At 40.3% G+C, this 57,671-nt stretch carries 65 protein-coding genes (2 of these 65 only partly in view); 63 read left to right on the forward strand and 2 right to left on the reverse strand.

The genetic code is table 11. The features are described 5' to 3' along the window. The 11 genes from MAMMFC1_RS14495 to MAMMFC1_RS14545 all read left to right on the forward strand — a co-directional run. Positions 1-923, forward strand: the 3' portion of a protein-coding gene (locus MAMMFC1_RS14495; protein WP_126309168.1) for a plasmid pRiA4b ORF-3 family protein. It extends 166 nt beyond the left edge of the window; the window shows 923 of its 1,089 coding nt (coding positions 167-1,089); the start codon falls outside the window, past its left edge; it ends in the stop codon at positions 921-923. Positions 924-1,488: 565 nt separating this feature from the next. Then, complete coding sequence (locus MAMMFC1_RS14500; RefSeq protein ID WP_126309169.1) at positions 1,489-2,262, forward strand: helix-turn-helix domain-containing protein; 774 nt, start codon at positions 1,489-1,491, stop codon at positions 2,260-2,262. A gap of 222 nt (positions 2,263-2,484) precedes the next feature. Further along, complete coding sequence (locus tag MAMMFC1_RS14505) at positions 2,485-2,961, forward strand: MAE_28990/MAE_18760 family HEPN-like nuclease (RefSeq protein WP_126309170.1); 477 nt, start codon at positions 2,485-2,487, stop codon at positions 2,959-2,961. A gap of 313 nt (positions 2,962-3,274) precedes the next feature. Then, positions 3,275-3,457 (forward strand): DUF255 domain-containing protein, encoded by a 183-nt coding sequence (locus MAMMFC1_RS14510; RefSeq protein ID WP_197723826.1) that lies wholly within the window; start codon positions 3,275-3,277, stop codon positions 3,455-3,457. Positions 3,458-3,797: 340 nt separating this feature from the next. After that, positions 3,798-4,784 (forward strand): RDD family protein, encoded by a 987-nt coding sequence (locus MAMMFC1_RS14515; RefSeq protein ID WP_126309171.1) that lies wholly within the window; start codon positions 3,798-3,800, stop codon positions 4,782-4,784. A 370-nt stretch (positions 4,785-5,154) separates the two neighbouring features. Continuing rightward, positions 5,155-5,472 (forward strand): type II toxin-antitoxin system Phd/YefM family antitoxin, encoded by a 318-nt coding sequence (locus MAMMFC1_RS14520; protein ID WP_126309172.1) that lies wholly within the window; start codon positions 5,155-5,157, stop codon positions 5,470-5,472. Then, positions 5,429-5,770 (forward strand): type II toxin-antitoxin system RelE/ParE family toxin, encoded by a 342-nt coding sequence (locus MAMMFC1_RS14525; protein WP_232035467.1) that lies wholly within the window; start codon positions 5,429-5,431, stop codon positions 5,768-5,770. Before MAMMFC1_RS14520 ends, MAMMFC1_RS14525 begins: the two co-directional genes overlap by 44 nt. A 483-nt stretch (positions 5,771-6,253) precedes the next feature. Then, positions 6,254-6,802 carry a hypothetical protein gene (locus tag MAMMFC1_RS14530; RefSeq protein WP_126309173.1) on the forward strand — a complete coding sequence of 183 codons (549 nt, stop codon included), beginning with the start codon at positions 6,254-6,256 and terminating at the stop codon, positions 6,800-6,802. A gap of 50 nt (positions 6,803-6,852) precedes the next feature. After that, positions 6,853-7,119, forward strand: coding sequence for a hypothetical protein (locus MAMMFC1_RS14535; RefSeq protein ID WP_126309174.1), 267 nt, complete (start codon positions 6,853-6,855; stop codon positions 7,117-7,119). 184 nt (positions 7,120-7,303) lie between these two features. After that, positions 7,304-7,705, forward strand: a complete 402-nt coding sequence (locus MAMMFC1_RS14540) for a hypothetical protein (RefSeq protein WP_126309175.1) — start codon at positions 7,304-7,306, stop codon at positions 7,703-7,705. Between the two features lie 295 nt (positions 7,706-8,000). After that, positions 8,001-8,759, forward strand: coding sequence for a hypothetical protein (locus tag MAMMFC1_RS14545; protein WP_232035468.1), 759 nt, complete (start codon positions 8,001-8,003; stop codon positions 8,757-8,759). Positions 8,760-8,809: 50 nt separating this feature from the next. On the opposite strand, the gene MAMMFC1_RS14550 is transcribed toward MAMMFC1_RS14545, so the two are convergent. Further along, complete coding sequence (locus tag MAMMFC1_RS14550; RefSeq protein ID WP_126309177.1) at positions 8,810-9,052, reverse strand: helix-turn-helix domain-containing protein; 243 nt, start codon at positions 9,050-9,052, stop codon at positions 8,810-8,812. A gap of 357 nt (positions 9,053-9,409) precedes the next feature. On the opposite strand from MAMMFC1_RS14550, the gene MAMMFC1_RS14555 reads away from it, so the two are divergent. From MAMMFC1_RS14555 to rimI, 39 genes are all read left to right on the forward strand, one after another. Next, a complete protein-coding gene (locus MAMMFC1_RS14555; protein WP_126309178.1) occupies positions 9,410-10,108 on the forward strand; it encodes an outer membrane beta-barrel protein in 699 nt (232 codons plus the stop codon). Positions 10,109-10,684: 576 nt separating this feature from the next. Continuing rightward, a complete protein-coding gene (locus MAMMFC1_RS14560) occupies positions 10,685-10,999 on the forward strand; it encodes a hypothetical protein (protein ID WP_126309179.1) in 315 nt (104 codons plus the stop codon). Positions 11,000-11,130: 131 nt separating this feature from the next. Then, positions 11,131-11,856: a hypothetical protein gene (locus MAMMFC1_RS14565; RefSeq protein ID WP_126309180.1), complete on the forward strand. Its 726-nt coding sequence runs from the start codon at positions 11,131-11,133 to the stop codon at positions 11,854-11,856. A 41-nt stretch (positions 11,857-11,897) separates the two neighbouring features. Next, positions 11,898-12,332, forward strand: a complete 435-nt coding sequence (locus tag MAMMFC1_RS14570; protein WP_126309181.1) for a hypothetical protein — start codon at positions 11,898-11,900, stop codon at positions 12,330-12,332. Positions 12,333-12,670: 338 nt separating this feature from the next. Beyond that, positions 12,671-13,012, forward strand: coding sequence for a hypothetical protein (locus MAMMFC1_RS14575; RefSeq protein WP_126309182.1), 342 nt, complete (start codon positions 12,671-12,673; stop codon positions 13,010-13,012). 113 nt (positions 13,013-13,125) lie between these two features. Further along, the gene (locus MAMMFC1_RS14580; RefSeq protein WP_126309183.1) at positions 13,126-14,217 is read left to right on the forward strand and encodes a ParB N-terminal domain-containing protein; all 1,092 of its coding nucleotides are present in this window, start codon (positions 13,126-13,128) and stop codon (positions 14,215-14,217) included. 126 nt (positions 14,218-14,343) lie between these two features. Further along, positions 14,344-14,715 carry a hypothetical protein gene (locus MAMMFC1_RS14585; protein ID WP_126309184.1) on the forward strand — a complete coding sequence of 124 codons (372 nt, stop codon included), beginning with the start codon at positions 14,344-14,346 and terminating at the stop codon, positions 14,713-14,715. Next, positions 14,672-15,784, forward strand: coding sequence for a hypothetical protein (locus tag MAMMFC1_RS14590; RefSeq protein ID WP_126309185.1), 1,113 nt, complete (start codon positions 14,672-14,674; stop codon positions 15,782-15,784). Before MAMMFC1_RS14585 ends, MAMMFC1_RS14590 begins: the two co-directional genes overlap by 44 nt. Further along, complete coding sequence (locus tag MAMMFC1_RS14595) at positions 15,777-17,261, forward strand: DNA primase family protein (RefSeq protein ID WP_126309186.1); 1,485 nt, start codon at positions 15,777-15,779, stop codon at positions 17,259-17,261. The genes MAMMFC1_RS14590 and MAMMFC1_RS14595 overlap by 8 nt, the downstream gene beginning before the upstream one ends. Before the next feature lie 493 nt (positions 17,262-17,754). Beyond that, a complete protein-coding gene (locus MAMMFC1_RS14600) occupies positions 17,755-18,351 on the forward strand; it encodes a hypothetical protein (RefSeq protein WP_126309187.1) in 597 nt (198 codons plus the stop codon). Between the two features lie 418 nt (positions 18,352-18,769). Beyond that, positions 18,770-18,928 carry a hypothetical protein gene (locus MAMMFC1_RS21550; protein WP_158618782.1) on the forward strand — a complete coding sequence of 53 codons (159 nt, stop codon included), beginning with the start codon at positions 18,770-18,772 and terminating at the stop codon, positions 18,926-18,928. After that, positions 18,909-19,535 (forward strand): helix-turn-helix domain-containing protein, encoded by a 627-nt coding sequence (locus MAMMFC1_RS14605; RefSeq protein ID WP_126309188.1) that lies wholly within the window; start codon positions 18,909-18,911, stop codon positions 19,533-19,535. The genes MAMMFC1_RS21550 and MAMMFC1_RS14605 overlap by 20 nt, the downstream gene beginning before the upstream one ends. Next, positions 19,510-19,683, forward strand: a complete 174-nt coding sequence (locus tag MAMMFC1_RS21555; protein ID WP_158618783.1) for a hypothetical protein — start codon at positions 19,510-19,512, stop codon at positions 19,681-19,683. Before MAMMFC1_RS14605 ends, MAMMFC1_RS21555 begins: the two co-directional genes overlap by 26 nt. A gap of 474 nt (positions 19,684-20,157) precedes the next feature. Then, entirely contained in the window at positions 20,158-20,697 is a 540-nt protein-coding gene (locus MAMMFC1_RS14610; RefSeq protein WP_232035821.1) for a site-specific integrase, read from the forward strand. Positions 20,698-20,960: 263 nt separating this feature from the next. Next, positions 20,961-21,377 carry a helix-turn-helix domain-containing protein gene (locus MAMMFC1_RS14615; RefSeq protein WP_126309189.1) on the forward strand — a complete coding sequence of 139 codons (417 nt, stop codon included), beginning with the start codon at positions 20,961-20,963 and terminating at the stop codon, positions 21,375-21,377. Continuing rightward, on the forward strand, positions 21,377-21,685 hold the full coding sequence (locus tag MAMMFC1_RS14620) for a DUF960 family protein (protein ID WP_126309190.1): 309 nt from the start codon (positions 21,377-21,379) through the stop codon (positions 21,683-21,685). Before MAMMFC1_RS14615 ends, MAMMFC1_RS14620 begins: the two co-directional genes overlap by 1 nt. Positions 21,686-21,819: 134 nt before the next feature. Next, the gene (locus MAMMFC1_RS14625; RefSeq protein ID WP_126309191.1) at positions 21,820-22,365 is read left to right on the forward strand and encodes a hypothetical protein; all 546 of its coding nucleotides are present in this window, start codon (positions 21,820-21,822) and stop codon (positions 22,363-22,365) included. Positions 22,366-22,451: 86 nt separating this feature from the next. Next, positions 22,452-22,592 (forward strand): hypothetical protein, encoded by a 141-nt coding sequence (locus MAMMFC1_RS21560; RefSeq protein ID WP_158618784.1) that lies wholly within the window; start codon positions 22,452-22,454, stop codon positions 22,590-22,592. Next, positions 22,589-24,091 carry a recombinase family protein gene (locus MAMMFC1_RS14630; RefSeq protein WP_126309192.1) on the forward strand — a complete coding sequence of 501 codons (1,503 nt, stop codon included), beginning with the start codon at positions 22,589-22,591 and terminating at the stop codon, positions 24,089-24,091. The genes MAMMFC1_RS21560 and MAMMFC1_RS14630 overlap by 4 nt, the downstream gene beginning before the upstream one ends. A 269-nt stretch (positions 24,092-24,360) precedes the next feature. Then, a complete protein-coding gene (locus MAMMFC1_RS14635) occupies positions 24,361-24,567 on the forward strand; it encodes a hypothetical protein (protein ID WP_126309193.1) in 207 nt (68 codons plus the stop codon). A 14-nt stretch (positions 24,568-24,581) separates the two neighbouring features. Beyond that, a complete protein-coding gene (locus tag MAMMFC1_RS14640; protein WP_126309194.1) occupies positions 24,582-25,523 on the forward strand; it encodes a hypothetical protein in 942 nt (313 codons plus the stop codon). A gap of 10 nt (positions 25,524-25,533) precedes the next feature. Further along, positions 25,534-26,019, forward strand: a complete 486-nt coding sequence (locus MAMMFC1_RS14645; protein WP_126309195.1) for a hypothetical protein — start codon at positions 25,534-25,536, stop codon at positions 26,017-26,019. Continuing rightward, positions 26,006-28,075 carry a hypothetical protein gene (locus tag MAMMFC1_RS14650; protein WP_126309196.1) on the forward strand — a complete coding sequence of 690 codons (2,070 nt, stop codon included), beginning with the start codon at positions 26,006-26,008 and terminating at the stop codon, positions 28,073-28,075. Before MAMMFC1_RS14645 ends, MAMMFC1_RS14650 begins: the two co-directional genes overlap by 14 nt. A gap of 312 nt (positions 28,076-28,387) precedes the next feature. Then, positions 28,388-30,481, forward strand: coding sequence for a thioredoxin domain-containing protein (locus MAMMFC1_RS14655; protein WP_126309197.1), 2,094 nt, complete (start codon positions 28,388-28,390; stop codon positions 30,479-30,481). Positions 30,482-30,524: 43 nt separating this feature from the next. Beyond that, positions 30,525-31,046 carry a ferritin gene (locus tag MAMMFC1_RS14660; RefSeq protein ID WP_126309198.1) on the forward strand — a complete coding sequence of 174 codons (522 nt, stop codon included), beginning with the start codon at positions 30,525-30,527 and terminating at the stop codon, positions 31,044-31,046. Positions 31,047-31,367: 321 nt separating this feature from the next. Beyond that, positions 31,368-32,150 carry a flagellar motor stator protein MotA gene (motA, locus tag MAMMFC1_RS14665; protein ID WP_126309199.1) on the forward strand — a complete coding sequence of 261 codons (783 nt, stop codon included), beginning with the start codon at positions 31,368-31,370 and terminating at the stop codon, positions 32,148-32,150. Further along, positions 32,150-32,917 (forward strand): flagellar motor protein MotB, encoded by a 768-nt coding sequence (locus tag MAMMFC1_RS14670; RefSeq protein ID WP_126309200.1) that lies wholly within the window; start codon positions 32,150-32,152, stop codon positions 32,915-32,917. Before motA ends, MAMMFC1_RS14670 begins: the two co-directional genes overlap by 1 nt. A gap of 162 nt (positions 32,918-33,079) precedes the next feature. Then, entirely contained in the window at positions 33,080-33,490 is a 411-nt protein-coding gene (acpS, locus tag MAMMFC1_RS14675; RefSeq protein ID WP_126309201.1) for a holo-ACP synthase, read from the forward strand. Then, entirely contained in the window at positions 33,459-35,027 is a 1,569-nt protein-coding gene (locus MAMMFC1_RS14680) for an NAD(P)H-hydrate dehydratase (RefSeq protein ID WP_126309202.1), read from the forward strand. Before acpS ends, MAMMFC1_RS14680 begins: the two co-directional genes overlap by 32 nt. A 114-nt stretch (positions 35,028-35,141) precedes the next feature. Next, complete coding sequence (locus MAMMFC1_RS14685) at positions 35,142-35,417, forward strand: CopG family ribbon-helix-helix protein (protein ID WP_174234380.1); 276 nt, start codon at positions 35,142-35,144, stop codon at positions 35,415-35,417. Positions 35,418-35,421: 4 nt separating this feature from the next. Next, positions 35,422-35,772 (forward strand): type II toxin-antitoxin system PemK/MazF family toxin, encoded by a 351-nt coding sequence (locus MAMMFC1_RS14690; RefSeq protein ID WP_126309204.1) that lies wholly within the window; start codon positions 35,422-35,424, stop codon positions 35,770-35,772. A 343-nt stretch (positions 35,773-36,115) separates the two neighbouring features. Further along, positions 36,116-36,991 carry a ComEC/Rec2 family competence protein gene (locus tag MAMMFC1_RS14695; RefSeq protein ID WP_174234381.1) on the forward strand — a complete coding sequence of 292 codons (876 nt, stop codon included), beginning with the start codon at positions 36,116-36,118 and terminating at the stop codon, positions 36,989-36,991. A gap of 4 nt (positions 36,992-36,995) precedes the next feature. Next, positions 36,996-37,220, forward strand: a complete 225-nt coding sequence (locus MAMMFC1_RS14700; RefSeq protein ID WP_126309205.1) for a DUF3006 domain-containing protein — start codon at positions 36,996-36,998, stop codon at positions 37,218-37,220. Positions 37,221-37,357: 137 nt separating this feature from the next. After that, positions 37,358-38,530 carry an N-acetylmuramoyl-L-alanine amidase gene (locus MAMMFC1_RS14705; protein ID WP_232035469.1) on the forward strand — a complete coding sequence of 391 codons (1,173 nt, stop codon included), beginning with the start codon at positions 37,358-37,360 and terminating at the stop codon, positions 38,528-38,530. Continuing rightward, the gene (locus MAMMFC1_RS14710) at positions 38,530-39,120 is read left to right on the forward strand and encodes a GerMN domain-containing protein (protein ID WP_126309206.1); all 591 of its coding nucleotides are present in this window, start codon (positions 38,530-38,532) and stop codon (positions 39,118-39,120) included. Before MAMMFC1_RS14705 ends, MAMMFC1_RS14710 begins: the two co-directional genes overlap by 1 nt. A 227-nt stretch (positions 39,121-39,347) precedes the next feature. Continuing rightward, positions 39,348-40,346, forward strand: coding sequence for a thiamine-phosphate kinase (gene thiL / locus MAMMFC1_RS14715; RefSeq protein ID WP_126309207.1), 999 nt, complete (start codon positions 39,348-39,350; stop codon positions 40,344-40,346). Between the two features lie 10 nt (positions 40,347-40,356). After that, positions 40,357-40,833, forward strand: a complete 477-nt coding sequence (gene tsaE / locus MAMMFC1_RS14720) for a tRNA (adenosine(37)-N6)-threonylcarbamoyltransferase complex ATPase subunit type 1 TsaE (RefSeq protein WP_126309208.1) — start codon at positions 40,357-40,359, stop codon at positions 40,831-40,833. Further along, positions 40,826-41,545, forward strand: a complete 720-nt coding sequence (tsaB, locus tag MAMMFC1_RS14725; RefSeq protein WP_126309209.1) for a tRNA (adenosine(37)-N6)-threonylcarbamoyltransferase complex dimerization subunit type 1 TsaB — start codon at positions 40,826-40,828, stop codon at positions 41,543-41,545. Before tsaE ends, tsaB begins: the two co-directional genes overlap by 8 nt. Positions 41,546-41,692: 147 nt before the next feature. Further along, positions 41,693-42,169: a ribosomal protein S18-alanine N-acetyltransferase gene (rimI, locus tag MAMMFC1_RS14730; protein WP_324332429.1), complete on the forward strand. Its 477-nt coding sequence runs from the start codon at positions 41,693-41,695 to the stop codon at positions 42,167-42,169. A gap of 394 nt (positions 42,170-42,563) precedes the next feature. Here the strand turns inward: rimI and MAMMFC1_RS14735 are convergent, their stop codons facing one another. Further along, positions 42,564-42,764: an alpha/beta-type small acid-soluble spore protein gene (locus tag MAMMFC1_RS14735; protein ID WP_126310632.1), complete on the reverse strand. Its 201-nt coding sequence runs from the start codon at positions 42,762-42,764 to the stop codon at positions 42,564-42,566. A 121-nt stretch (positions 42,765-42,885) separates the two neighbouring features. Between MAMMFC1_RS14735 and tsaD the strand changes: the two genes are divergently transcribed. The 13 genes from tsaD to MAMMFC1_RS14800 form a co-directional block, all read left to right on the forward strand. Then, positions 42,886-43,947, forward strand: a complete 1,062-nt coding sequence (gene tsaD, locus MAMMFC1_RS14740) for a tRNA (adenosine(37)-N6)-threonylcarbamoyltransferase complex transferase subunit TsaD (RefSeq protein ID WP_232035470.1) — start codon at positions 42,886-42,888, stop codon at positions 43,945-43,947. 444 nt (positions 43,948-44,391) lie between these two features. Further along, a complete protein-coding gene (locus MAMMFC1_RS14745; RefSeq protein WP_126309210.1) occupies positions 44,392-45,828 on the forward strand; it encodes a sensor histidine kinase in 1,437 nt (478 codons plus the stop codon). A 13-nt stretch (positions 45,829-45,841) separates the two neighbouring features. Then, the gene (locus MAMMFC1_RS14750) at positions 45,842-46,423 is read left to right on the forward strand and encodes an ANTAR domain-containing response regulator (RefSeq protein ID WP_126309211.1); all 582 of its coding nucleotides are present in this window, start codon (positions 45,842-45,844) and stop codon (positions 46,421-46,423) included. A 572-nt stretch (positions 46,424-46,995) separates the two neighbouring features. Then, entirely contained in the window at positions 46,996-47,280 is a 285-nt protein-coding gene (groES, locus tag MAMMFC1_RS14755; RefSeq protein WP_126309212.1) for a co-chaperone GroES, read from the forward strand. Between the two features lie 41 nt (positions 47,281-47,321). Next, positions 47,322-48,965, forward strand: a complete 1,644-nt coding sequence (groL, locus tag MAMMFC1_RS14760; RefSeq protein ID WP_126309213.1) for a chaperonin GroEL — start codon at positions 47,322-47,324, stop codon at positions 48,963-48,965. A 272-nt stretch (positions 48,966-49,237) separates the two neighbouring features. After that, entirely contained in the window at positions 49,238-49,978 is a 741-nt protein-coding gene (pdaB, locus tag MAMMFC1_RS14765; protein WP_126309214.1) for a polysaccharide deacetylase family sporulation protein PdaB, read from the forward strand. Between the two features lie 455 nt (positions 49,979-50,433). Next, on the forward strand, positions 50,434-51,159 hold the full coding sequence (locus MAMMFC1_RS14770; protein WP_126309215.1) for an SAM-dependent methyltransferase: 726 nt from the start codon (positions 50,434-50,436) through the stop codon (positions 51,157-51,159). A 592-nt stretch (positions 51,160-51,751) separates the two neighbouring features. After that, positions 51,752-52,864: an aminofutalosine synthase MqnE gene (gene mqnE, locus MAMMFC1_RS14775; protein WP_126309216.1), complete on the forward strand. Its 1,113-nt coding sequence runs from the start codon at positions 51,752-51,754 to the stop codon at positions 52,862-52,864. Continuing rightward, positions 52,861-53,718, forward strand: coding sequence for a menaquinone biosynthetic enzyme MqnA/MqnD family protein (locus MAMMFC1_RS14780; protein WP_126309217.1), 858 nt, complete (start codon positions 52,861-52,863; stop codon positions 53,716-53,718). Before mqnE ends, MAMMFC1_RS14780 begins: the two co-directional genes overlap by 4 nt. Beyond that, positions 53,715-54,746, forward strand: a complete 1,032-nt coding sequence (gene mqnC / locus MAMMFC1_RS14785) for a cyclic dehypoxanthinyl futalosine synthase (RefSeq protein WP_408631213.1) — start codon at positions 53,715-53,717, stop codon at positions 54,744-54,746. The genes MAMMFC1_RS14780 and mqnC overlap by 4 nt, the downstream gene beginning before the upstream one ends. Positions 54,747-54,797: 51 nt before the next feature. Then, positions 54,798-55,619: an MTAP family purine nucleoside phosphorylase gene (locus MAMMFC1_RS14790; RefSeq protein WP_126309218.1), complete on the forward strand. Its 822-nt coding sequence runs from the start codon at positions 54,798-54,800 to the stop codon at positions 55,617-55,619. A 108-nt stretch (positions 55,620-55,727) separates the two neighbouring features. Further along, positions 55,728-57,269 carry a glutamine-hydrolyzing GMP synthase gene (gene guaA / locus MAMMFC1_RS14795; RefSeq protein ID WP_126309219.1) on the forward strand — a complete coding sequence of 514 codons (1,542 nt, stop codon included), beginning with the start codon at positions 55,728-55,730 and terminating at the stop codon, positions 57,267-57,269. A 394-nt stretch (positions 57,270-57,663) separates the two neighbouring features. Then, a protein-coding gene (locus MAMMFC1_RS14800; protein ID WP_269471838.1) for a pyruvate, water dikinase regulatory protein crosses the window boundary here: on the forward strand, positions 57,664-57,671 show its 5' portion. 790 nt of this gene lie beyond the right edge of the window; the window shows 8 of its 798 coding nt (coding positions 1-8); its start codon is at positions 57,664-57,666; its stop codon lies beyond the right edge, outside the window.

Consider the following 57,671-nt stretch of genomic DNA (forward strand, 5'->3'; position numbering starts at 1 on the left):
TCTATGGGATAAAAGCGAGAAACTTTAAAAATCTTGATGAGCTTATAACCTTTAGTATTAGGGAAACCTTATTAGCTGAGTGTATGAAACCTGAGCTGGTTGAGAATTTTACTCAACATTCGCCGGTAGTTACTTATGCTAAAACAAAAGACCGGTCAAGTGTTGCCAAAATGAACAAGGCTTGTGAAATGGTATATTGGCATGCAGATGAATTACAGAGTAATATGGTTATTCAAAGCTCTGTTAATCGACGGGTGAGTACTCATCTTGTAGGCATTGGCAAAGGGGCTTATAAACATCCTAATGAATGCTTATATAAAGATCTGGAAAATTTTACGGGAACTTCAATTTTTGACTGTCAGGCAGTGGAGCTAATGATTACCCTTGAACTTACCGACTATAAAGTTTGGCGCAAGGTGGTTGTTCCGCTACATTTTACTTTTCTGCAGTTACATCATATATTACAGATACTCTTTACTTGGCAGGGTTGTCATTTGCATGATTTTAATGTTATTGACAAGGATAAGGCAATCACCAATATCGTGTGCGGGGAAGATGCCTTTGAATATCCTAAGGACATTCCCATGATCAAGGAAGCGGATTGTAAATTATCCGAATACATTCCTAAATATTTAACAATACAATATACTTATGATTTTGGTGATGATTGGCGACATTGGATTGAAGTGGGTAATGTAATCGAAACCTATCCACATAATTATTCGGTTTGCGTAGAAGGGGAGGGAAATGCTCCACCCGAGGACGTAGGCGGAGAACCGGGATATTACGATTTTTTAGAAATAATAGCTGATCCCAAACATCCGGACCATAAGGAGATGATAAACTGGTCTCAAATGCAGGGATATCAGAATTTCAATATTGAGCTTATAAATCACAAACTTAAAGGTTATGGAAATCTGTAATCGACTAGGAAGTGCCCATTGTAATAGGACATAGGTAAAATTTCTGATTCACGCTATTAATAGACATTGATCAAATTCATTGACTAAGGTTTATATAAATGTATTGTGGCATGTTCTGGAACAAAATTATGAGGGCGTAAAGCCAGGAATCATATGAATTATCAACAATTTAAAGTGGCACGTTATGGAACTATCTAATGGCATGTACTGGAACATGAAAATGCCTATGGAGCCAGTAAATTCAAGGAGTTCTATTTTTGTTCCATTTTGTCATGACAGTGGTGCCATGTTCATTAAAGTAACACTTTATTTCCAATATGTTGTATGAAAAGCGAAACTCGGAGTGGTTAAAAGCCATATCCGGGCTATCTTTTTGACCGAAAGGGGCTGTTTGCTTCCAAACAAGTATCCTTTCTGGATACCATGTGGAAATTTGATAATTAGTAGGCGCCATTTCTGGCCTAATAGCAGAGACGCTTGATGTAGGTATGTCTCTATAGTACTTGATATTAATGTAACGTTGCGTTACAATAATATCAAGCTATTATTTATTGGAGGGTTCCCTATGGATATTAAGGAAGGACTATTCCGAGAGAATTATCTATTTACACGGGAAGATATTTTAAAATCATTAGAGTTGTTTATTGAACACGAAAGATTAAATGAAGAGTCCGTCTATTCAAGCGAAGTTGTAAAAAACAGAATTAAACTATGTGAAAAATTTGTTGCGGCAATAAGAAAATGCAAACTTCCGATCTTAACAGAACTTTGGTGGTATTATGAATATCAGTTTTTAGAGAATAGCATGGAGCTGAATTTATGTCAGGCTGATGAGATTGAAGTTGAAAATGATGAAATTAGTAGCATGACCTCATCCGTAGAACACACTTTAATCACGGTTGAATGCGATTACCTTACAGTGGAGCAATATGCCGCTATGCATAATGTAGAATCTGTTACCATAAGGCAATGGATAAGACGCGGGAAATTAAGACATGCCAAAAAGAATGGACGCGATTGGTTGATCCCTGACACTGAAGATAAGCCCCGGCGTGGTTTTAGCAGTGTGCAGTATATAGTAGAAAATGAAGCAAAAATTGAAAGTGATGAATTTCCGTTATTAGCGGTATCCGAATCAATTTTTATTGTTCAAGATAAAAATAACAAAAATAAGTTCATTTGTTATCTTAATAATTATAAAACTAAATTTAACAGTAATATTGAACTGACCAGAAGTGAAGTTGAACGACTGGAACATACTATTATTGAATCGGGAAAAGCGAGAGTTGAAGCGAATATACAATACGTCCCATATATTATTAGAGATACGGAAGGATGAATAATCGGCGTGGATTTCTATAAGGTACATAATAACCAGGAGTTTGGTCTTTTATGGGAAATGTATAATTTATAAAGTAAAAAGAGGCGGACTCAATGGAAAGATGACAATAACCCTATCCTCTTAATATCCAAAAGATAATTGCGAAACCAGAATTGAATTTGATTCTAGGCCAAGGAGTGGATTTTATGTCCGAGACTCAAAAAACTTTGAAAGCGCAGGTTGACAAATATAGACAAGAGATCAAGTCAGATTGATTTAATAAATAAGCAAAACCTATCAAAGAATGAAGTAATTAATGAATTATTTGCCTTTTCACAAAAAACAACTTTCCAATTCCTCGCAGGAAAGCAGAGCTTTAAACAGAGATGTGATTTTTCAGAAAAATTTACAATGGCATTTTTAAAACCAATAAAAATTGACCCCAAACTTTTGGATACAAAATCAAATTTAAGATTTGAAGTACTTGAGGAATTTTTATCGTGGTTTAACATAAGTATTACTCGATATAAACCATATAAACATGATGTTAATCAACTAGTAAATGTTCGAAATGCAATAGCTCATGGTGAAAATAGTATAATATTAACTTATTTTGATTTGGAAAAATATATTAAAGTAGTTAATGATTTATTTGATATAACAATATTGAACATACATGAATATTTACTTAGTCAAGGATATAAAAAATGTAATTAGGTATCAGGGGACGAGATTATTGACAACAATATTACTGTGGACTGAAAATTCTCTAAATTAACTATTGTTTTAGAATATTATATTGCCTGAGGATTAATAGTAAAATTGACTTTTGAAAGAATAATCATATATATAATAAATTCCAACCAGTAGTCTCGATATTGCTGGTTGTTTTTCTTTTTCTTGACTTACCACAACATACCAACTAAAATAAAAATAACATCTAACAAATAACGACTATTAATTATATAACGTATGTAAAACCACCCGCAAGCAAATCCTAAACAGTAGCTATGAAAACGAGGTGAAGCGAATGTCTGAGAAGCACGTTAACCACCTGGCGAATGAGAAGAGTCCATACCTATTGCAGCATGTACATAATCCGATAGACTGGTATCCGTGGGGCGAGGAAGCGTTTGCCAAGGCGAGAGAAGAGGATAAGCCGGTATTTTTTAGTTGTGGCTATAGTACGTGCCACTGGTGCCATGTTCATTAAAGTAACATCAAATTTAGCAAAAACATCGTCGAATTTTAGATAATCTTGTCATATTTGTATCAATATGGCAGGGTTATTTTTATATATATAGAAGACTATTGATTAAATCGAATGTATAGACGGTTAAAAAGCGAAGTTAAACCTGGTGGAAAGGGGTAATTTAATTGGAAATAACAGATTATCCTAGATCAGGAATGTCTTATGGAAATGAAGAATGACAAGTGGTGCACAAAAAAACAGGATCAGTTAATTAAGTACTTCTGGGTTAGTCAGACTCACGTTGTTATTTTTAAGAACATTACTTGATCAAGTTTCACGAGAGAAAGGAGAGAATATTAATATGGAAACACTTACAAGTGAAATACTTGGATATAGACCCATATGTGGGGTTTGGAGACGGCTTGCAGCTCTTTTCATTGACAGTATTGCCTTGGGGTTATTAGGAATGTGTCTTGGCACAATCTTTGGTCAACAGTTCGCTTTGTTAGGAGCATTAGGACCTTTGGTAGGGTTCAGTATTAGTGCTTGCTATTTTGGAATAATGAATAGCTATTATTGCAATGGACAAAGCATAGGAAAGAAGTTACTCAAAATATGTGTGGTTACTGAAGATGGCGAATTGATTAGTATGAAAAGATCAATTGTCCGGGCGGTAATCTTAAGCGCCATTGTATGTAAAGGCTTATCATTTGCCACAGTTCCGATAATTGGCCAACTTATTGATTGGATAATATTAATGATATTTTTTGGAACAGTTTATTTCTATATATTTAATAAAAAAACACGGCAAGGTATTCATGACATAATATGTGGAACATATGTATATAACGTTACTGCCCTAAACACGCCGATTTCTGCAACTGTTTCAAAAATGCATTATATAATCTGTTCAGTAGTTTTAATAGTTTTTACTCTCGTTTCCTATATGACTATGGCTGCAAGTCAACAGAATGAACTTTTTTCCATATATAAGGAGTTAACTAAACTAGATGGGGTATATGCTGCAAAGGTAGATTATATGACAGCAAAACATGTTTTTAACATTAAGACCGGGGTAGTGGATGGAAAGGAATCAACAAGGTTAACAGCAAGTGTTTATGTACATAACATACCAATAAATGCAGAGGAGCTGAAGGACAAAGTTGCAAGGGTTGTTTTGGAGAATTATCCGGCACCACAAAATATCCAAACTGTAATGGTAAATGTTTACTATGGGTATAATATAGGAATTGCAAGTAATTACGCAGTTTCATGGTCATCCGCCCCTATACAAAAATGGAAGGAGAAGTTACATATATTCCTTTATCCGCATGTTTTCCATAGCTAATACTTCTGTAAAAACCAAGCGCTTTATGCTCTCCGGCATGTTATGGAAGAAAATCCAAGAATGTACGGAGCCAGTAGCTATATGGGCTGACGAGCAATCAGCATGGCATGTCATGGAGTGACTTTAGTGGCATGTACTAGAACAGAAAAATGCCAATGAACCCAGTAAAATCAAGGTGTTCCACTTTTGACATGACAAAGGTGCCGGGTTCGTTAAAGTAACATCGGGGAAATTACATATGAACGAATAAAGAGATTTTAATCGGATTAAAATCTCTTTATTCGTTGATTTGATAAGACGCTTTGTGATATATTATTATTAAGGTTATCAATTGACTATCAAAATTAACAGAAAGGTAGAGTGAATAGAGATGAAAACGATAATTCGCCCATTAACCGACCTTAGTAAAAACATGACTGCTATAGATGAGTACGCTGTGAAGAAGAACCTTCCCGTTTATATAACTAAAGGTGGCTCAAGTTATCTTGTCGTCTTAAGCCATGAGCACTACGAGAAGCTACAGGAGGAAATCGCTTTTCTGAAACGTCTTGCCACTGCGGAAGCTGAGAGTCGTCGTGGGAATTTGATTGATGTTGACGACTTGGAAAAAGATCTCGACAAAATCATATTGGAGGAAGCCCGCTATGACGATGGAGGAAAATCAGTCACCGGAAAATTTGAAAGTTAAGTTTACCCCAACCGCTTCACAAGAAGTGAAGGACATCATTCGCCAACTTGCGAAAGAGAGTCCCAAAGCGGCTCAAAATGTGCGGGAGGCACTTGTGACAAAGACAAAACAAGTGCTTACACTTAACCCCTTTCTCGGGCGTCCGCTGTATGAATATCCTGAATATGAAAAGAAAGGCGTTCGTCGTTACCTACCTCTAGCGCACTATTCCATATTGTATTTTGTGACAAATGACACAGTGGAAATATGGCATGTTTGGGATAATCGTCGTAATTGGACAACTTTATTTGAAGATTAAAAAGGTTGCTTGGATTACCATAATGTTACATGATGTGTATTTATATTAACCATACTGTTTCAGGTGCTTCTAAGGGTTCTGGGTAATTCTGATTCACGCTTTAATAGGACCATTGGTCAAATTATTGCCTAACGTCTATTGATGTTCAGTGGTATGTCATGGAGTAATTTTATGAGACCGCAAAGCCAGATAAATACTGGCTTTGGGAGATATATAGTGGCACGTTATGGAACGATTTAATGGCATGTACTAGAACAAGGAAATGCCTATGAAGCCAGTAAAATCAAGATGTTCCACTTTTGACATGACAAAGGTGCCATGTTCATAAAGGTGATATTTTAAAAACACTAACAAGTCCATTGAAAGAAAAAGATAGCCAGAACCTATTAAATGGTTCTTGGCTATTATTTTTTAAAGGGTTTTTAAAAATTTACAAAGAAATAATATTATGTTAAATTTTGGTTTCTGCTAGGATGTGGTTGAGTGTTTAAACTAGGTTTCTATAGAAACGACGAATTACAGGAGTATTATTACTCCAACTTATATAATGTGGAGCAAAACAGTAATTATAAGAGATTGGTCATTGGATTGGATAAAAGCCATATTGATACAATTTTAGATTTTACTTCCGTACTTAGCGAGCCATTTTACCTGTTGTATGTTCTGCATACTCCGCGCACTTGTAATGAGCCAGGAAGATATCAGAGTGGGGCATTTACCTTTGGAGAGATTAGTAAACTACTTAATCAGTTCAAAAATTTCTTTGAAAATGATGCACGCCATGATATGTGGATACACTCTCCTAAAACCAATACAACAATTGTATATGACCGACACAATCGTATCTTCTTATACGGTTTTACAAAAGAGCACATGCATATTATCGAAAGAAAAGGCTTAAAAAAAGAACCTGTTAGTATTCCTATTCCTCATGTACATAACTATAATACTAAGTATGATAGCGCTGAGTCTAAGCTTCTCAATGAGTATCAATGGAATATAACGCCGTTACACGATGAAGATCGTCAATAGAAGAACTGATGGCATTCATTATTAATCAATGTAGAAATGGAGGATTATAGATGTTTACCTTTTGGGCAATGATTGTAATTGCAGCCTATGGCATACTTTCTGGGATAATCATCATATCTACAATTGTCGTTTTGGGCCATTTTGATTTATTGCCAAACCAAGCAGAACTAGTTGGAAAAGCTCTGCTTATCTGGGGTGGCATACTTCTTGTTTACTCATATGTCCTGCATACTTTAACAATGTTTATGCTACAGCCTCTTATTAATTTTACTCGAAAGAAAGTCAGGGAGTTACCTTATACACGTCGCTGGAGGTAAGTCAAATAAAATATGCACGCAATTAAAATTATATTGGGAAGTATGTAACTTAGAGATACGAGAATCGCTAAGGCTCTACGGTACGCTATGCAGACGTTCTGGTGTAAAGGGTCAGAGTTATTGACAACCTATTTGCGTAGAGGCGAATCCTTTTCCCTTTGACACTTCCGAAAGGTAGAGATGTATGCGAATCACATTTGAAAAACAGAGAAATGGGGCATTAATTTATCTTTATTTTAGAGAGTTTGATGGTATTATTGTAGATACCTTAACTAATATTGTAGGAAAATTACTTTTGGATGCCAATAATCATTGGATTGGTGTACAAGCATGTAATACTACGATTGAGGGAGGGATAATACGGCTTCCTCAAATGAAGCATCCCTATATTGTGCAGGAAAAGGAAAGCTTTTCTCAAAACGAAAGAGAACTAATAGCACTCTTCGATACAAGTGTCCAAATAGCGAAAATGAATGCAATTTTATGCAACGTTGATTTCAATAATGTCAATGGATTGCAGGGGATAGAAATTATAGCAGACAATTTTGATGCTAGAATGGATATTGCTAACCGTCTTATTAAATAATAAAACCACAAGACAGTATGTACTTTTCTAGTGTTTTTGTTATATGAGATAATATATTCCTATATCTACACTACCCCAAGTGCCTCTAGGGGTTCAGGGTGACTCTGACTTACGATCTACTTTGGTCAATTTGTTGACTAATGTCTTTGGGAGTTTGCCGCTGCAATTCAGAAATGAATTTAAAACCAAGAAGATCAAATATAATTTACCTAAATGAGGGGAGTTGCTTGACATAGGGCTGGTAAAGGATTACTGGAGCATTCTTTTATTTGTTGGTGCAATGGCTTGTTATGCTGTGGGGTATATTAAGGCTGCGGCTTTATCTAAAGCTATATACCTTTCTGCAGTTCCTACTGAAATCTATACACCTGTAGCTTTACTTATCTTTGGAGCTACTTTTTTTGTTACTACCCTTATAGTTCCGTTGACGATATTTTCTACACTGTATATATTTCGTTATCTGGTTTCAGGTGAGATAAATAATAAGATTAAAATATGGTTTGATCAAAAAAATAGGATCTTCCTGTGGGGGACATTTCTTACAATAGGTCTCATAGAAATTCTAACTTTCACAATCCCTGGTGGGTCAGCTATATTACCTTTATTAATAACTGTAAAATATCCCATAGCAGGACTCTTTTTGATACTCACATTGTTATTTTTCGTGTTAGTTTCTTTTTGGGTAATTAAGAAAATAACAAGCAAAGAAAGATGGGTATATCTGGGTTTAAGTGTTTTTATTTGGATGTCAGCTATGTTGTTAATTCAAATCTCAATGTATCGTCCTACTATGATAAATGCCGATTTACCAATAGATACTCAACGTCCTGGAGTAGTTGGAAGCTTGACAATAAAAGACAATATAAAACAATCATGGCCATCTCCTGATTTTTCAGGAGGATATGTGTTAGAGGGAATGTTGTTATTTAAAAGTGACAAATTATATTACTTTGCAGTTTTCCCTAGGAACGGGTCGAATGTAAGCAGCTTATATATGTTTCCGGAAGATAGGGTAATAGCTTTTAATACATCCATTCTATTACTGGAAAAATAAATATTAATTTAAGAATAACAGCGATATCTCAAGTTTACGAGATATCGCTGTTATTTATTTTCTTCAATTGGCATGAAAAACTTAATTACATCAACATCTAACCCATCAGCAATAGCAAATAGAACATCAAGAGAAAAGGCTTTGGTCGAACCCGGTGCTTCAATCTTACTTAAATAACTCTTACTGATACCAATCTTATCTGCTAATTCATCCTGGGAAAGCCCCTTACGAATGCGGTAATGGACGATTTTTTTAGCAATTTGGCGATATCGTTCGTCATTGCTGGATTTCATAAATACTTTCACCTCTACAATAAAATTATAGAGGTCTTTTGAATATTGATGTTTTCACCTATTGTGAAATAAAAGTGTAATAAATTATTGCACTAATAGTGAAATATAGTTATAATAAATTAGTAAAGGTTGGCAATAGTGATAAATGGCTTATGTGGAAAGAATTGTGCGTAGTTATTTACGTTTACATAATGTTTGGTATAATATATAAATATACAGTATCTTCCAGTGTGGTAAACAGTGTTAAGCAGTAAAAATTACGCTTGTTTTGGTGAAAAGGATGGTGAACTCTATAAATTCAATCTTCAATAGGAATAGGTCATTACACCAAATAGGAACAAAGGGAGAGATTTGTACATGAAAAAAACAGCGATACTTGCCATGGCAGCTGCCACAATGTTAACAGCCAGCGTTGGCTTTGCAGCCCCACTTACCGATTATTCAGCAGGAAAGACGTCAATTGATTTAACTTGGAGACAGTCGGATATGAAAGGAGAAGCTCCAGTCGGTGATATTTCGTTAGACAAAAAATATAATTTGGACTGGGGAATTACTACGGGATTAGGCAATGATTTTGCTTTGCAATACAATGGCTATAATCCCAAATCCAAAGATACCGTCGTATACAGCGACCCTACGGAAACAGACAGCATGAATATTAAACTTAAAACACAGGAATTAAATGTGCTCTATAAACTGGATAAGAATATATCTGCCTATGCTGGACTTGTCCGGTTGAAAGCAACCGCTAACCAAACGGTAGCTGTAAGTGGTATCAGTACGGGAAGCAGTGATTCGAGTGATACCAAAAACAAAATACAGTTTGGCTTAGTGGGCAGTACTAAAATCGCGGATAAAACGACTGCTTATGCCTCTATCGGCGTGGCATCCGACTTTACGAACTGGAAGATTGGTTTGTCACAAGAATTTGCTCCCAATGTAGAATTTAATGTGGATTATCGTAACTTAAAGGCCAAGAGTTTAGCGATTAACAATATCGGCGATGTAGACGTTACAGCTAAGGGAGTAGGCTTTGGCGTAAGTTACAAATTCTAAAAACTCAATTTTGGCAATAACCAATAAATCCACTGGAATATAATTCAGTGGATTTATTGGTCAAACGGTAACTGATAACAAAGAGAATCACGGCAGTGATTAATGGAACACAGGGCAATATAATTTTATTAACTCTTTGAATTGAGGGCGTCTGGTGTCACCGGGTGATTATGAAAGGTATCTGTAACTCAAAGTAACCTTTGGCAATCATTTGACAGAAGTTATTATTCATCAATTAAAATCTAATGGGGGAATACATATGAGCAAAGAAGTAAGATATGATATTCGGGTATTAAGATGCAATATGTGCGGAAGAGTATGGGAGCGGGACGACGATGACCCGTTTGCACCGCAATGTTGTCCTAATTGTAGTGCTTCTAATACAACGACAGAACGAATCATCCACAAATAGAAAACTAGCCCAATGATTTATGAACCTTAGTCAAATAATTGGCTGAGGTTCTTTTGTCTTTTTCTAATCTTATGGAGGAATGACATAGACCGTTTACGCAGCCACTCTGTTTGATATAATTATTATATAGGAATTACTTGTAATTAAAGAAAGGGGCATATACTATGCATAGCTATATACGGGAACCATTAACCGGGAAACCTTTGGCCTATTGGGACGGAGAATATGTACGAAATCCACACGGGGAAGTGCTGGTATCCATTGATGGCAATTATGTCCGTGAAGGTGTTGACGGTAGGCAAGTTCTGGCGAATCTTGACGGTGTTTTCATTCGGGAGGGAGTAGCAGGTGGACGGGTGATCGCACATATTGATAGAGACCTTATTAGAACCGGAAGCAGTGGCGGCAATGTACTGTTTTTAATAGACAGTGGAGTTACGGATATGGAAAAATGCGCGTTGGCGGTAGCAATAATTTAAAAAAATTAGCAATACATTACATGTAATTCCACAAAATTTTGCACAGAAATCCGATATTAAAAGAGGATTTCTTTTTTTATGTAGAATTTTAATTTAAAAATACATTAGATGACGCTTGAGAGGATTAGTGAATGAGTAACACAGACACATTGATTTTGGCAGCTTATGAAAAATTAAAAGAACAAAATCCACCGGGAAAAATAGACAATATTGACTCTATTTGGGAAGAATTTTTAAGACTAATTAAGGACTGGCCCTATAAAAAAGATCAAATATTTACTTACGCTACTAGTACAAGTATGGGGAAAATTGCAGGTGTTACGCAGCAGGGAAGTTGTTATGAAGCCAAAAACAATTTTGAAATATTTCTAACAGATTCGACTTATGTAAATCCACGGAATGAGTATCAAACCATTGAATCTGTACATACTACGGATTTACATAAATTTAATAAAGATGTAGAGGAACACAGTATTTCTGGCATCATTTCACTATATCTAATGTATAGTCAAATACCTCAAGGTAAAGTGTATCGAAAATTACCATATATTGATGTGCTTCATAATGCGGTATATAATCGTATGCTTAGCTACACTAATTATAAACACAATTATAAGCCACGGGCACTTACTCGAAGATTTTTAAATTTAGCTTTTCAACAGTCATTTACAACAATAATCAATGAAAATAAGTTAAATAAAGTGGCTAGAAAATTAGGGATTTCAACGAAACAATCATATGTAAATAAACAAATGTACACCAGAAGCATAATTGAAGATTGTATAAATGTTTACTATTCGGATGAAAAAAGTCAATATGTTAGGGCGGCCACTGCATGGTGGATTTCTTATTTGTGATCATTAATTGGGTTCTATGATAAATTAAAGGGGTGATTTCTTTGTTTAATTATCCAGATTTTCAAGATCAAGAATATTACGATAGGGATCTTAAAGAAAGAATCGAGGCAATTGAAAAAGACCTTGAGTGGGAAGTGATGCTTAAACTGTTTAGAGATGAATATATAGATGTAAACAATAAATTTATGTCAACAAAACTTCAAATTGATTCTCCGAGAATATATAATGCGATATTTTATCGAACCCAAAAAGGTATCAAAAAAGTGGTTGATGAACTTGGCTGTAAAGGTACAACTAGATGTTGTGCTAAAGAAGGTGAAGCATCTCCCAAGGAATTAGAGGATTTTAATAATTATCTTAAGATAAAATTTCTTTTGGATAAAAATATGAGTTATGAACAAATTGCAAATGAAATAGGTACAACTAAGCAAAATGTACATAAAAAATATAAGAGATTAATGGAAAAATATGAATAAAAATTAAAAAACAGTTTAGAAAACTTTAAAAGGTTGACGGATAAAACACCCTGATTTCCCTAGGGTTTATCCGTCAACCTTTTCTGTTTTTCACTTGGTTTTCTCTAGAATGTATTCCTTGTTTGGTATAAAAATGCATGTTATTATGAATTTACAGTCAAGACAAACACAAAAAAATACAAAATTAGATAAAATTTCCTAATGGTTTTTATGTAAGACTTGCACCCTGAAAATTAAATAGCAATGGACAGAAGACAAAAGTAATTGGTATGACACCATTAAGTGGCTACCAATTACTCATAAAATCACAGAATATTAAGAAAAAAGGATGGAAAATTATGAAAAATTTTATTCAAGTTGCACCTGGAGAATTTTTATATCGTGGTAAAGTTGAGTTTTTTACTTACGATAGCAAGACTAAAAATTTAATGTTGAAATTACAATCTGGCACAGAAACGTTTAATTATCAAGAAAAACGTGAGCCCTATGAGTTTTTAATTCTACTAGATAATTACAATGAAGATCATATGCCAATTGATGGTGCTGATGAGCTTTATATTCATGTACATGGCAATTATAGTAGCGATTTCAAAGTAATAAAGCTAATAACAGAGCTTGATTTACAGGTAAATTACAGGCCTTGGGCGGAGGCATTTGATAAAGTAAATAAAAAATATTAAATAATGACTATTGCTTATATTTTTTTGAGTACGGTTGCAATAATTGGTTGACAATGAATCAGGCATGCTAACTTACAAAAAAACAAATTTACAAATAAAGGAGCAAAGATACTATGGAGAATATGGAAATGGGAAATAGCACTATTGCAAATGAAATGGACATGCGGCAAAGCGTTGCCACAAGTCATGAAAGCGGATTGCAAGAAATAACAGAGTCAACTACTGGCAATGAATTTGCCAGTAGTAAAAATTTAGCTTCAAAATTCAGTGCAGTATTCGAAACCATGGATAATTTTGAAGCACATTCATTTGCAGAAATATTTCCGGATGCAACCAAGGAAGAGTATGAAAGCCTGTTGGAAGATGTGCGAGTCCATGGGCAATATGAGCCAGTTATTATTTTTGAGGATAAAATTGCAGATGGCAGGACTCGGCAAAAAGCACAACAAGAATTAAAGCGCTCGCTGTTAGCCCAAACGTGGTTGGGTTCATCGGAAGAATTATTAAATTATCTCTATGCAAAAAGCCAACATAGAAATTTAAACAGCCAACAGCGTGCAGTTGTAGCGTTACAATTCGTTCAAGTAGAAAGAGAGTTAGCACAAAAGCGCAAAGGTATGCGTACCGATTTGAATCGGATTGTAGATGCCGTTAGAGGTAGAGCTTTAGATCAGGTAGCAAAAAAAGGCGGCACCAACCGGACGTATATAGCCTACGCAGAAAAAATTGATAAAGAAGCCAATGAATTATTGGATTATGTAAAACGTAATGAAATACCCATTACGCAAGCAAAATTACTGGCAGAAAAACTTAAAATTAGTCAAGATCGTCTGGCGGCTGTTAGTGAGTACAAAAAAGGCGGAAGGACAATGAGTGCTATTATTGATGAAATAAGTTACAAAAATGGCACTGGGTGTGAAACCAGCAGCGATGAAACTCAAAATCAAGGGTTTGAAGTGGATAAAATACCGGCCTTGTTCCTGTTTCAAAGTTTACAGTCTTGGCAAGACCAAGAAGCTGCGAAGACAAAAATCAAGCAAGTGGCAGAAATACTGGGTATTAACAGCAAAGAAGTCTGGTATATACCCGACAATAATGACAAGGATGCCAAAGCCGTTTTAAAACTGATGCAGTCATTCGTGAAACGCCTCAAAATGATAAGACGGTTTTCAGCAGAAGGCCAAGAGCTAAAACATATTTGTTAAATTTTATTGAGTAACACCATATTATAGTGCCGTCACGGATAATTATAAATTTTTTTAAGGTGGTGATTGCCTGTTGCTGATATTATAGGAATTTATCCATAAAAAATATATTGGGAGGAAAACCTTATGAGTACAGAAGTCGTTTTACAAAATAACCATGGAGTGTATACAAAGAAAAAATACGCCAGTGACTGGCTGGTGCAAATGGCGGCTATAGCCGGCAAAATGATAAATATCTACGATGTACTATATCGTTTGGATAATCCACAGCTATATCCCGATTTTAAACCTAAGCATTCTTATGCTTGGTACTTACGTTATTATGAACGACTGAATCAATTGGAATTATCTCTGATTCAACACACTGGTTTTGCTATTTTAGGCAAACCAGTGTGGGAGAATCTATCGTATGCTAAAGAAATTGAATTTGGTGAGACGGGAAGGGGGAATGAACTTGAATATGAATCAGCAAGTACAAGAATTAGAGAATTTTATTAATCGATTATGGGGGCGTCATCCTAAAAAAGATAACATCTTTTTGCTAGAGCGCTTAGCATATGGCGATAACTACAATAACGGTACAGGTAACACACAAACGGTTATGCCATTGGATATACCTCGCATTGTGTCGCACTTGCAAGAGCGTGGCGATACTCACGATTTTTCCATATCTCCGGCTATTTATCATGATATAACCAGGTCTTATGCTAATATTGCAGGACTGTATTGTTTTTGGGTAGAGTTTGATTGGGGTACGGTAGGTCACAAAAAGCGTGACCTACCCTTTGCAAGCAAAGATGAGTGTATACGTACAATAAAAAATAATTATATAAGGGCAGAGTTGAATCCTAACATGATTATGAACAGCGGTCATGGTATTCATTGCTATTGGCTGGTGGATAGCAATTTAATTGAACAGCAGACAAAAAAACAAATCGAGCAGGTTAATGAATGGTTGTTTCAGATTGGGATTGGCATTAATCGGAATTATTATAATGAAGTCAAAAGTATAACAAGTTTGATGCGTTCTCCCTATCCGGCGGTCAACAGAAAAATAGCATCGGAGCCAGTAGAGACAAAAATGATAGTCACACAGCAGAAAATATACCAGCTTGAAGAAATCAGAAACAATATTGCAACTTTTATTATACATACGCATAAAGAGAAAAAAGTAATTTTTAGAAAGAAAAATAATGGCGGCAAGAATCGGCCGGTTCTGCGGTTCGGTGATATCGATATGTTGGAGAAGGATGAACCCTTCATGAGTTGGCTTAGTGATAGCACTATTCTTTGCTACTACAAAAGCGATAAGTTCGGTTTTGACAGCACAAGTCATAAAGAGGCGTGGATATTTAAATATTTATATATGTGTGATTTAGATATTCCGGATATTTATGAATTTTGCAAGCAGTATATGGATAGAAAATATCATATATTTCGCACTAGAAAGACAAGAATAGATCGATTAAAGCGTATTAAATATGAAATTGATCTTGCCACAAAACGGGGAACTTTTCCTAAAAAAATAAGAAATGAACATATAAATCAGGAGGCATTATATGAATAATATTACAACAAAAGTTAAAAAAATTAGTTCTATTCAAAAGGAAAAACGAATCCAAACTTGCGGTTTTATTGGCAAAAGAAATGGTATTAATGTGATTAAACGTCCCGAAATGTTTGATTGGTTTAGAAAAAACGGACATTTATTTTTTAAAGATAAATTTAAATATGTATCAAATGCGTTTTATGGTTGGAATGGTAGATATTGGGAGACTGGAACGGAATTTGTTGATCGGTATATATATAATGAATTTGATAGATTATATGATGTTTGTGTACGGTTAGATGATATCCCGTTACTAAGAAAAGCTGGGGAATATAAAGACCACATTTCCTCACATCTAGTTTGGGATTGGGATGACAACTATGATAAAAAAGTTTATGTTACATTTCGTAATGGAACATTGGGGGTAAATTTAGAAGATCGCAGTTTTGAGTTCTTAGAGCAGGATTTTGATATGAATCTTAATGCCGTTTATGCTCTTAATTATGATTTTGTAGACACAATGATGGAAGTGGATTATTGGAAAAAAAGTTTTATTGGTACCTATTTTTTACAGTATTATGAAGAATATAATTTAAACCAGTTACAACAATTTTTAGCTTCTCTTCTAATTCCCCAATATCAACCTCAGCAAGCTTTGGTTATTCAAGGGGATGGCGGTGATGGTAAAGGCGTATTAATGGGAACTTTGAAACTGCTTTTTGGTAATGTAATTACCGAAGTAGACCCATCAAGATGGAGTGAAACTCATGCAATGGCCGCTCTGGTAGGATCGGTGTTAAATATAACTAATGAAGCACCTACTAGAGAAATTAGCTTAGATGCATGGAAGTCCATTATTGCTAATGACCGGGTTAACGTTAACCCCAAACATGAGCGGACATATAGCTATAAACCGTATGGTAAGCATATTTTGACGGTGAATGAGCTGCCTAAAATTGCCGTGCAGAAATCAAGTGTACGGAGAATGCCAATTATCCGTACTTGTAAGTCGACGAGCGCAGAAGAAAGAAGTGTATTCTTTAAGCGGGATTTTGAAAATAATAGGGATGCGCTTATTGCATTTATGTTACAAGGTTTATTTCTTTTAAAGGAAAACGGATTCAAAGAAATTGTCGGTGATATTGAAATGAAAAAGGAATTTATTTACGAGAATGAGTCAACAATAGGGGAGTTTATCAAAGATTGTCTGGATGTGACCGAGAAGCAGGAAGACTTTGAAAGTGTTGATGAGCTGTTTACTGCATTTCGTTATTGGAGAGATGACCATGCTCAGGGTTCAAAAGGTATTACAAAGGTAACATTTAGTAAAAAACTTAAAACAGTGTTGTTGCTAGGTGACAAAAAAATAGAAGGTAGTGTAGTGAGAAAAATATGTGGTATAGCGACTAGAGGTTTTTCCGGGGTAGCAATAAATAAAAAATGGAAGAAAAATCTGCAAGATATAAGAAAACATGGTGGTATAAAACTAATATAAAGCAAAAAGCGACTGTAAAGTGCCTTTATGGTCGCTTTTTGTCAATGTTGTTACAAGTTAGGAGGGAGATGTTACTTAGTGTTACTTTTATTTTCTAGTGTCAGTAATAAGGTTACAGAGTTACAGTAATATTTATAAAAAAATAGTAATAATAATATATTTTAATAAATAATTGTTGGATTGATTGTTTTTAGTGTAACTGTTGTATTGTTTCTTTGTGTAAGTAAAGAGTAAAGGTAACGGGGGCATTGTAACTTGTTACAAGATATAGCGAATTCATAATAAGACAAGGACTGTAGCTACTGTCTGTTTGTGTAAGAAAGGATTTTGATGAAGGTTACGGCGACAATAGTATTTAATTGCAAAAGCAAAAATATTGAGCTAAAGGTTTAAATTGTATCGTTAAATGATTATTTTTTAATACGGATGCTGCTACGAACAAGATTGAGAATTAGATGAACTGATATAAAAATGTAAAGGATGGGTCAATAGTATGGCAAATATTGCAATAAGAGCGGAGTTATTTAAAAAGAGTATTAGAAATGTGAAAATAACTACGGATGCATGGTTTTATCCTAAATTTTATAGATTTAAAGGGGAAAAACTGCTAAAACGTCTTAAGGAAGATATTGAAACATGTTCTCGGCAGAAAGCGGAAAAGGCAACATTAATACAGCAACAGCGGATAGAGCAAGAAAAAGCAGAGTATTTACGAGTGATAGAAATTTTATATCCGATTCTTCAGGCTGAAGAGATAGTAAAGGTTTTTAAGATGTGGCGAATGGTAGTTGCCAATATGGATGATTTTCAAACTCATTTATGCTGGGTATATGATAGCAAAAGATGGTATCTAAAAAATTCATGTGACCCAGGTTATATTACGTGGATGAAGGAAGGGAAAAATGCGCCAATTTTACGGCGATGGTTTGATAGAGATTTTAAATATATGCTTAGAATAACTGCAACCGAGGAAGAGATTAAAGCCTTGTTAACTATTTGTAAAGAGTTTCATATTGGGCAAACCATGTCACAGGAGAAAATGGATAGTATAATCGTTATGGATTTGTTAACGGAAAAGGTTTATCCGTGATAAACATTATCAGTGGGCGCCACTGATATGGGGGAGAGAACCTTCGCTGCGCTTCGGTTCTTGTGCAAGGGTTAACAGTCAGCTAGAAGCTTGCTTCTCACAAGAGAACAATGATCTGCAAGCTTGTCTTGCAGACTATTTGAGCGCAGCGAAAATAGTATATATCTAGAAGAGTAGATATATAGAAAAAAGTATATATAGAAATGAGTGCACTCTCAGATTATCCCAAATGCACTACTGGATTATTGGGGATGCACTTTCAGATTATTATATAGAAATCGCAGGTGTTAATTTGGCAGTAGTCCCAAATGCACCTGCGAATTATTATGATTAACTATTATAAAGGCTCTTGGTTGATGTATCTATATAACAAATGAAACAAATGTTTCGTTGTTAAACTGAAGTTGGAGGAATAGATATGTCGACAAAGTTAATTCATGTGAATCCTGAACTGTTGAAAAAATTAAGAATTGCAGCCGCTATTAAAAATATTGGCATGCAACAAGCGGCGAATGAAGCGTTAGAGCAATATATTCAGGCAAGTGGGGTGGAGCGCTATGAAACAACGACACCTTAGAATGCCGTATACATTGCTGGAACTTGCCATAGCGAACCATGCCAAGTATGTCTACATGGCCCTATTGCATTTCCGTAGCAAGACCAGTAAAAAAATCAAAGTCTCATTGGCGAAAGTAGCCGAGGTAACTGAATTGAAAGGCCGTCAACTAACGAACCATATTAATACCTTGGTTCAATACAACATTGTTGCAAAATGGCAAAATAAACATGATAGTGGAGAATATGGCTGTAATGTATATACCATTTCATGTGATGAAAGTTCTTTTGCTGAAATACCTTGGGAAATTGCTTATGATGACAAATTATCAGTTAACGCTAAAATTGGGTATTGTATTATGAAGCGATATACGGATTTAGACAAGCAAGATTATGTTTGTTACCTAACGAAAAGGGAACTGGCGAAAAAAATTGGTTGCTCGCTCAATGAAGTCGATAAAGTTAAGCGGAATTTGAAAAATGCTGGGTTGATTGCATATGAGCGCAATAGCAATAAAATTACGTTAGTCTATGAAAAATCGCTGGATGATAACAAAAATGAAATTAAGCAAATAGTGCGTAGAAAGAATAAAGTGAACCACAATGAAAATGATTCGACTGCTTTTTAAAGACACAAAAAACATAGTAACAACATCTGTGGAGGAAATTGCCAATGAGTGCAAAAGTAATCCAAATGAATTGGAAATAATGAGAGCACTTGAAGAAATGGCGCGGGATAATGAAATTACTATTGTGCCGAGTCGTAAGGATTTTTAGTAGTCCATTTTACAGTAGAGATATTTGCCAGAAAAACTGGCGAAATCAGCAGTAACCTCAACAGGTGTCCCTTATATCACGAGCAAAATTTTAGGCTTTTTCCAGAACGAGTGGCATATAGTCAAAATAAATGTATGACTTATGACAGTGATTTGTCAGAGGTCTTTTTTACTATACAAAAATAGAATGAGTTTATCTGGATACATGTAAGAAATACCATAAACTCATGAAATTACGATTTAATTGAAGCTGATTCGTAAAAAGAATATTATTTAATTGCTCTTAGGGAGAAGAGTGAAAGTAACAGAATATAGTTGTGTTACTTGAGATAAATGCCCACGAATGTAGGCCGTATAAGGCTTTGTATAACATTGGATATGATAACCATACAGACCGTTTACGTTGAATGTATTACAATATATAATACCAATATAAGGAAATACATTGAATATAGAGGTGCTGATATTGGAAATAGTGGAACCCATTCGCAATAAAAAACAGATTGATGCTTTAAAAAAGTATTTACGAGGTCAGAATATCCGGGATTACTTGCTGTTTGTACTTGGCATTAATTCCGGATTACGTATTTCCGATCTGCTAAAACTGACAGTAGCTGATGTACAGAGACAAGACCGCATCAGTGTGAGAGAACAAAAGACCGGCAAAAGCAAAGATTTTCCTATATCGGAAACCTGTAAAAAAGCTATTCAAGAATATCTAAAAGCGACAGGATTCAAGGAAGGTTATTTATTCTCTGGAAGAAAAGGCAGTAATCCAATTACTCGTATTCAGGCATATCGCATACTGAATGAAGCGGCTCATCACGTTGGCATCAAAGAGGCGGTAGGGACTCACACTTTACGGAAAACCTTTGGTTATCACGCCTATCAAAATGGGGTTGATATTACTCGTATCCAGAAATTACTTAATCATTCCTCTCCAAGTGTGACATTAGCTTATATAGGAATTACCAAGGAAGAACTGGATAATGTCTATATCACTTTGAATTTGTAACATCCGATAGTTTAAACCAGTAGCCAATCAATATTAGCAAGGGCCTTGGTAATTACTAATATGAACCTACGATAGAAATGTCTAGAGACCAATTAATATATAGTTGTGCCAAAGATTAATGCAGTAGCGATGCAGAGTGCCAAATTATAGGCAAAAAAAGTGTTAAAGGTGTAAAAAATTCACTAAAAGTGTTATTTAACACCTCGAAGTGTTAAATAGTAAACCATTAACCTATCCATAAAAAGTGACTGTGGTGACACTGGGTGAATGACAATTGGTCAGCAATTATAGCTGGCTATTTTTATTCACTTTTGATGTTCGCTAATATAGAAACCATTTATAATTATAAAAACAAACGGATGTTTGTAAGTGCGAGGGGAGATACTATGCAGAACAACTACGAAACGAGATATATTGAACTGGGAAAGAGAATTGCCTTTTATCGCGAAAAACGAGGATTGTCGCAAGCTGAATTGGCACAAAGGGTAAAGTGCAGTCCAATTTACATACGCAAAGTGGAAGGGGAAACTGTAGCGGTTCAAACAAGCATTAGCGGCATCTGGGAAGTGAAGAAGCTAGATTTCCTGTTTTCTATTGCTGATGCATTGCAAATGGATATATTAGCTTTTTTTAAACCCATGACAGAGGAAAACTTCCTTAAATATCGGAGGGACCATTAATGTTCACTTCCAAATGGTATGCAACGAGGGGAATTGCTACAGAAGTTGGTTTGGATATACAGCTAACATTGTGGTCAATGATTGATAAACGAAAAAAGATCGGTATTGAAGTTGACTATCTGCAAGTGTTTGAGTTATCAATTAATAGCAAAGATGGAATATCAGTTCAAAAAGTGATTCATAGACAAGAATGTCCGCCAGCTATTGCTACGTATTTCTTACCCATAATTGAAACGCCAATAGAAATGACAATATGGGCTATGGATAGCGAAGAGTACTGCATGATGCTGCTTCCAGAAGAATATTAAGAATGAAGTAACCTTAGTCAACTGTATTGACAGAGGTTATTTTTTTGTATGAATATGCAACTCAGCCGTTTACGCAGTGTGAGCAAGAGGATACGATATAATAGATAAGTTTACATAATAATGAAGGTGAGGAAATGAAAAAGAATGTAGCACCCATCACTCCCCGCTGCGGGATATGTAAAAAACTCTATTCGCCTCGTGATGAAGATGGTTCTGGCTTATGTCCAAAATGCAGGCCAACCAATAGTCAACCTATTTTAGCCGTTAAGCGTCAGTTCAAACAAACAATTTTTATGGAGGTTGGTAAAAAGATGATGGATGATTTCGAGCAAGAGGATTTGCAGGAGCAAGAAGCAGCTAACACAACTATTGAGGAAGAAAAAGCAGAGCAGGATAATCCCGAATCCCAGGAACCGAGTGAGAATACGGTTTCTGATGATACTACAGAAGCTCCTGTCATGGCTGAAAACAACGGTGAACTTAAAATCGAAGATATTATTGAACCAGGTCGGTACGGAGTTAGCAATAGCCAAATGATTCCTGCTTTAAAGAAGGCTATTACTGAGCAATCAATAGAGAAATTGGCGTTGCTAAAGAAAACTTATTTTTACACATTTGACAAATCCATTCGCTATTTGAAGAAAGCAGAGCGTGAATTCATCGAGAAGAACAGCATTTAAGTTATTTGTGCCATTTGAAAAATAAAAGTTAAAAAAATGAACCCCTTTCAGTTAGATACCCCAAAACTGAAAGGGGTTATATATTTATGCAACAACAAATTATCATCACAGAGGTTAACAAGCCATCCATTACCGCACTCAAGGCATTTAATCAATATGTTTTTAATGCGATTCAAAACCACTATAACAGCCACGCACAAGAAAAAGTTGAGGTGAAAAGTTCGTGAATAAAGAGGATAACATTAAACATGTGGCAATCTATTTACGGAAGTCACGAGATGAAGGGGAAAATGCCGATGTTTTATCAAAACATCGTGACACATTAGTTTCCTATGCGAAATCGCATAGCTGGACATATAATCTCTATGAAGAAATTGGCTCTGGTGAGAGCATAGCTAAAAGGAAAAAAGTAAAACAATTACTATCCCACGTAGAAGATGGCCTTTATGACGGTGTATTAGTTATGGACATTGACCGTTTGGGGAGAGGTAATCATGACGATTGGGCTGAAATATGTAAGGCATTTTTCTATACAGAAACTTTTATCATTACGCCACAAAAAATATATGATCTATCCAAAGAACAGGATGAAATGCTTTTTGACTTTCAAACTATTCTTGCAAGAATGGAATATAAAATAATTAAAAAGCGACTGCGAGAAGGTAAAGCAGCCGGCGCAAAAAAAGGCATGTGGACAAATGGTAGTCCACCATATCCCTATGTATATAATCAGGCAACCAGAATGATAGAGGTTGATCCCGATAAACTCAAAATATATCGAATGATTATAGATAAATATCTCTTGGGTATGAGTACCTTGCAAATTGCCATCTGGCTGAACCAGAGAAAGATTGCACCACCTTATAGTGGAAAGCGTAATAAATGTGGTTGGTCACATGTTTCCATTCATCGACTGTTAATCAGTGAAATTCATTTGGGTTATGTGATATATGGAAAGTCAAGGAGCCACAGGGGAACGGCGCAGTTGGTTAATAAAGAGGATTGGATAAAGGTTAAAGGTGAGCATCAACCCGTAAAAACGGAAGAAGAGCATGCCCAGATTATGGCTAGGATTGAGCAAAACAAAATTATTCCCCGGAAATGCCGAGCAGGGATGTTGCCGTTATCAGGACTATTATATTGTTCGAAGTGCGGTAGACGAATGCAATTTAAGCGGAGTCAGACAAAAAGCGGAAATTACTGGACTGCATTATGTACCTATACATATCCTGATGGTAGAAAGTGTGATCAAGTAGGTAGAAAGCTGGATGATGATTTTTATAAGGCATTGTACCAGCATATTATTAAAATTGACGAGCAGACGCTGGAACTGGTTGATGAAACCAGTGCACAACATAGGGAACTTAATGCATTGATTGAGATGAAACAAAAAGAATTGGAGCAGACGGAGCAGGCAATAGAAAAGCTGTTTGAAATTTTTGAGGATGGTGCAATTACTAAACAGCGTTTGGCTGACCGGATTGCTGGCCATGAAAAGACTAGGGTCGAGTTGGAAGCGGAGATAGAAAAATGTAAAACAGCGTTGGTAGCTCAGGTTAATATGGTGACAGTGGAGATGGTTCAGAAACGAATTGATGAGTTTAAGGCATTGTGGACTAATGCTATTAATCCTAATGAACAGAATCGAGCATTTAAGCTGTTGGTTGATCGGATTGTATATGATAGGGAAGATAATGGTATGAGGCTGGATATTTTGTATAAATAAATTTAGTAAATTAAGTAAATGTGGTGATAACAAAAGTCCTGTCAAATTCTTGGATGAATTTGGCAGGATTTTTGTTATATTGTGTGAATATTGCAAGTAGGGAATAGCTAGAACCATATTTATTTGATTTTACTGAACTGGTCAAAGCGAGAATTATAATTGGACATAAGCATTGGATAAAATTTGTATTGCTTTTTGAATTAGTCGCAAAAAACTTATGGTAGAATCTTTTTTTAAAATCCCTCATTCAAAGATAGGTGAGGATTAAAATGAATATTTCATTCTTAAAAGAGTGCATAAATAGTAATATTCCATTGTATATTGAAAAATTGCAAGTGAATATTGTTGATATTTATGAAGAGTTTAATCTTATAGAAATTCAAGATACGGATGGCTTTCAATTTATGGTCGACATTAGTGTTGTATCATTGAATCCTTATAGAGAAAAAAGCATATCTTTAAAACGTATTATATAAAGGGAGGATGTCCATTGCTTGAATTTATCAATGAAGATATGGACGGGAAGTCGTGGGAAGAACTTTGTGATAAGTGTCTCAGAATGCGTTATCAAAAAGATGGGTATCAGCGTGTTCCAGCTACATATGGTGGCGATTATGGGATAGAGGCCTTTACAAGTACTGGAATTGTCTTTCAATGTTACTATCCTGAATTGAATTATTCTGACAGTGAGTTGCATAAGCACTTGCAGACGAAAATTAGAAATGATATTGCAAAGTTATTAGCAAATGGAGATGGATTTAAAAAGCTAGGTATACAACAAATTACTGAATGGCATTTGATTACACCTGAATATAAAGACAAAGCAATTATTGAATACTGTGCTAAGAAAAGAAAAGAAATTTTAAAAGAGAAGAACGAAAAAAATTTGGATTATATTGACGATAATATAAAAATTTTAGTAAAAGTTGAAAGAGATTTTCGTAGAGAAATTTGTGATATCATTTTTATTAGCAGAGACTATAAATGGAATCTTGCCCTCCGTCATACTGGAAATGTAGATTGGTCTCAATGCTCTGCTGAAAAAGTGCAAAATATAAAAAGAAAAATCAGAGCAATAATGCCTGATAAAGGTGATCCTACTTGGCAGGCAAGGCATAATAGGCTAGTTGATCAATATGGAAGTTATTATATTCAAGGCATGACACTATTGCGCAAATTACAGGCTACAGTTCCCGATATGTATGAAAAAATATTTTATTTGGAACAAATATGTAGAAGACAAGTGCAGATGAAATGCGACTTGCATGAAGATAATTCAATTAACAAACAAGTGTTTCTTGAAATGCTCAATGAATTTGACGAAAAAATTGCAAGTGAATTTGGCGAGATAATAACATCGGCGTCAAGGGCTGAGCTTCGAAATGAATTGGTTAGTGCATGGCTGGCAGATTGTCCGATGGATTTTAGATAAGGGGACTCTTATGAACGTATTGTTGCCAGAAAACATAGATAAAATACGAATGGTGAAGCGGCCTGTAGCCGTTCCTTATAATTATAGAATTATGTACAAACTTGCTCAGATTGTACTGATCATGGCGAAGTGCTGTATTAATAAAGGCTGCTCAATGCAAAAAGTGCAAATGATATCATCAGGACTAAGTTCAAAAGATGAATTTGATAGATTACGTTCATTTATCGAAGGTAAGATGCAGTATCCGATCATTAGATATGATCCAAGCATAAATAGAGCAATAGTATATGCTTTAGCAGAAAAACTACTTTTTAAACAAGGAAACGGTCTTTTTCGTTTAACTCCTAAAGGAAAAGAGTTCGCTAGTGCGTTGGAGATAGATGAACCGATAATGGCATTAGAGAAGGACTATTTACGTGAAATATCAAATCGATTAACCGAGGATAAAATTAAGAGCGTAATTGCAGACTGGAGAACGTTTGATGTTCAAAATTAATCGCTTGAAAATAATTGTGAAAACCAATGATGGAGATTTCGGATTTGACGAATCCTTTCATGAAAGAATTAATTTTGTTGCTAGTTTTGAAAATACTAAGGGAAAAAGTTCTGCTATAGAAGCAATCTATTATTGCTTAGGATTTGAAGAATTAATAGGTGGAAAAAACGATCACGCCCTTAAACCAGTCTTTCGTAAAACTTTAGAATTTGATGGTGTTCAGAAAAATGTTCTTGAGTCGAATTTTTATTTGGAGATTAAAAACATACAAGGGAAAGTAATTACGGTATATCGAACGGCAAACAAAGATAATGTGAGCCCAACATTAATATCCGTTTTTGATGGTGATATTAATGATGCACTTGTGGGCAAGGTCATATATGAGGATATGTATGTTCACCAACCCGGTTCTGCAACAAATGCGAGAGGATTCCATAGATTTTTGGAAAGCTTTTTAGGTTGGAAGCTACCAGAAGTGCCAACCTTTGATAACAATGATCGAAAACTCTATATCCAAACTGTGTTTGCGGCGACATTTATTGAACAGAAACGCGGATGGTCAAATATTCTTGCAACAATACCTACAAATTTTCGAATTAAAGACGTTCGGCAAAGAGTAATTGAATTTATCATCGGGCTACATACATTGGAAAATGAACGTTGTAAACAGAAATGCAAAGCAGAGGAGAATAGAATTAAGCACGCTTGGTGTACTTTATTCTCAGATATCAATTCATTAATAGCTCCTTACCAAATTTATATTCAAGGAATACCAAGTCAGCCAGAAATTCTAAGTGATGAATTTTCTCAATGCATTAATTTTTTGAAGAAACAAGTAGATCAGCCAGATATTTATTTAGATCAGTATCTTAAGGGATTAGAAGATAAGTTGATTGCATTACGTAATTCCAATTTAAGGGTTGTAGATAATTCAGAAGAACTGCAGGAAGAACTTGCTATTTCGAAAGAAAAGGCCAAAGAACTTGAGCAATTGATAGATGAACAGAGAGATAAACTTATTCTTGAAAGTGATGCTATTATTGAACTTAAAAAAAGTTTTGAGATTATCAATAAGGACTTGCAAAATAATAAAGATGCTCAGAAAATCAAGAAGATGGGTTCTACTCAAGACTGGTATGTTAATAAAGATATTTGTCCTACTTGTCATCAGAAAATTGATGACAGTCTATTGCCACAAAGTTTTGATTATAACTTGATGAGTATAGATGCGAACATAGAGAATTTACTTTCACAAAAAGCAATGCTTGAGTTTGGCTTAAATGGTCATAGAAAAAATGTTGATCTTTTAAGGGAAAACATTCAAGAACTAGAAAAGGATTTAGTATGCATTCGTAGGATTATCAGATCTATAGTCAACGATATATATTCAACAGATAATAGTATTAGTGAAACAATTGTATATAAAAAACTTATGTTTGAAAATCAAATTGAGCAGATTCAACTTGCTCATAATCGTATTCTCGAATTAATTCCTTCTTTTAGACAATTATCTATTGACTGGAAAAGTATGCTTTCCGAGAAAAAATCATTACCGCAAGACAAATATAGTGAATCTGATTTACGTTGCCTAAAAAGTTTCGAAGAAACTTTTAGAAAGAATCTAAAAGACTATGGTTATACGAGTTTCACCAACATTCATGACATAGAAATAGCAAAAGATAATCTGCAACCAACAGTTGCTGGTTTTGACATGAAGTTTGACTCATCTGCTAGTGATCATATTCGAGCAATATGGGCTTTTACAACAGCTTTACTAATGACCGCTAAAAAATGTGGAGGGAATCATCCAGGCATACTTATTTTTGATGAACCAGACCAACAAAGTACGATTGTTAAAGATATGGAACACTTTTTAGCAAGTTTAACGAAACTCAATGCCCAAGTAATTATTGGCATTACTTTAAAAGATGAAGAGATCAAAAGCGTTTTGTCGAGAATCGATCAGAATATTTGCAAGATAATTTTGATTGACAAAAAAGTGATAGCTCCTATTGCTTCGATAGAATTAAAGGAAAATGAGAATGAGGATGAATGATACTGGTCTGTCGTAATACCTATTACAATTTTGAAACCAAAAATCACGATGGTAACAGCCAAAATACTAACAAACCCTAGCACACTTAATTACCGGCAAGAGTCCACGGCAATTACATCAGGTGTATAATCCTGTGTATAGAAAGACGTTTAGTATTTTTGGAGGACATATAAAATTTCACATTGACTTACCACAACATTCCAATTAGAATAAAAATAACATCTAAGTAATAATAACTATCCATTATCTTGCGTATGTAAAACCAACCATAAGCAAATCCTAAAAGATAGCTATGAAAACGAGGTGAAGCGAATGTCTGAGAAGCACGTTAACCACCTGGCGAATGAGAAGAGTCCGTATTTATTGCAGCATGTACATAATCCAATAGATTGGTATCCGTGGGGCGAAGAAGCGTTTGCCAAGGCGAGAGAAGAAGATAAGCCGGTATTTTTTAGTTGTGGCTATAGTACGTGCCACTGGTGCCATGTCATGGAAAGGGAATCATTCGAGGATGAGGATGTGGCGGCATTATTGAACCGATATTATGTGGCGATTAAAGTTGACAGAGAAGAACGGCCTGATGTCGACCATATCTATATGTCGGTATGTCAGGCGGTTACCGGTCAGGGAGGCTGGCCTCTGACCATTGTAATGACGCCGGCAAAGGTACCGTTTTTTGCCGGTACGTATTTGCCGAAACATGCCCAATGGGGCAAACCCGGTCTCCTGGAGGTTTTATCCATGCTGAAGGAACAATGGGACCAAAACCGGGAGAAAATTGAAGAAATCGGGGTAAAATTAGTTCAATCTATTAGGCTGCAGCGTAAAATGCGCTCAGACTCTAAGGAGCAAATGTCCCTGGCTACATTAGAAAAGGCATTCAACCAATTATTAAATGATTTTGATCCCAACTACGGCGGGTTTGGCCCGGCGCCGAAGTTTCCTACTCCCCACAATCTAATGTTTCTATTGCGCTATTGGCGAAGAACAGGAGACAAAAAAGCTATTGCCATGGTGCTGAAGACTTTGGACGCCATGAGCCGGGGCGGCATCTACGATCATTTAGGGTATGGCTTTGCGCGGTATTCCACAGATAATAAGTGGCTTGCGCCCCACTTTGAAAAAATGCTTTATGATAATGCCCTTCTATGCTACACGTTTGTAGAAGCTTATCAGGTCACAGGCGATCCGGACCTGGCCAAAATTGCGGAAGAGATTATTACTTATGTCCTGCGGGATATGACAAATGAGGCCGGGGCGTTCTATTCCGCCGAAGACGCCGATTCTGAAGGTGTGGAAGGAAAATTCTATGTTTGGACCAGAGAAGAGGTCATTCAAATTCTCGGACCTAAGTTGGGAGAATTGTTTGCAGACGTATATAATATTTCTCACACCGGCAACTTTGAACATGGGGTTAGCATATTAAACTTGATTGAGCGTGACTTATATGATTATGCAGTTAAACACAAGCTTGACATTAGCGAATTGGAGCGGCAGATGGCACAAGGGAGGGAGAAGCTATATTATGAGCGGGAAAAACGGATACACCCGTTCAAAGATGATAAAATCTTGACGGCATGGAACGGATTAATGGTAGCCGCCTTGGCGAAAGCAGGAAAAGCATTGCAAAAGACAGAATATATTGTTGCGGCTAAGCGGGCGGTAGAGTTCCTCTTTGCGCGACTGGTGCGATCTGATGGGAGGATTCTGGCGCGTTTCCGGGACGGAGAGGCTGCTCATTTGGGCTATGTGGATGATTATGCTTATTTGTTATGGAGTATCGTAGAACTTTATGAAAGCACTTTTGCGCCTCAATATCTGGAAAAAGCGCTGGAACTGTATGCTGAAATCAAAAGACTTTTCTGGGATGACGAACAAGGCGGATTTTTCTTTAACGGGGCTGACGGCGAACCTCTCCTTATCCGGCAGAAAGAAATATATGACGGGGCAATGCCGTCCGGCAACTCGGTTGCAGCATTGGCTCTGCTTAAATTGGGGCGGATAACGGAAAATAATGAGTTTTTCACTATGGCGGAAAAGATGTTTTCCTGCTTCAGCCGGGAAGTAATCTATTATCCCCGGGCCTATACTTATTTCTTGTTAGCCCTTGATTATTACCTGTCTGTGCCTTCACATATCGTAATTGCCGGGGACCCGGAAGACAAGGATGTTCAAGCTATGCTGAACTTTGTCAATAGAATGTATATCCCGAACGCTGTTGTATTGTTCAATAATCCTGCTTTAGCCGAGCAAAACCGAAAATTACTGCCGGCGATAACCGACCAGCCTGCGATTAACGGGAAAGCTACTGCGTATATTTGTGAAAACTTTACCTGTCAAAAGCCCATTACAAATTTTAGTGAGTTAGAAGTGGCATTAAAGGCCTACCTGATGGTTTCGGCTTAGCTTATTTCCTAATTTCATCCAAAAAGAAGGGGAGGAATACACTGTGATTAGTTCTAGAATGCAGAAAGCAATTAACAATCAGATTCAGGCTGAGATGTATTCGGCAAACCTGTATCTTGCGATGTCTGGTTATACCATGGCGCAGAATTTAAAAGGCTTTGCCAATTGGCTGAGAGTACAATACCAGGAAGAAACCATGCACGCGTTGAAACTGGTCGATTATCTCTTGAACCGTGGCGGAGAGTTGGAGCTTAAGCCTATTGACGCTCCTCCCACGGAGTTTGGAAAACCGGCGGAGCTTTTCGAAAAAGTTCTGGCCCATGAACAGGATGTTACTGGTTTGATTAACAAGCTTTATGAAGTTGCCGTAGAGGAGAAAGATATAGCGACTCAGATTTTCCTGCAATGGTATGTCACCGAACAGGTAGAAGAAGAGGCTTCCGCTTCTGAAATCATTGAACAGTTGAGAATGATTGGCGACAAAAACAGCGGAATCTTCTTCCTGGATAAGGAACTTGCCCAAAGGACTTTCCAGCCGCCTGCGGCAGAACCCAGTAAAAACTGAATTGAAATTACATCCGGGTATTAGGAACGCTTCGACGCTAGTTTAGCCTAATACCCGGATGGTCAATCCTTTAATGCGACATACATTATAGTATATAATATTAAGTCCTGTAAACGGTGAATATTAAAATTTGACATAATTCGATTTATAAATTAAAAATTTTGTCAATTTATGATAGTATTTACAATAATTTAATCCAAGTTCTGCTAATATTAGCAGGACTTTTTTAAATTTCATAGAATTATCGTTATTATTGTCATAAATTGCGAGATATCAATTTCAGTGTCGATTTTCGAGTCGATCTGATGGGAGGCAAAAATTTTGGAGATGTCAACATTAGTAGGTATTGTTATTGGCGTTACGGCTGTCACGGTAGGGATGGTGTATAAAGGGGCTAACTTAACAATTTTGATCAATCCGGCAGCTTTTATGATCATTATTGTGGGTACGGCCGCCAGTTTGTTTAATGCTTTTCCATTAGCTCAAATCAAGAAGTTTCCCATTTTGATGAAAAGACTATTCCAGCAGCAGAAACATATACCTAAGGCTGAACTCTTGAGAATGTTTGTCGAGTTGTCGCAAATAGCCCGGCGTGAGGGCATACTTGCATTGGAAAGCCGTCTGGAAGATATTAAGGACCCATTTTTGAAAAACGGCATGAACATGGTTATTGACGGCATGGACGTCGATTTTGTACGGGATGTATTAGACGCGGATATTGCGGCGATGGAGGAGCGCCATCGTGCCGGAGCGTTGATTTTCTCTCAGGCAGGCATGTATGCACCGACTCTGGGCGTTTTGGGCGCAGTCGTCGGTTTAATTGCCGCATTGGGCAACCTGGATGAAATGGATAAACTTGGACATGCCATTGCCGCCGCCTTCGTGGCCACTCTTTTGGGGATATTTACAGGATATGTGATGTGGCATCCTTTTTCAAATAAGCTTAAAATACAGTCGAGAGAAGAAATTGAAATTAAGCGGATGATGATCGAAGGCATATTGTCTTTACAGGCAGGAGATTCTCCGTTGGCTATTGAAGCCAAACTGATGGTTTTCATTCCCCAAGCTGAGCGTGCCCTTTTGAAACCGCGGGAGGAAACATAATGAATAAGAAGAATCACGGTGCGCCTCATGAGGAGCATGCGGACGAAACGTGGCTTATCCCGTATTCTGACCTTCTGACGTTGCTGTTGGCTCTGTTCATTGTATTGTTTGCTTCGGCCCAAGTTGATCAGAAAAAATTTGAACAGATGGCGCAGTCTTTTAGTGCTGCATTTAGCGGCGGTACTTCGGTTTTTGACAGCTCAAGCCTAGTCAAAACACCAAACGAACAGCAGCCGCCCAGTCAGCAGAGTACCTCCATCATGGGGACGATAAACGAACTGAGCGACAAATATATGCAGGAAACCGCCCTGCTTGCCGAAATTAAAAAGAAACTGGACCGCTACATTGGGGATAACGGTTTAGGCGGGGTTTTGACAACTCAGCTTACCGAAGAAGGGCTGTTGATTCGCATTCGGGACACTGCGTTATTTCCATCCGGCAGTGCCGACCTTCGTCCTGAATCTCTCCGCTTGGGGGCTGAAATCGCGAAAATGCTACTCCCAATCAGTCAAAAAATATCTGTTTCCGGGCATACGGATAATGTACCTATTAATACTTTTGAATTTCCTTCCAACTGGGAGTTAAGCTCCAAACGGGCCGTCAACTTTATGAAGTTTTTGCTTGCGCAGGAGCCAACGCTTAAATCTGAACGTTTTAGCGCTACCGGCTACGGTGAATACCGTCCGATCGTAACAAATGATACAGAGGAAGGTCGTTCCACCAACCGCCGGGTAGAAGTATTTGTCCAGCGAAACTACCGTATGTAATTTTGGCGACGTTTATTACATATAATCTATAAAAGGTAAAGAATCCCGCATTACGCAGGATTCTTTTATCTTTAGGGAATAAGCGAACTGCTAGCCTATGCTTTTATTTTCCATTTGTGGTACAATAATTTATAGAACAAGTAATATAAAGGTGAGTTACCAATGATTTTCGGAACTGGTATCGATATAGTAGAGACTAACCGTATTAAGAAGGCAATTCAGCATCGGCAATTCGTAGCCCGTGTCTTTACTCCCAGGGAACAGGAATATTGCGAAAGCCGCCACGTCCAAAGAGTTCAATCCTATGCCGCCCGCTTTGCCGGCAAGGAAGCTGTTGCAAAAGCTTTTGGCACCGGCTTTTCTGGCGGGACATTTCAAGATATTGAAATACTGCCTGATGTTAAAGGATGTCCTAAAGTAAGGTTGTGCGGAAGTTTCGCGGCAATGGCTGTGGAAACCGGTGTTACTCAAATATATCTGTCTTTGACTCATACCCGCGAATATGCTGCGGCTCAGGTTATACTTTGGCGAGGTGATAATAATGAAAGTGGCAACAGCGGCGCAAATGCGTGAAGCTGATTCTGCGGCCATACATGAGTACGGCATTTCCGGAGTTGTATTAATGGAAAATGCCGGCGTGGAAGTTGTTAGGCGCATAGAGGCTGTATTAGAAGCAGTTTCCGATAAAAAAGTTTGTATCTTAGCCGGAACAGGTAACAATGGCGGGGATGGGTACGTGATCGCCAGACACTTAGCGAATAGAGACGCAAAAGTAAAGGTATATCTCTTTGGTGAGAGAAGTGCAATATCCGGAGATGCCAAAACTAATTTGGATATTATTTTCAAAATGAGGCTTGAAATCTTGGAAATTAAGGAAAACGCCGGTACGCGTGAGTGGAATAAGCTGAAAATTGCTCTGAATTTAACCGACTGCATAGTGGACTCCCTTCTTGGAACAGGCTTTCACGGTGAAATTACCGGCAACTTGGCCCAGGCAATTGATATCATCAATCAATCAGGTAAGCCGGTAATTGCAGTAGACATACCTTCAGGAGTGAATGCGGACACCGGGCAAATCTCAGGAACTGCAGTGAAGGCAACTCACACGGTGACTTTCGCATTGCCCAAACCTGGCCTTTTCATGTACCCTGGTGCGGAATATGCCGGAGAGCTAACAATAGCTGATATTGGCATTCCTGCCGCAATATTATCTGATAACACAATTCGACAGAATATAATTACCTTAAATCTGGCCCGTGCCCTGTTTCCTAAACGTAATCCGACCGCACACAAAGGAGTCAGCGGCCGGGTAGGGGTAATTGCGGGCAGTGTAGGGCTGAGCGGGGCGGCGGCTATGGCTTCAATGGGAGCGCTTCGCGCCGGGGCGGGACTTGTTACATTAGGTATACCAGCAGGTCTAAACGCTATAATGGAAATCAAATTAACAGAAGTTATGACTGCGCCACTGCCCGAGACAGAAAAAGGGGGTCTTAGTCACGAAAGTCTTTCGGCAATAGTTGAAATGACCAAGGATAGCAATGTATTGGCAGTTGGTCCAGGATTGGGCAGGGAAGATGAAACAGCCGCTACCGTTCGGGGAATTATTTCCACAGCACAGTGCCCCTTGGTGATTGATGCGGACGGAATTAACGCGCTGGAAGGATATACAAGCATATTATCAGACTGCATTGCACTGCCTGTAATGACGCCGCATCCGGGGGAATTGACCCGTTTGACCGGCCTGTCCATATTGGATATAAACAGGGACCGGATGCAAGTGGCGCGTCGTTTTGCTGCCGAATGGGGTTGTATTCTGATATTGAAAGGCGCTGCTACAGTGGTTGCTTTTCCTGACGGCGAAATATTCATCAATACCACCGGCAACGCCGGTATGGCTACCGGCGGTACGGGCGACGTTCTTACCGGCATAATTGCCGGATTAATCGCGCAGGGTATATCCAGTCACGACGCAGCAATTTTAGGGGTATTTGTACATGGATTTGCCGGGGATATGGCTGCCCAATCCGGCATGATCGGGCTGGTCGCCGGCGATTTACTCAATGCTTTGCCGGCGGCAATTCAAAGTATTCAATATGGTGTTGATTGGTAATAATAGTCATAAGCATATAGCAGAAGAAAAGTATATAAAAAAGTTGACACTCTTCTATCAAGACTTATATAATATTACTATATCGAATGGCTGCATACTGGCGGGGGTGATGGTGTGGCAGAATTGAGGCGTATAATGATTAGTATCCCGAACACGTTGTTACAGGAAGTAGACGGCATAATAGCTATGGATAAGTTAAGTCGTAGTCAATTTGTCAGGGAGGCCATGAGGCTGTATATCGAAGAGCGGAAACGTAAAGCTGTTCGGGATATGATGAAGAAAGGTTATCAGGAAATGGCAGTTATCAATTTGGCTCTTGCCGAAGAAGGACTGCTGGCTGACGTAGAGACATTTGGAATGATGCCCGGCCTGATTGCGGAGAGTGAATAAAATCATGATCGTGAAACGCGGGGACATATATTATGCCAATTTAAGTCCTGTAGTAGGCTCTGAACAGGGAGGACACCGACCGGTACTGGTTATACAAAACGACGTGGGCAATAAGTATAGTCCGACTGTTATTGTTGCTGCTATTACGTCTCAGATTTCAAAGGCTAAATTGCCGACACACGTGGAAGTAACCGCCAAGCTGTATAATTTAGATAAAGATTCAGTTATTTTGCTGGAACAGTTAAGGACGATTGACAAGCGGCGCCTTAAAGAAAAAGTCACTCACTTGGGTGAAGAAATCATGGGGAAGGTAGACGAAGCTATTCGGATCAGTCTCGGATTAATACAACTTTAAAATATCTTATTTGACTTTATAGGCGGGCATACTGCCTATTTTTAGTTTTGCTGTTAACTCTCGGCTTAAAGGGGGGAACTGCTTATAAACCGCCATTTGCGTCGTTGCTTCTGCGGTCCTCACTCCAACGTACAACCAGTACGTTTGCGTTCCGGTCCTCGTCGCGCCTAGCAACTGACGATTTCTAAGCAGTTCGCGGCATTTGGTAACCTAAGTAGAGACACGGTCCTTGGATAAGTTCGGTAGGAATGATTACATATGTTGTATCCGCCAGGTAGCATGTTATGTTTATAGTATTCGTATTCGAGCAATCTGGTAGTAGGAACCGATTTGGGGGAGAAGAATGCTGAGTTTTAAGAGATTAATGTCAGGTCTGTTGGTCGTAGCATGTATTGTTGCTTCACTGGCAATTGCGGGTTGCGGAGTAGGCCAGGCAGGCGGGGGAGCGCCGCTTACCGTCAAAGTTTTGGATGTGGGCCAGGGGGATGCTATATTTATACGTACACCGGAACAGACGGTACTGATTGACACTGGGGATATTCCGGCTAGGGATAAACTGCTCGCTCATTTGAGGAATCAGGGGATAAGTGCGTTAGACAAGGTAATTATTACCCATCCTCATGCCGATCATTTAGGCGGTATGCCTGGTTTATTAGAAACTTTTACGGTAAAACAGATTTTTGACAGTGGACAAACAACTACTTCCGGTCTTTATCGTCAATATTTAGGGGCAGTTCAGAAAAAAAACATTCCTTTTAAAGTGGTAACGGCCGGGGAACTTATTGACTTAGGCGGCGGGGTGACATTAAAGGTATTGGCTCCCGGCAAGCCTTTTATCACCGGATCTGATTCTGATCTTAACAATAATTCAATAGTGACGCAATTGGTTTTTGGCGGCTTTTCAATGCTTTTGGCGGCGGACGCTGAGCAGCCGGCAGAAGACCGCATGCTTAAAAAGTATAGTTCCGGACTAAACAGTACTATTCTAAAAAGCGGCCACCATGGCAGCCGTACATCTTCATCCATGCCTTTTCTCCGGGCGGTCAATCCTGAAGTTGCTATTATTTCAGCGGGTGTAAACAACGAGTATCATCACCCGCATCCTGCAACACTAAAGAAGTATGCCGACCGGAAAATAAAAGTATATCGGACCGATACCGACGGCACTGTGACCATTACCAGCGATGGAAAGTCCTATCAAATTTCCAAGGAGAAATAGAAATATGAAATTACAGGCGGTTATTGACAGATTTGAGAGTAATAAAGCGGTACTATTGTTAGTTGATAAGGAGGACAGTGTTGTAATCTGGCCCCGGCACCATCTGCCGGAAGCGTCGGAAGGTGATATCATAGACATTGAAATAGTTATTAATGAAGACGCTACCCGGCAGGCTAAAGCCGAAGCCGATGCATTGCTAAAACAAGTATTGGAAAAAAATAATAAATAATCTACAAATATAGCAATTCACATAATTTTTACAGGCTTTTTACCCTAAGCCCTGCAGGATTTTTGACATTTGCCGCGAAAATATCTTTCAGGTAGTGCAGATAATGGGGGGAAATAGCGGGAACAGGAGGTGCCTTTGTGCAGCGTTTAATTGTGTGGGTTTTGTTAGCCATGTGGCTTATGATGCCTGGAGTTCTGGCGGCTGAAGCCAAAGCATCCGGTGCATCGCAGGCTACCAAGGCACCTGAAGTCAAAGCGGTAACACTTGCTTCGGCTCTTAAGCCGAATGCTGCAGGTAGTTCGTCCGAGACCAGCAAGAATATTGAGATTACAAATATTCGCTGGGCGAATCACACTGATTCTATCGCTGGAACCGACATGGTTCGCGTAGTGATGGATTCTTCAGGGCCGGTTGAGGCGGATGGAACGATTATCTCTGCTCCTACTCCCCGCCTGGTAGTGAATATAAAAGGGGCAAAACCGGGAACAATAAATAATAATATTGCCTTTGACGGTAAGATAGTTGACAAAGTTAGTGTTACTGCCAATGCCAATGATAATATTACCAAAATAGTGTTTGACCTGTCTACGACCATTGAGGATAATGGCTATAAAGTTTTTACATTACCCAGCAATGACCAGGCTAATAAATCTTTTCGGGTTGTTGTTGATATCAACAAGCCTCTTCCGATACCAAATTTTTCGTTTACTGCCGGTCTGAAAGATAAGGTTATTGTTCTTGATCCCGGGCATGGCGGTTCTGATCCCGGTGCTATCGGACCTAGTAAGACACAAGAAAAAATGGTTACCCTTGCAGTTGCGAACAATGTTAAGAACCTTTTGGAAAAAGCCGGTGCGGTAGTGGTCATGACTCGCCAAAACGATCGGGACGTATACGGACCCAATGCCAGTGCGGTAAATGAGCTGAAAGCCCGGACGACTGTTGCCAACAACCGTAAGGCTGATGTATTTTTAAGCATCCATGCCGACTCCTTCACTGACCGGTCAGCAGGCGGGACATCCACATACTATTATTCGAAAACCCTGTATGATGCAATGCTGGCGCGCTCTCTTCAAGCCAGTTTAATTGAAGCTGGACAATTGCAGGACCGTAGAGCCAATCCGGCCAATTTCTACGTGGTTAAAAATACACGTATGCCGGCGGCACTGGTCGAACTGGGTTTTATTTCCAATCCGCAGGAAGAAAAGCTGTTAAACTCACCTGATTTTCAGCAGAAAATATCATCAGGGATTGTAAATGGTCTGGAGCGATTTTTTAGTCAGGCGGCGAGATTGAGAGGTGGGGAATAATGCTTTATAAAACTAGATTGCTGCTACTGGCCGCAATGTTGTTGCTTGGCGTGATAATAGCCGGGTGTAGCGGTGGCGATGTTCCCACATCCCAGACAGTGCCGGACAGTTCATCCCAAACACCGGCTTCGGGTCTTGACTCTCAACCCGGCGGAACGTCAGAACACGGTACTGTACAAATTACTGTCTATTATTCTTCCAAAGACGGAATGTATTTAGTTCCTGAGGTGCATAAGCTGGATAAGGCAACCGTTGGCAAGCAACCTGCCCGTACCGCGATGGAAATCTTGCTCAAGGGCACTAAAAACCAAGAATTGGTTAGCCCTATTCCCAGCGGGACCAAGTTGAAGAACTTCAAAGTTAAAGACCATATAGCTTATGTGGATTTTGATGAAACGCTGGTGAAAAACCATACAGGAGGTTCCACGGGAGAAATAATGACAGTCGGCGCCATTGTCGACACTCTGACCGAGTTTCCGGAAATACAAAAGGTGCAAATATTAGTCGAAGGCAAAAAAGTTGATACTATCGCCGGGCACCTGGATACCAGCGAGCCGTTAGGCAGAACAGAAAACATAATAAAACGATAGATAATAGAAAAATAGAAAAGCAGCTTTAGCTACTTAATGGCTAAGGCTGCTTTTCGTTACTCCGAGGCAGGTGGAATTCCTCCGACCAAATACAACTTTTTTTTGTGCTGTGGTATACTAGCCATGCAGGAAATAATTACTGCAGGCAGAAAATAAAGTCAGGTGCTTAAGTCCTAGTGGTCTGGTATGGTTCTCATAACTACTACTGTGTGGAGGTGACTGCACTTTTGCAGCTGGAACAAGTTGGTGAGTTTGGACTTATACGTTTGCTGGCAACTGATACGATAAACGATCCGGCAACAGTGGTAGTTGGAATTGGTGATGATGCCGCGGTATTTTTACCTGCGGCGCGGCAACTCCAACTTTTAACAACCGACATGTTAGTGGAAAACATACATTTTGACTTAAAAACAACGACACCTTGGCAACTTGGATACAAGGCAATTGCCGTAAATTTAAGTGATATTGCCGCCATGGGTGGCGTACCGCGACAGGCGGCGGTGTCTCTGGCTTTGCCAAGAAATACTCAGGTCGAGTTTGTTGCCAACCTATATCAAGGAATGAAAGAAATCTGCCGTGAATTCGGTGTAAATATCGTGGGCGGCGACACTGTTTCCAGCCCTCAGGGGTTGGTTATCAACGTTGTTTTAACCGGAGAAGTTGAACCGGCAAATCTGGTTAAGCGCTCCGGAGCGCAAGCCGGTGATGTAGTGATAGTAACGGGAAACTTAGGGAATTCTGCCGCCGGCCTGGATATCTTAAATACAGAATGCTGGGAAGAATTCGATTTTGCCCGGCCGCTGGTGACAAGTCATCTTACGCCGCGTCCTCAGGTCAAGCTTGGGCAACTGTTAGCCGCTGCCGGAGCTTCCAGCATGAATGATATTAGTGACGGACTGGGGAGCGAGTCCCACGAGATTGCCAAAGCCAGCGGAGTTGGAATGGTCTTATATGCTGACAGAATACCTCTGTCCCAAGAAGCAATACAAGCTGCCGCCAAGTTTTCAAAAATACCGCTTAACTATGCCTTATACGGCGGTGAAGACTACCAGTTGCTCGTGACTATGCCACCGGATAAATTTGAGAGACTTCGTCACCAGGAACAATTGCGTCTAATTCTAATAGGAGAAGTTACTGAAGCCAAAGATGAAGTAATACTGATATATCCTGATGGTACTACCGAAAAAATTGAACCACGAGGCTACAATCACTTCAGGACTGATTAAGGGGGATACTATGGTTGTTGAGACTGTCTCGCCGGACACCACTTTTCAATTTGGGCAGAGTCTTGGCAGAATGCTAAGAGCAGGCGATGTGGTATGTTTGTCCGGTGACCTGGGTGCCGGGAAAACGCTATTGACTCAAGGAATAACCACCGGACTGGAAGTAGAGGAAATTGTGACCAGTCCGACGTTTAGCTTAATGAATATATATCAGGGAAAGGATGCAACCGGTGCTGCCCTGAATATCTATCATTTTGATTTTTACCGTCTGGAATCTGCCGCAGAACTTATTGATATCGGTTTTGATGAATATCTTTCGGCTAATGGTTTGATAATTATTGAATGGCCGGATCGTTTTAGAGATTACTTTCCTGACGAGTACCTTTGGATTGAGATTCAGGCTCATAGCGACGAACGTCGCCAATTAACTTTATTGGGATATGGTACTCGGTATAAGAAACTGTGTAAGGAGTTGAATCAAAATCGATAAGTATGTACTTGCGATTGACACAGCAACTCTAGTGTCCAGTATAGCTGTGGCTACGCCTGAAACTCTTATTGCCGAGTTGACACTTCAAGTCAGGAAGACGCATTCTGAACAGTTGATGCCTCACATTGCAAGCATTTTGGCAATGGCGGAAATAACCTGTGACCAGCTGGCAGCTATAGCTGTGAGTATTGGACCTGGATCCTTCACCGGACTGAGAATTGGACTTGCTACCGCAAAAGCGTTGGCTTACGCTCTTGCAATACCTATTTTGGGAGTGCCGACTCTCGCAGCGTTGGCTTATTCCTGCCCGCTGCCGGGAGTATACTTGTCGCCAATGCTGGACGCGCAGAAAGGCAATGTGTACCAAGCAATATTTGAATGGCGGGACGGTGAGCTGTGTGAAGTCATGCCTGCCCGGGTAGTGCCTTTTGCGCAGGCAAAAGACGAAATGAAAAATTTGCCGCAACCTACCTTTATCATGGGAGAGGCTGCGGTAATGTATCGCCAAGAAATTAATTTGCCGTTGTTGCCTCATGTCATTATGCCCCGGGCCGGTAGTGCAGCTATTTTGGCCCAAAAAATGTTGAGAGATGGGGTAACCCATGATGTTTATTCGTTAGAACCGCTGTACATCAGGCGCTCCGAAGCGGAGGAATTATGGGAAAAACGGCAAGCACAAGTATTCAGCCAAAAAGATGGGAACTGCTTATAAACCGCCATCTGCTTCGTTGCCTCTGCGGTCCTCACTCCGGCGTACGACCAGTACGCCTCCGTTCCGGTTCTCGATGCGCCTTGCATCTGACGATTTCTAAGCAGTTCGAGGCAGTCCATGGTTTGAGTCAATACTTGCAGGCTTTATGTGAAAGGTGAAAACATGGAAGAATTTCTGATCAGGAGAATGGTCGTTGACGATATTGATGCCGTACACGCCGTGGAGTGTCAGTCCTTCCTGACACCCTGGTCGCGGACGGCATTTGAAGAAGAGATGATATACAACGAACTGGCTCGTTACCTGGTAGTTGTTGCTAATTGCGAGGGTTTGTCTAAAATAGTTGGCTATGCCGGTATGTGGATAATTGTGGATGAAGCTCACGTTACCAATATTGCCATTTCCCCTGGTCATCGCCGATGCGGCTTGGGCCACCGGCTGCTGGAGGAACTCATTAAGCAAGCCAAATGTCAAGGCGCTAATTGCATGACGTTAGAAGTTCGTCCATCCAATATTGTGGCCAGACGGCTTTATGAACGGCGGGGATTTGTTGAACGCGGTATACGTCCGAATTATTATACAGATACCCAGGAAGATGCACTTATCATGTGGCTGGATAAATTATAATAAAAACGTGTTTCAAGAAACACGTAACCTTAATTAGGGAGTCTGTTTCAAAATGTTCAGATGCCCCCGTTGCATATGGCCTGCATCGTGCCGATTAGTTTTCTGCTACAGATAAGTTAGCATTAACAGACCGGGCGCGACGACGATTCTGATTTGGTTGGCTTAGCATAATAGTTTGTGCGGGGACGTGAGCGGAACAGTACAGAGAAGTACGTGGAGTGAGCGTCCGCAGGAGCAACAACGCAGATGGGCGTTTTGAAGCAGACTCAAAAAAAAAGCCACTCGCGTGGCTAAGGGTGATTGTGTATTGTAACTTATGCATGAACTGATAAAATGGTGACAAAGTAGAGCAGGGCGGCAAAGCCGCCCTGGTTTTACAGATATCTGCCTTACACTATTGCAGGGTAGATTCATACTGTTGAATCATCCTACGAACCATCTGACCGCCCACGCGACCACAGTCAGCAGAAGTCATAGTAGCCCAGCCTGAGGTACGCACGCGCTCGGATATACCCAACTCGTTGGCGATTTCCAATTTCATGCTGTCAAGTGCGTTTTCCGCAGTCGGATTAACAGGTTTTCTCGAGCGTGCCATCATATTACCTCCTTTCCGGACGCATTTATTTGACTCGTCCTGTTCATAATTTGGCTTACATGAAAAGATTCAATACATAATAAACTCAATGTAATAATTAGTAGATACGGAGGCGGTTGTCTTGCAAGTTGAGTCTAACCGGAAAAACTACGAAACAACAAATACTCATCTGACTCTGGCCATTGAAACCAGTTGTGATGAAACCTCAGCAGCAGTTGTCAAAAATGGGCGCCAGATTTTATCCAACATTATTTCCTCTCAAATACAATTGCATCAAAAATATGGCGGAGTAGTACCGGAGATCGCTTCCCGCAAACATATCGAAAATGTCATTCCGGTAATAGACCAAGCTTTGGCTGAAGCAAAGATCACTTTGGCCGATATTAATACAATAGGCGTTACGTATGGACCGGGGTTGGTTGGCGCCCTTCTTGTCGGGGTGGCGGCAGCAAAAGCTCTGGCATTTGCCTCTAATATTCCGCTAGTAGGAGTTAACCATTTGGAGGGGCATATTTTTGCCAATTTTTTGGCGCATACGGATTTGGAGCCGCCTTTTATTGCCTTGGTAGTATCAGGCGGACATACATCCCTGATACATTTGAGGAATTATGACGAATTTATTTTGTTAGGACAGACGCGGGATGACGCTGCCGGAGAAGCATTTGATAAAATTGCCCGGATCATGAAATTTCCCTATCCCGGTGGTCCATACATTGATCAGGCGGCCAAAAGCGGCAATCCAGACGCTATCGCTTTTCCGCGGGCGCTGAGAGGGGCTCGTGGTGAGGAAAATTATGAATTTAGCTTTAGCGGCCTCAAATCGGCAGTGCTAAACTACTTGAATAATGCTGCCCAGCGTGGTGCGACAGTGAATATTTCAGATGTGGCGGCTAGCTTTCAAGCAGCAGTAGTGGAAGTACTTGTTAATAAAACTATGCATGCTGTACAACACTCGGGTGTAAGACAAGTTGTACTGGCCGGAGGCGTAGCGGCAAATTCAGCTCTTCGTGACGAGCTTGGCAAACGGGCAGCAGAGCGGGGAACAACACTATTTTACCCGCCGCCGGTTTTATGTACTGATAACGCTGCCATGATAGCGTGCCGTGCCTATTACCAGTACTTAGGAGGCGATATATCTGATTTAAATCTCAATGGTGTTCCGGGTTTGAGGCTAGGACAGTGAGATGTAAAGTTATAAATCAATGTGCAAAACAATGTTTTAACATTTGTGGATATAGTGGATAAATCTGATGATCTTCTCGTATAGCAAGAAAATAAAGTTGATATGCTGTGAATAAGTTTGTGGATAATGTGGATAACCCGGGGATAACATGGAATGTGGCTGTGAGTAAGTGAGGAAATATAGACATTATGTGGAAAATATATGTAACGTTGACAGAATTATTCAAATATTATTTACAGGATAAGTTGACATTTTTGAGTAAAACTTGGCAATAGAAATATATTTACAGTGCCTGTCATATGAATAAGTATGTAACTATGTAATTTTTATGACCAGATGACAAGGAATTTTTTAATAGCAAGTGGAATAAATACAAGACTTTAAGGAGGATTAGCAGTATTTGGTATCTTTTAATATTGGAATCGGAGGAAGCGGGGAACAAAGATGGGAGTCGTTGCCGACTTATGCCGAAAGATATCTACTTTAAACCCTAATGAAATAGAGACTTTGGAAAATGTTTTAACCGTTTTGGGCTTGGCTGCAGATTTGGCTCATGCGCAAGCAACCCTGTATGCCCCAGCCCTCAGCGAAAACTTTATGGTCATCGTTGCGCAGCTAAAACCGAATACCAGCTATATCCAGTTCCGGACAAATCTATTAGGAAGTGCTGTCGAATCAGGTGAAGAACCGCTTGTCTGGCGTACTTTAATTTCCGGCGAACCCATTGCTGGACAGCGGGAGTTTGAATTAGGTGGAGACGTCGTTGAGATGCGGGTTTTTCCAATTCGCGACAGCAGCGGTCAGGTTGTTGCGGCCACCAGCTTTGAAACGAGCAGTTCGGAAGCAAGCGCCGATGGCCATCATGTTCTTATGGAAACCGCCTATATGCTCCTTAACATGGCTGCTTCCGATTTGTATTCAGGCAGTAAGCTCTATCGGCCTCTTGGTACCAGAGATGGGATTGTTATTGTTGACGCACAGGGCGATATAATTTTTTCCAACTCTGCTGCGGATGGCATTTATAAGACATTAGGAGTTAACCGGATGATCGGACGGCGGGTTGACGACCAGCAAATTAATATGAAAGTTGTTCAGCAAGCGGAAGGTAGCGGTGAGCCCCAGGAAAGCGAAATTGAAGCCGGGAATATGATATTGATGCAACGGGCCATTCCAATTGTTGCTAAAGAGCAAGTATCCCGTGTCATATTTATTATTGCGGATGTTACAGAAATTAGGAAAAAAGAAAAAGAACTGTTAATTAAATCTGCCGTAATTCAAGAAATCCATCACCGGGTAAAAAACAACCTTCAGACGATAGCCAGTTTACTCAGGTTACAGGCGCGGCGTACTAGCACACCTGAAGTTAAAGCCGCTTTAAGAGAGAGCGTCAACCGTATATTGAGCATTTCAGTGGTACATGAATTCTTGTCGCAGCAGGATCGTGAGTATATTGATGTTGCGGAGGTTACCAAGAATATTCTGGATCTGGTCATTCAAAATATGCTGGAACCGGATTTTAACATAGAGACAGTACTAAATGGGCAGACGGTGATATTGCCTTCTGAGCGGGCCAGTAGTTTGGCGCTTGTTATTAACGAACTTATTCAAAACTCAATTGAACATGGATTTGTCGGGCGCAAGGAAGGCCTAATCAGTGTTGATATTACTATAGCCCCGGATAGTTACCAAATTGATATTTACGACAATGGAGTTGGACTGCCGAAAGATTTTAATCTGCAGACCACCAACAGTCTCGGTCTGCAAATTGTGAGGACTCTCGTTGAAACCGATCTTGGCGGCAAGTTTAGGATTTATTCCGATACTGGAACTCACGCCTCAGTTATTATTCCGCGACTTGCAGAAAGTGCAAAAGGAGACTAAGGAGGTTGGCAATATGGAATCTTTGCGGATTGTAATCGCGGATAATGAATCCATTATCCGGATGGACTTAAAAGAACTGTTGGAGGAGGCCGGGCATAGCATAGTTGGAGAAGCAGCGGACGGAATCAAGGCTGTGGAACTGGCTCGTAAACATAACCCGGATCTTGTTATTATGGACATTAAGATGCCGGAAATGGATGGTATTACAGCAGCCAAGATCATTTCAAATGAAAAAATAGCTCCGGTTTTACTACTGACAGCCTTTAGTCAGAAGGAAATTGTGGAAAAGGCAAAAGATTCCGGCGTACTTGCCTACCTGGTGAAACCGGTAAAAGAAGCTAACCTATTTCCGGCTATGGAGATTGCGTTATCAAGATTTCAGGAGTTTGCGGAACTGGAAAAGGAATTGGAAGAAGTTAAGAATTCATTGGAGACTCGTAAAATACTCGATCGTGCCAAAGGAATTCTTATGGATGCCTATAGCCTTACTGAGAGTGAGGCCTATAGGCGTATTCAGCAATACAGTATGAGCAAACGCAAGTCTATTCGGGAAGTGGCGGAGGCTATTGTTGAGTCTGCCACTCGCAAACGGTAGTAAAAACTATTCACGTTAAGAGGGGAACTGCTTATAAGCCGCCATCTGCGTCGTTGTTCCTGCGGTCCTCACTACAGCGTACAACCGGTACGCTTCCGTTCCGGTCCTCGTTGCGCCTAGCATCTAACGACTTCTAAGCAGTTCGGGGCAGTTAATAAGCTAGGTAGATACAAGCTTAACTACTCGTTAAGATGGAAACTGCTGGATAACCGCCGTCTGTATCGGCTCTTGCGGTGCTCGCTCCAACCGATCTAAGTAGTTAGCTTATCTCCATCTGATGGCACGGACCTCCGGTACGCCTTTGCTCTGGCTTCTCGGTATGAAAATTTATTTTCAGGTATAGTTCATGGCAGTTGTTAAGTTGAGTTGATACGGTGATTTTCAAAGGGTAAAGCAGCCTGTGCTCTACCTTTTTTTGTTTTTTACAAAAAATTTATGAATTTCTGGGCAAAATGCTCTTGATTTTTAGAGCGTTTTTTTATATTATAATTTATGGAATTAGCACTCAATGTTAGTGAGTGCTAACAATAAACAGTTGAAAATTATTACACTATAAAGGGAGGTTTTCTCACATGATTAAGCCGTTAGGCGACAGAGTAGTAATCGAGGCTTTGGAAAAGGAAGAAGTTACCAAAAGTGGAATTGTCCTGCCGGACACCGTTAAGGAAAAGCCGCAAGAAGGTAAAATTGTGGCTGTCGGTACCGGGAAAGTATTGGATAACGGTCAGCGGATTGCGCTTGATGTTAAAGCCGGTGACAAAGTTATTTTTTCCAAATATGCCGGTACTGAAGTTAAGATTGATGGTAAAGAGTACCTCATTCTCAGCGAAAGAGATATCCTGGCAATAGTTGAATAGTTGAATAATATTAAACCGAAACGAAAGGAAGGTAATACATAATGGCTAAGCAAATTATTTTTGATGAAGAAGCACGTCGTGCACTGGAAAAAGGTGTTAACGCCCTTGCCAACGCTGTTAAAATAACTCTTGGACCTAAAGGTCGTAACGTTGTTCTGGACAAAAAATTCGGTGCTCCTACCATTACTAATGACGGCGTAACCATCGCCCGTGATGTTGAACTTGAAGATCCCTTCGAAAATATGGGTGCTCAACTTGTTAAAGAAGTTGCCACCAAAACGAATGACGTAGCCGGTGACGGTACTACTACCGCTACTCTCTTGGCTCAAGCCATGATCCGCGAAGGTATGCGCAATGTTGCCGCAGGTGCCAACCCCATGATTCTCAAAAAAGGTATTGAAAAGGCCGTTGAAGTACTTGTCAGCGAGATTAAAGCAAGCTCTAAAAAAATTGAGACTAAAGATGCTATTGCCCAGGTTGCGTCTATTTCCGCCGCTGACGCTGAAATTGGCAAGCTGATTGCCGAAGCCATGGAAAAAGTAGGTAAAGACGGTGTTATCACTGTTGAAGAATCCAAAACTATGGGTACTGATCTTGATGTTGTAGAAGGAATGCAGTTCGACCGCGGTTACATTTCGCCCTATATGGTTACCGACGCTGACAAAATGGAAGCCGTTCTGAATGAACCATATATCCTGATCACCGACCGTAAGATTGGTGCTATTGCCGACCTTCTCCCGGTCCTTGAAAAAGTGGTGCAACAAGGCAAGGAACTCTTAATTGTTGCTGAAGATGTAGAAGGGGAAGCGCTGGCTACCCTGGTAGTAAATAAACTTCGTGGTACTTTCCGGGCTGTAGCGGTGAAGGCTCCTGGCTTTGGTGACCGCAGAAAAGCAATGCTGGAAGACATCGCTATCCTTACCAGCGGTGCCGTTATTACCGAAGAACTTGGCCGCAAGCTCGATAGTGTACAACTTTCCGATCTTGGCCGCGCTCGTCAAGTCCGGGTTTCCAAAGAAGAAACTACGATCGTGGAAGGTTATGGACAAGCTGATGAAATCAAAAAACGTGTCGGCCAAATCCGTGTTCAAATCGAAGAAACTACCTCTGATTTCGATAAAGAAAAACTGCAAGAACGTCTGGCCAAACTTGCCGGTGGTGTAGCAGTAATCCAAGTTGGTGCAGCTACAGAAGTTGAACTCAAAGAGAAGAAACACCGTATCGAAGATGCTCTCAATGCTACTCGCGCAGCTGTTGAAGAAGGTATTGTAGCCGGTGGCGGCACTACCTTCATCGACATTCAAGCCAGTCTTGATAAGCTCAGCCTTACTGGTGATGAAAAGACCGGTGTGAACATTGTAAGACGGGCGATTGAAGAACCTGTACGCCAGATTGCCGATAACGCCGGGCATGAAGGTTCCGTGGTTGTTGAAAACGTTAAAAAAGCAGGCACAGGCTTTGGCTTCAACGCTCTTACTGAAGAATACATTGATATGATTGCCGCCGGTATTGTTGATCCGGCTAAAGTTACCCGCTCCGCTCTGCAAAACGCAGCCAGCATTGCGGCCATGGTACTCACTACTGAAACCCTTATTGCCGACAAACCGGAAAAAGAAAGTCCGGCAGCCGGCATGGGCGGCATGGGTGGTATGGGCGGCATGGGCGGTATGGGCGGCATGATGTAAGAATGCCGTAAACCCTTTGATATATAAAGGGTTTAAGATACCGGAAACCGCAAATGTTCACCTCACCATTTTGCTAACGAAATTGCTAAATATTAGAGGTTGTCCATGAGTGATCAAACTTTTGGGCAGCCTCTTTTTTTATTATTTTGGTAACATTCGGGCCACCATTGGGGCTTTTCCTACCCAGCAATGGGCTACTCCTTCTACTCGATTTGCATATTCCCCTGATTCCCTGCATACATAGTATTGTAGTGCGGGAAGGAGGGAAAAGCGTGATCATCAACTTGCGCCGCCTGTTCTATCACCGTCATATTTTTTTTAGCATTATTGGATTGCTTGCAATCTCCACTGTGTACATCCAAATTTCAGAAGTCATTTCCGGGGGGCCGATTGCTATTGCCGGCACTCGGACGGAACAGAAAGTGGTGGCTCTGACTTTTGACCATTCGTGGGGAAACAAGTTTACCCCTTCCATTTTGGATACCTTAAAACAGCATGATCTTAAAGTTACTTTTTTCATTATGGGTCCATGGGCCAAGAAATATCCCGAAGTTGCTCAGCGAATGGTCACGGATGGTCATGAAATAGCAAGTCACGGCTATCGGCATGAAAACTATGGTGACATGCCGCCCGCATGGGTGAAGGAAGATATAACCAAGGCGCAGGAACTGATAAAAGAGGTAACAGGCGTTGAAACCAAGCTTATCCGTCCGCCTAATGGCCACTACAGCCAAACATCTCTTAAAGTTGCAGACGAACTAGGCTATAAAACGATTATTTGGAATGTAGATTCTCTTGATTGGAAGAATCCCGGCCGAGACGTAATTATTGACCGTATTATGAAACGAATTAAACCTGGCGCCATTATACTGATGCACGCTTCCGATACTCCCGTGCAGACGGCGGAAGCCTTACCCGTCGTCATTGAAAAGATTAAAGCGGAAGGGTATAAGATCGTTACCGTAAGTGAACTGCTCACCAATTGTAGTGAAAAAGGAATTCAGAGACATTGATAAGCTTCAGGCTGTTGAAAAACTTCGTCTAGCGTCGTTGCTCCTCACAGATCGGGTTAGTATGCAAGGTGCGCCTGGCTGTACTCGTTTTTGAACAGCCTGGAGTTTGTCGACAAGCAGAAGGGGCTGTCGCGCTAAGATAGCACCTAAAACAACAAAAAAAGGCGTCCGGCTAAGGCACGCCCCCAATAAAGAAGTATTTACATTGACATAATGATAGTGCCATGATATAGTAAGTTAAAGAAAGAGGGAGTGTATTGATGTCGGTAATTCTGTAAGGGGTTAGGTTAAGGGCATGAAACGAGCAGTTGTTCTGCTTTTATTTGTGTTGTCAAAAACTGCCTTACAGATTGAATGAGCATCCATTATTTATAATGGTGTAATTTGTAGCGCAGTATCATACTGCGCTTTTTTGTTTTCTTTCTATAAGGCGAAAATTAGAAAGGAAGAATACCATGTATCCATTTACAGACCAGTTTATGTCCAATGATGAAAATGTTGAGTTCTTGAAAGCCGCTATGATGGGGCCAAATGCCATGCGATTATCAGAGGAATTGTCATTGTACCTAAACATTGATGAGAATATGCGAATACTTGACCTTGGCTGCGGGTGTGGTCTTTCCACGCTTTTGTTGGCGAAAAAATATGGCGCGTCCGTTTTCGCCGCCGACCTCTGGATTTCGCCAACTGAAAACTATGAGCGTTTTCAATCTATCGGGATTGATGATAAGGCCGTTCCGATTTCCGTAGACGCGACCAAAGGGCTGCCTTTCGCAAACGGATATTTTGACTTGTTGTTCACCGTGGACGCTTACCATTATTTCGGCGATACGGCGGAAATGCTCCCGTCGCTTATTCCTTTTGTGAAAAAGGGCGGCTATATCGTCGTGGCTATTCCTGGATTAAATTACGAATTTGAGGGTAATGTTCCCGATGAAATGCAGCCGTTTTGGAATAGCGAGATGGAAAGAACCTTGCACTCTCTTGATTGGTGGAAAGATTTGTGGAAGAAAGCAGAGGGCATTGAAATGGTGGACAGTCGCGAAATGGCCTGTTGCAGACAGGCGTGGAAAGAATGGCAGACCGGTTATCATCCCATTGTCGCTGAGGACATCAAAATGATGGAGGCTGAAGGCGGAAAGTATTTTAATCTTATTCAGTTGATTGCTAAAGTACTCTGAATACCTTTGTTCCAATAAAGTGAAGCCTTGTCCGTGAATAAGGCCGCTACGCCTATCCAGCCAGTCAAGGGCCGAGTAGTATTTTGCTAGCGCAAAATCTCCACTCTTAAACCCTTTGACTGACTGGATTTTTGCCGTACCATTGCGCCGCCGACCGCTCCATTTTACGGCAAAATCGGCTCCGCTGGATTGGCGGCAATCGGTAGCTTTATGCGGTGGCTCTGCCCCGCACCTCCCCGGCCTCCTCCAAAGAACAGAGAAACCCGAACGGCGAAAGGCGTTGTCAATGGGAATGTGGAATAGCGGACAGAGCGTATAACACACTACACTTTGCGTGTCACGGTTTCACCCTACCCCGCAAAATGCAAAAGACGGACTATCAGCTTTACGCCGATAGTCCGTCTTTTGTTGTCACATTCCGCTTGTCGACACTACCCAATCTGAATGTTCCTTTTACTTCTTTATTGGGTATCATATATTTTGCCATGCAGCAGGATTTTGTCGATTCAACCCGAAGAATACAAAATTGCATAAAGTACTAATTTAAAGATGATAACTAAATCGCAAAGATATAGTCGGGGTGGCAATTTCATTGAATGAGTACGTTTATTCTGCGAAGGAAAAGATTATAAACAACCAGCGTATAGATTTTGCGGATGCCATGGCTTTATATTATCATGAAGATCTCCTGATGCTGGCGCAACTGGCACGGAAAGCAAAGGAAGCAAAATCGGGACGACACGTTTATTTTAATGTCAATCGTCATATTAATCTGTCTAATATTTGCCAATCGGGGTGTCCGCTTTGTGCATTTGCCTGTAAATCGGGTGAGGAACAGGCTTTTGTGCTGGAAACGGCAGATGTGGAAAAAATTGTAAGGCAGGCAGTTAAAGGTACACCGGATTTAACCGAAATCCATATTGTCAGCGCTCTAAATCCTGAAAAAGCATTTTCTTACTATATGAACATTATTGAGACGGTGAGACGGGAAGCGCCTCACGTTCACATTAAAGCATTCACTCCGGTCGAGATCAGCCATTTTTCCCAAATCTCCGGTTACTCAGTGAAAGCTGTATTGGAAAAATTAAAAGAAGCCGGACTGCATTCCCTGCCAGGTGGTGGCGCTGAAATACTGGATGACGAAGTGCGACAAATAATTTGTCCCAACAAAGCTTCAACTGCCCAGTGGATTGAGGTAATCAGAACTGCTCACAAACTAAATATACCTACAAACGCCACCATGCTTTACGGGCATATTGAAACTGTTGCCCAGCGGATCCGGCATCTTCTGACTATCAGGGATATCCAGGACGAAACAGGCGGTTTTCAAGGATTTGTTGCCTTTCCTTTCCACCCGGGCAATACGGACCTGGCTGCGACTCACACAGTCAACAGAGTATCAGCTTGGGAAGATCTGAAAATGATTGCCATAGCCCGGCTGATACTTGATAACGTTGAGCATATTAAAGCCTTCTGGATGATGCTTACCCTGCCGGTTGCCCAACTGTCCCTTGCTTTTGGCGTGGATGATTTTGATGGAACGGTAGTAGAGGAAAAAATTATCCACGCTGCCGGCGCCAAGACAAAATCCGGCATTACTAAGAAGGAATTGATCGCCTTGATACGGGAAACCGGCTTAATTCCGGTGGAACGGGACACCTTTTACCACCACCTTAAAGTATATGACGGAGAGAAACAAGGATGAATACCGGCAATCAAGCTAGATTAGGACATATTGATTTTATCAATTGTTTGCCATTGGCACACGGACTGAAAGCAGGTGGTTTCGGTCAGGACCTTGATATTGTGGCAGGAGCGCCGTCGTGGCTCAACCGGCTGGCAATAGACGGAAAGGTTGACATCACACCCGTTTCTTCAATTATATATGCTATAAATAAGAATAGATTTCTTATATTGCCTGATGTCTCGATTAGTGCGAAGGGAATTTTGCAAAGCATAATCCTGGTAGCCAAAAGACCAATATATGAATTAGAAGGAGCGAAAGTGGCGTTAACCTATAAATCAGCTACATCCCATATACTGCTCAAGATTATTATGAATAAGGCTTATAATTTGACGCCCGACTATTTCATCTCCCAGGCCGCCGGGGTTGATGAAGCACTGCAAGATGCCGACGCCGCTTTGTTTATCGGCGATGATGCTCTATATGCCTATCACCGTAAAAGACGGAGCTATTACTATTATGACCTGGGCGGAGAGTGGAAAAAGCTGACCGGGCAAGCCATGGTATATGCTTTATGGGTGGTAGACCGCCGGTTTGCCGGGAGCTTCCCGGAACTGGTTACTATGATTCACCGCCGAGTGACGCAAGGGTTTTCCTACGGCTTGTCCCACCTTCCGGAGGCAGCTGCGGCGATTAACGGCAAAGTGCCTTTCACTGCCGAACAGATACTCCATTATTTAGACCTTTTGAACTACGGCTTGTCATCTGAACATCAAACGGCCTTGTTGACATATTACAGCATGGCGCAAGAGCTTGGATATATAGCGGATGTTCCGGCTCTCCGCTTTGCCCGGGTGGGGGGAGAAAGGGAATGATGTCCTTGGCTGAAGCATTGGATTTGTTAAATGGCGCCGACATCCTGGAGTTAGGGCGGGCGGCGGACACTGTTCGCTACCGGATTCACCCGGAAAATGTGGTTACCTTTATCATTGACCGTAATATCAATTATACCAACATATGCAAAAGTGAATGCAAATTTTGCGCCTTTTATCGTCCGGCATATCACCGGGACGGCTATGTGTTATCTTATGACGATATCCTTAATAAAATTAGAGAAACCGTTGCTGCCGGCGGTACACAAATCATGTTGCAGGGCGGATTAAATTCTGAATTGAGTCTTGACTATTACCTAAATTTGCTTAAACTTATAAAAAAGCACTATTCCATTTCCATTACTATCCATTCCTTTTCTCCTGCTGAAATACAATTCATGGCCAAGCAGGCAGGAATTTCCCTTAAAGAGACCTTGCTTAAATTAAAGAGTGCGGGTTTGGATTCTCTTCCCGGCGGTGGGGCTGAAATTTTGGTGGACGAGGTTAGAAGACGGGTAAGCCCAAAGAAGATCAGCGCTGCTGATTGGCTGGAGGTTATGCGGCAAGCCCACGGGGTTGGGTTGAAAGCTACTGCGACTATGGTAATCGGTATGGGAGAAAGTTTTAAAGACAGATTGGAACATATGGAAAAGATACGCGCGCTGCAGGAAGAAACCGGCGGTTTTCGCGCTTTCATCATGTGGTCCTATCAACCGGGAAATACTCAGCTCGGCGGCGAGAAGATCTCAGCCTGGGACTATTTAAGAACTCTGGCTGTTGCCCGGCTTTATTTGCATAATATAGAGCATATTCAGGGTTCGTGGGTTACACAGGGTCAAAACATAGGCCAACTGACTTTGGCGTTTGGCGCCGATGACCTTGGCAGCATTATGCTGGAAGAAAATGTTGTACGGGCGGCAGGCACTGCTTACGAAATGTCTGTCAACAAGATGCTGGGGATGATTCGGGCGGCAGGAAAAATTCCGGCCCAGCGAGATACAGAATACAATATTATTAAACGCTTTGAGTAATAAGTTACTGCGGTACGAAAGACTGGCAGTCCTGGATTGGGAGGAATGGTGATGGATCTAGATAAAACCGAATTTGCCGTTATCGGTGGTTCCGGTACGTTGTCTGGCAATTTTCCTTTGGGTGTGGACGACACGGGAATTGAGCTTCTTGGGGAAAATCTCGCAATTGACACGCCCTACGGACGCAGCCCGGCTTTTCGTTTATTTAGCGTGGATGGGCAACGGGTATTAACATGTAAGATGCATGGCTGGCGCAGCGGGGTAAGCCGGGCCGACGCTTCCCGTCAAATTTTTTGGGTATTTCGTCAAATAGGCGTAAAGCGGATTATCGCTGAAGGTGGCGTTGGATCAGCCAATCATCTGTTAGATCCCCGGGATTTTATTATTCCTCACGATTACATTGATCTGTCGTTGCGTAAGGATGTTGGTCTTGAGGGAAAATATCTATTAGTTATGCGGGAGGCGCTGTGTCCGGAAATACGTTCCGTACTGATTGATACGGTTAAGGAACATTATCACGGACGGGTATTTGCCAGGGGTATATACGCGGTGACCGAAGGACGTCACTTTGAAAGCCCGGCTGAAGTCGCTATGTTAAAAGGACATGCCGATATTATCGGCCAGAGCTTGTGCCCGGAAGTGTATTTAGCCAGAGAAATCGGCGCCTGTTATGCCGGTTTATATTTTGTGGTTAATTACGGCGAAGGTGTGGTCAAAGATTGGTCTCATCAGGAGTTAACCGATATTTTTTTTAATGACGCCCCATTAATCAGCAAAATTATCCTGGCCGCTATTCGCAAGCTGTCTCCCAAAGGTAAATGTGGTTGTTCGGCATTGCGTAAAGAGACATTATTAAAGGAAGTATACAAATAGAGAATATATGTGTATACTCAGGTCATGAATTGTTCGAACTGCTTAGAAGGTCTATAAGCAGTTCCCTGCTTATAGGCCAATAGATAGATATTAATAAGGGGGAATTATATGCCAGTCAACAAACCGGAAATGGTCCTGGTCATGGATTTCGGCGGACAATATAGTCAGCTAATCGCCAGAAGAATCAGGGAATGCGGCGTATATTGCGAAATTGTGCCTTTTAATACCAACATCGGGAAAATCCGTCAGATGGCTCCCCGGGGCATTGTATTTTCCGGAGGACCATCCAGTGTGTATGGGGAAGGCGCTCCTAAATGCGATCCTGCAATATTCGAGATTGATGTGCCTGTACTGGGAATTTGCTATGGGATGCAGCTGACCGCTCATTCTTTAGGTGGGAAAGTAGCCCATGCAACTTCGCGGGAATATGGCAATACGCGCTTATATGTGGATAATCCGGAAGGGCTCTTGGCGGAAATCGGCAGTGAGACTCAGGTTTGGATGAGTCATGGCGACTACATTACTGAACCGCCGCAGGGCTTTGCGGTTACCGGTCATACCAACAGCAGTCCGGTTGCAGCCATGGCTAACAACCAGCGCCAAATTTACGGTGTGCAGTTTCACCCCGAAGTCGTACATACTCCCGAGGGTATGAAGATACTGCGGAATTTCTTATTTAATATCTGCGGTTGCAAGGGTGATTGGAACATGGGATCTTTCGCCGATCAAGCCATCGGGAAAATTCAGCAACAGGTAGGCAATAAACGGGTGCTGTGCGCTTTAAGTGGTGGGATAGATTCTTCTGTTGCCGCCGTTTTGGTGCATCGGGCAATAGGAGACCAACTGACGTGCGTGTTTGTCAATCATGGCTTTTTGCGTAAAGAAGAACCGGAACAAGTGGTGAAAACTTTCCGGGACGGCTTTCACATGAACCTGGTGTACGCCGATGCAGTGGCAAGGTTTATGGCCCGTATAGAAGGTATTACCGATCCGGAACAAAAACGGAAAATTATCGGGGAAGAATTCATTCGTGTGTTTGAGGCCGAAGCTGCTAAATTAGGTGACATGGATTTTCTTGTTCAAGGCACTCTTTACCCGGATGTTATTGAAAGCGGCACAGCTACTGCCGCCGTAATCAAGAGCCACCACAATGTGGGCGGTTTGCCTGAAGATATGAAGTTTGAACTGGTTGAGCCTTTACGTGACTTGTTTAAAGATGAAGTTCGGGCACTGGCCCGGGAACTGAACCTGCCGGAAGATATTGTTTGGCGTCAGCCTTTTCCTGGTCCGGGATTAGCCATTAGAATCATTGGTGAGGTTACTGCCGAGCGTCTTGAGATTTTACGGGAAGCCGACTCAATCGTATATCAGGAGATTAAAATTGCCGGTCTTTACCGGAAGGTATGGCAATCTTTTGCTGTTTTACCAGCTATGAAGAGTGTTGGAGTTATGGGAGACGAACGAACTTACGCCTATACGATTGGACTCAGGATTGTCGAAAGTGAGGATGGCATGACTGCCGACTGGGTGCGCCTCCCGTATGAAGTACTGGATAATATCTCCCGGAGAATTGTCAATGAAGTGAAGGGAGTAAACCGTGTAGTTTATGATATCACTTCGAAACCCCCAGCCACAATTGAATGGGAGTAGTGAACTCGTACTTACGGCAGCGGGTGTCTTCGAAATTGAATAATAGTAATCAAAAAAAATCCATCAAACAAATAACAAATTATGTTGTTTGATGATTTTTTTATTTCTCTTTTTTCTCTTTTTTAGCAGGAGTAATAACTTGATTGTCGAAAATTATGTTACAGAAACGGAAGAAATTTAATATATAGGCTAGCCTGCATAATGAAATAGTATTACTTATTGACTCTTGGAAGTGTACTATTGGCGAGCTGTAGCGAGAATAGTTTACATTAATATAATATCATCCAGGAGAGGTATTTTTTGGATATGAAAGAATAATATATAAATACTGGATTATTATCCGAGAGGAGGAACTAACATCCAATTAGGCGCAAACCCTTCAGCAACAGTATTTGTGATGTC

Source organism: Methylomusa anaerophila, from assembly GCF_003966895.1.
Lineage (GTDB): Bacteria > Bacillota > Negativicutes > Sporomusales > Sporomusaceae > Methylomusa > Methylomusa anaerophila.

What these genes read in the sequence shown, in the direction of transcription:
- MAMMFC1_RS14500 (WP_126309169.1), top strand. Translation starts at nt 1,489, where the DNA reads ATGGATATTAAGGAAGGACTATTCCGAGAGAATTATCTATTTACACGG.
- MAMMFC1_RS14510 (WP_197723826.1), top strand. Translation starts at nt 3,275, where the DNA reads ATGTCTGAGAAGCACGTTAACCACCTGGCGAATGAGAAGAGTCCATAC.
- MAMMFC1_RS14515 (WP_126309171.1), top strand. Translation starts at nt 3,798, where the DNA reads ATGGAAACACTTACAAGTGAAATACTTGGATATAGACCCATATGTGGG.
- MAMMFC1_RS14520 (WP_126309172.1), top strand. Translation starts at nt 5,155, where the DNA reads ATGAAAACGATAATTCGCCCATTAACCGACCTTAGTAAAAACATGACT.
- MAMMFC1_RS14525 (WP_232035467.1), top strand. Translation starts at nt 5,429, where the DNA reads ATGACGATGGAGGAAAATCAGTCACCGGAAAATTTGAAAGTTAAGTTT.
- MAMMFC1_RS14535 (WP_126309174.1), top strand. Translation starts at nt 6,853, where the DNA reads ATGTTTACCTTTTGGGCAATGATTGTAATTGCAGCCTATGGCATACTT.
- MAMMFC1_RS14540 (WP_126309175.1), top strand. Translation starts at nt 7,304, where the DNA reads ATGCGAATCACATTTGAAAAACAGAGAAATGGGGCATTAATTTATCTT.
- MAMMFC1_RS14550 (WP_126309177.1), bottom strand. Translation starts at nt 9,052, where the DNA reads ATGAAATCCAGCAATGACGAACGATATCGCCAAATTGCTAAAAAAATC.
- MAMMFC1_RS14555 (WP_126309178.1), top strand. Translation starts at nt 9,410, where the DNA reads ATGAAAAAAACAGCGATACTTGCCATGGCAGCTGCCACAATGTTAACA.
- MAMMFC1_RS14560 (WP_126309179.1), top strand. Translation starts at nt 10,685, where the DNA reads ATGCATAGCTATATACGGGAACCATTAACCGGGAAACCTTTGGCCTAT.
- MAMMFC1_RS14565 (WP_126309180.1), top strand. Translation starts at nt 11,131, where the DNA reads ATGAGTAACACAGACACATTGATTTTGGCAGCTTATGAAAAATTAAAA.
- MAMMFC1_RS14575 (WP_126309182.1), top strand. Translation starts at nt 12,671, where the DNA reads ATGAAAAATTTTATTCAAGTTGCACCTGGAGAATTTTTATATCGTGGT.
- MAMMFC1_RS14580 (WP_126309183.1), top strand. Translation starts at nt 13,126, where the DNA reads ATGGAGAATATGGAAATGGGAAATAGCACTATTGCAAATGAAATGGAC.
- MAMMFC1_RS14585 (WP_126309184.1), top strand. Translation starts at nt 14,344, where the DNA reads ATGAGTACAGAAGTCGTTTTACAAAATAACCATGGAGTGTATACAAAG.
- MAMMFC1_RS14595 (WP_126309186.1), top strand. Translation starts at nt 15,777, where the DNA reads ATGAATAATATTACAACAAAAGTTAAAAAAATTAGTTCTATTCAAAAG.
- MAMMFC1_RS14600 (WP_126309187.1), top strand. Translation starts at nt 17,755, where the DNA reads ATGGCAAATATTGCAATAAGAGCGGAGTTATTTAAAAAGAGTATTAGA.
- MAMMFC1_RS21550 (WP_158618782.1), top strand. Translation starts at nt 18,770, where the DNA reads ATGTCGACAAAGTTAATTCATGTGAATCCTGAACTGTTGAAAAAATTA.
- MAMMFC1_RS14605 (WP_126309188.1), top strand. Translation starts at nt 18,909, where the DNA reads ATGAAACAACGACACCTTAGAATGCCGTATACATTGCTGGAACTTGCC.
- MAMMFC1_RS21555 (WP_158618783.1), top strand. Translation starts at nt 19,510, where the DNA reads ATGAAAATGATTCGACTGCTTTTTAAAGACACAAAAAACATAGTAACA.
- MAMMFC1_RS14620 (WP_126309190.1), top strand. Translation starts at nt 21,377, where the DNA reads ATGTTCACTTCCAAATGGTATGCAACGAGGGGAATTGCTACAGAAGTT.
- MAMMFC1_RS14625 (WP_126309191.1), top strand. Translation starts at nt 21,820, where the DNA reads ATGAAAAAGAATGTAGCACCCATCACTCCCCGCTGCGGGATATGTAAA.
- MAMMFC1_RS21560 (WP_158618784.1), top strand. Translation starts at nt 22,452, where the DNA reads ATGCAACAACAAATTATCATCACAGAGGTTAACAAGCCATCCATTACC.
- MAMMFC1_RS14635 (WP_126309193.1), top strand. Translation starts at nt 24,361, where the DNA reads ATGAATATTTCATTCTTAAAAGAGTGCATAAATAGTAATATTCCATTG.
- MAMMFC1_RS14645 (WP_126309195.1), top strand. Translation starts at nt 25,534, where the DNA reads ATGAACGTATTGTTGCCAGAAAACATAGATAAAATACGAATGGTGAAG.
- MAMMFC1_RS14650 (WP_126309196.1), top strand. Translation starts at nt 26,006, where the DNA reads ATGTTCAAAATTAATCGCTTGAAAATAATTGTGAAAACCAATGATGGA.
- MAMMFC1_RS14655 (WP_126309197.1), top strand. Translation starts at nt 28,388, where the DNA reads ATGTCTGAGAAGCACGTTAACCACCTGGCGAATGAGAAGAGTCCGTAT.
- MAMMFC1_RS14670 (WP_126309200.1), top strand. Translation starts at nt 32,150, where the DNA reads ATGAATAAGAAGAATCACGGTGCGCCTCATGAGGAGCATGCGGACGAA.
- acpS (WP_126309201.1), top strand. Translation starts at nt 33,080, where the DNA reads ATGATTTTCGGAACTGGTATCGATATAGTAGAGACTAACCGTATTAAG.
- MAMMFC1_RS14680 (WP_126309202.1), top strand. Translation starts at nt 33,459, where the DNA reads ATGAAAGTGGCAACAGCGGCGCAAATGCGTGAAGCTGATTCTGCGGCC.
- MAMMFC1_RS14690 (WP_126309204.1), top strand. Translation starts at nt 35,422, where the DNA reads ATGATCGTGAAACGCGGGGACATATATTATGCCAATTTAAGTCCTGTA.
- MAMMFC1_RS14695 (WP_174234381.1), top strand. Translation starts at nt 36,116, where the DNA reads ATGCTGAGTTTTAAGAGATTAATGTCAGGTCTGTTGGTCGTAGCATGT.
- MAMMFC1_RS14700 (WP_126309205.1), top strand. Translation starts at nt 36,996, where the DNA reads ATGAAATTACAGGCGGTTATTGACAGATTTGAGAGTAATAAAGCGGTA.
- MAMMFC1_RS14710 (WP_126309206.1), top strand. Translation starts at nt 38,530, where the DNA reads ATGCTTTATAAAACTAGATTGCTGCTACTGGCCGCAATGTTGTTGCTT.
- tsaE (WP_126309208.1), top strand. Translation starts at nt 40,357, where the DNA reads ATGGTTGTTGAGACTGTCTCGCCGGACACCACTTTTCAATTTGGGCAG.
- MAMMFC1_RS14735 (WP_126310632.1), bottom strand. Translation starts at nt 42,764, where the DNA reads ATGGCACGCTCGAGAAAACCTGTTAATCCGACTGCGGAAAACGCACTT.
- MAMMFC1_RS14745 (WP_126309210.1), top strand. Translation starts at nt 44,392, where the DNA reads ATGGGAGTCGTTGCCGACTTATGCCGAAAGATATCTACTTTAAACCCT.
- MAMMFC1_RS14750 (WP_126309211.1), top strand. Translation starts at nt 45,842, where the DNA reads ATGGAATCTTTGCGGATTGTAATCGCGGATAATGAATCCATTATCCGG.
- groES (WP_126309212.1), top strand. Translation starts at nt 46,996, where the DNA reads ATGATTAAGCCGTTAGGCGACAGAGTAGTAATCGAGGCTTTGGAAAAG.
- groL (WP_126309213.1), top strand. Translation starts at nt 47,322, where the DNA reads ATGGCTAAGCAAATTATTTTTGATGAAGAAGCACGTCGTGCACTGGAA.
- MAMMFC1_RS14770 (WP_126309215.1), top strand. Translation starts at nt 50,434, where the DNA reads ATGTATCCATTTACAGACCAGTTTATGTCCAATGATGAAAATGTTGAG.
- MAMMFC1_RS14780 (WP_126309217.1), top strand. Translation starts at nt 52,861, where the DNA reads ATGAATACCGGCAATCAAGCTAGATTAGGACATATTGATTTTATCAAT.
- mqnC (WP_408631213.1), top strand. Translation starts at nt 53,715, where the DNA reads ATGATGTCCTTGGCTGAAGCATTGGATTTGTTAAATGGCGCCGACATC.
- MAMMFC1_RS14790 (WP_126309218.1), top strand. Translation starts at nt 54,798, where the DNA reads ATGGATCTAGATAAAACCGAATTTGCCGTTATCGGTGGTTCCGGTACG.
- guaA (WP_126309219.1), top strand. Translation starts at nt 55,728, where the DNA reads ATGCCAGTCAACAAACCGGAAATGGTCCTGGTCATGGATTTCGGCGGA.